Source organism: Pantoea sp. UBA4549 (assembly GCF_002387285.1).
In the GTDB taxonomy this organism is placed as follows: Bacteria; Pseudomonadota; Gammaproteobacteria; order Enterobacterales; family Enterobacteriaceae; genus Pantoea; species Pantoea borealis.
This window is the reverse complement of record NZ_DGLH01000015.1, coordinates 1-57,671: the sequence shown is the minus strand read 5'-3', so window position 1 is coordinate 57,671 and position 57,671 is coordinate 1. Positions and strand designations below refer to the sequence as shown.

The window sequence follows — 57,671 nt, the reverse complement described above, 5'->3', positions numbered from 1 at the left end:
GCAAAACCGCCGTGGAACTGGGCAAGCTGTGCATCGAAAACCCTTCCTTCTGCCAGAACGGCACCTCACTTGTTTCCAGCGCCGGACGCGGCCTTCTGGAAGGAAGCCGCGCTGCCCTGGAATATCTGAGTGATCGTTTCGGCACAAAGCCGCAACCGCCCGCGAGTGCGGAACCGGTTGCCACCGCACCTATGCAGACCGCAATCGGCATTCCCATCCCGACCTCGCGGGACGAAGCCCTGCGCGCACTGGACCGTCGCCCGATTGGTTCCATTCAACGCTAGAGCGTTTTTTAAACGCACATCTTGTCCGAAAACCGTTTCACACTTTTCGGGATGCGCTCGAGTTTTCCGTGACCTTGCGGTGTTTCATGACTATATAAGCGGCAAGAAACTTCTTTCAGGCGAGTATCATGACCACGACCATCGATAGCATCATGTCCGATTTCGAATTTCTCGACGATTGGGAAGACCGCTATCGCTATGTCATCGATCTCGGCAAGGAACTGCCGCCTTATCCTGACGATGCGCGCGATTCTGCGCACAAGGTTCAGGGCTGCGTCAGCCAGGTCTGGCTGAAGACGCTGCCGCAAGACGGCAACGATCCGGTTATCGAATTTCTGGGCGATTCCGATGCGCATATCGTGCGCGGTCTGGTGGCCATCGTGCTGGCGCTTTATTCGGGCCAAAAGGCTTCGGACATTCTCGCCGCGGACCCGGAAGCCATCCTGAAAAAGCTCGGCCTAGATGAACATCTGACGCCGCAGCGCTCCAACGGACTGCGCGCCATGGTGGCGCGCATCCGTCGTGAAGCGGAGCTGGCGAAAGAATCAGCCTAGGAGCCCGTTCCAAACGTCGCCCTGTGCGGCTGCAAATGGCAATTTACCTGCGTTCCGGTGCTCATGTACCTAAAAGTACATTGCGCTCCGGTACTCGAAAATTAGCATTTTCGCACTCACATGCCGCTTTTTGATTCAGGCTCTAAAAGTTTCTCGACCGACAAGGCTGCGGCAAGCAGCCTTTTGTCCGTGCCGCCACGTGCGCTGAGCATGAAGCCGGTCGGCAGCGTCATGCCCGGCGTCGGCACAGTGATGCTGCACAGGTCGAACTGGTTTCCGACCTGCGTATCACGCAGCAGCAGCCCTTCCACACGGTCATATTCAGCCTCATCATTGCTGACCGAAGCAATCGTCGGCGCAACAATCGGCGTGGCGGGCGTTACGAACATATCGAAGCCGCTCAGACGCACGTCCATTTCACGAACAAGCGTAGCGCGCGTTTCCATGATCCCGCGATAGGTTTCCATCGGAACCTTGACGCGGACGGCCAGCGGGCGTTTCACGCGAATATCGACATTGGCATCAGGATCGCCAAGCCAGGTCGATGCATGGATATGACTTGCCTCGATCCCGGCGATGGAGCCGACGCGGGTTACCTCGCGCAGACGCTGGATCAGATCATCGACTTCCAGATCGGCAATGATCGCTCCTGCCTTTTCAAGAAGCGCAACGGTTGCCTCGAAGTGTCTTGCGACGTCCGGCTCCATATCGGCCAGAAGATAGCCCTTCGGCAGTGCGATGCGCAGCCCCTTGAGCGGCAGGCCGTCCGGCAAGACGGGCGCTTCGCCTGCCATAATCGCGTCGGTTATAATGGCATCGGCCACTGTCCTGGTCAGCGGACCAACGGAATCGAGCGACGGCGCCAGCGGAAATGCACCGTCCAGCGGAATGCGCAGCGCAGTCGGCTTGAAGCCGACAATGCCGTTCAGCGCTGCCGGAATGCGCACCGATCCGCCGGTATCCGAACCGATAGCGATTTCGCTGGTGCCTTCCGCTACCGAAACGGCCGCACCCGACGACGATCCGCCCGGAACACGCGTCGGATCAATCGCATTGCCCGGCTCGCCGTAATGCGGATTGAGACCGACCGGCGTGAAAGCGAACTCCGTCATGTGGGTCTTGCCGACAATGACTGCACCCGCATCGCGCAGACGCCGGACGATCGTGGCATCCTGCGTTGCCGGAGCCACATCGCGTCGAATAACCGAGCCGGCAAGTGTCGGCTCTCCGGCAACATCGAAGAGATCCTTGATCGAAACAATACGCCCATCGAGCGGGCTGACGGGGCGCCTATCGCGAAGGCGCGCATCGGAGGCATCCGCCTCAGCCCGCGCCTGTTGTGCATAGACCTTGCTGAAAACGTGTTCGCTTGCTGCCCGCGCTTCCAGTCGCGTCAGGATGCTTTCCAGCCGATCCCGTACCGAATTCATGTGATTTCTCCCCACTTCCCCAACGGGCACAGAGTCCCTTTGAGAAAGAGGCGATAGACCTGCCTCCGATAGCTGTCAATGAGGGTGCCGCCTCGTCAGCTCATATAGTCTGCCGTCGCATCTGTGGCCGGTAGTCGTCGGTTCCCCAATGCAGGACAACCGCTCTTCCCCGTTCCTTTTCGAGGTGAGGATTATAGTGCCGGTGCAGTGCGGCCAGACCGACCTTGAGCAGCATCTTGGCCGAACGAACCGGCCATTGCCGCTCTCGTTCCACGGTTTCGAGCCCTTTCAGAAAGCAGCAGACATCGACAAGAACACCGTTCAGCTCCGGTCCGACCGCCTCCAGTGCCCGCTCGACACGGATGCGGCTGGCCAGCGCGATATCCGTCAGCTCTGCCATGCCGCCCGGCCCGCTGCGCCCATCTCCGACGCGGGTGTCCCAGCGCATGGTGACGGATGGCATCAGCGATCCGCGTGTATAGTCAGCACGCAGTCTTTCACCGGCCAGAAACTCGCTTTCCGAAATGAAGGACGAACCATGCGCATTCTTGCGCCTGTAGAGCATGGCAAGCGGCGATTCCTCAAGATTGATCTCAACCCTTTCGCCCTGCTCGTAGTCGATAGTCTGCAGGGTTCTTGCCGGGCGGGGCAATGACTTGCCGCCATCTTTCAACGGCCGGTTGGCGGGCTGCGATAGAACAAGCCGCTCCTCCTCCCAATGCAGTAATCCCCTTTTTTGCATGGCCTCCAGCTCGGTGCGTGAGGCGGCAATGGTCCCCTGTTCCGTCGCAAGCAAAACATGCGAAGCGCGAACGGAATCCTGAACCTCGCAGTCGCCATTCTTCAAAAACCGCATGATTCTCGTTTCGGATGCCGACAATTGAGTGGTCACGCCGCCATCCTCCAGGCCGTGAAGGCACTTTGCGCAATCCGTTCAAATGTCGAGACAATTGCATCGAAATCCGTATCGTCCCGCATGTCTTCCACCAGATGACAGGCATGCATGACTGTTGTCCGGTCCCGCGCAAATCCGGCGGCCACTTCGCGCATGGCCAGCCCGAAAGCCGTATGCGCAACATACATGCCGATCTGCCGAACACGGGCCACCTCACGCCTGCACCGCAGCGGCGACCGCAATTCAGCGCCGGAAACACCGAACATAGCCACAAGCAAATCGATAAGGGCATCACAGAGCACAACATTCTGCTGCTCCCGCGAACGGTCGGCGATACCCTCCACCTTTTCGAGGCTAAGGCTTCGCCCATGCCGCGCAGCAAGCACCTTCAATGCTTCGAAAGCTTCCGCCCGCGTATGAATGACATCCGATAGTTCCAAAGACATTCATCTTTCCTCGCCAGAATAGGAATATCTTCTTATACGGAGGAAAATGCAAGTGTGGATAAGTTTCGTGGAATAATTTGCCGTCTTTGGCTGGTTTCGACGCTTCTAACATAAGCTAAGGCCTTGTCATCGCGGCATAAACTGCTTCGATCGATTGCGATCCATAACTATTTTACAGAAGAATCCGGCAAAATCTAGGAATATTATCCAACACAATTCTGCATGGCTCATGCTCTTTCGCATCACGAAATGAGGATAATTGCCATGGAAGCGGATCTGAAACACGCCCGCACACTATTTTTTGCCCGGCAAAAACAGAATCAACTGACCGCGATGCAGCGCATTGCCTTGCAGATCATCGCCGGTATCGATCTTGATGAGGTTCTCACGGTACCGCAGGAAGAAAAAGAGCGCACCAAACGGCGGCTGACGCGCCTTATGGAAAGGGAACGTTTGAAAGGCATGTGTGGTCACTGGAGTTATGACCTGAACCGGCACATTGCGTTGAAACAGGCTTTCGACCGGATCGGATGAATAGACCATTTGCTTCCGAAAATGCTTAGCCCAAAACAAAATGGCCGCTATCGAAAAGCATAAGCTCAACGATAACGGCCATTTCTATAAAGTTTTCAGAACAGATGCGGTAAAGCGCAGCTCGCTCGAAATATCGGAGCGATTAAGCGTCCTTAGGCTTGCGGCCCAGGCCCATCTTCTTCGCCAGACGCGAACGAGCAGCAGCGTAGTTCGGAGCAACCATCGGATAATTCGGATCGAGATCCCACTTTTCGCGGTACTGTTCCGGGGTCATGTTGTAATGGGTCATCAGGTGACGCTTCAGCGACTTGAACTTCTTGCCGTCTTCGAGGCAGATGATGTAGTCGTCATGAACCGACTTCTTCGGGTTGACGGCAGGCTTCGGCTTCTCAACGACGACAGGCGCTTCTTCGCGTTCGACGTGACGCTTGAAAGCGGCATGTACTTCAGCGATCAGCAGCGGCAGTTCGCCAGCGCGAATCGAATTATTGCCGACATATGCGGCTACGACATCTGCAGTAAGGCTTAGAAGCAGTTCTGCGCTCTCGTCGTGCGTGTCCAGATTTTCCATAAGGTAGATTTCCTTCTTACTTTTTATTGTTGCGTAATCGACAACTGGAGATCCCCGCCTGCCACCGTCGTTACGTATTCCAAAACTCTGCCCCATCCGTTCGCGATTGCGAATATCAGTTGATAATGTCATTTGCAATAGAATTGTCAAACCACATTACATTACCGACAAGTCTTTCTTCTTGAATCGGCAAATAGAAAAACTCGAACTCAACCTTACTAAGATTGGGAAACTTTGAATCGCGATGTGTTCGCGTCGCCGCTCCTGTCATTTATTGAAGGATATGGATGAAGCCGTAGTTCACTGCCGTGCTTCCTTTAATTTGCCCGGCCAGCGTTAGCAATAGTTTTCTCCCTCAAGTTTTCTTGTACGTCGTGCAAGACTAACATGTTTCCGTTACGTAGCTTTTGGCCGCAGAATCGGGCCTCAAAAAGGCATTGCTCAAATATATTTCAACGGAATCAACTCGCTTTCGCCTTTTCGGCCAACTATATAACCACCAGTATCACCCGCCAGAAGGCACGCCTTACCGGCCTCGCAGCAAATCGAAACAGTTTTCATCGGAATTGTGGATGTCTCAAAGTTCCCCCCAACTTCAACCACCGCATGCAGCCAAACATCCGGTCAATGACACCCGCCACGGGATCACACGTACCGACGACTATGCTTGGTTGCGTGCAGACAATTGGCAGGAAGTATTCAAGGACCCGTCGGTTCTGTCCCCTGAAATTCGCACGCATCTGGAAGCAGAGAATGCATATCAGGCAGCGCTGATGAAGGACACGGAAGCGCTACAGAAAAGCCTGTTCGCAGAAATGCGCGGGCGCATCAAGGAAGACGACTCTTCCGTTCCCGCCAAGGATGGGCCTTTCGCCTATGGCGTGTCCTATCGTACCGGCGGCGAGCAGCCCTATTTCATTCGCACGCCACGCGATGGTGGCGCGGAAACCATCCTTCTCGACGGTGACGTCGAAGGCAAGGACAAGGCTTATTTCCGCCCTGCATCAGCCGATCATGCGCCGGATCACAAGCTTTTGATCTGGGGTTACGATGACAAGGGTTCGGAATTCTACAAGCTGAAAGTCCGTGACCTGTCGTCCATGAAAGACCTTGAAGACATCGTCACCGACACGAATGGCGGCGGTGCGTGGGATGCGGAGAGCAAGGGCTTTTTCTATACGCGCCTCGATGAGAACCACCGACCGTCCAAGGTTTTCTATCACAAGGTGGGCACGGACCAGTCTGAGGACCACCTGATCTATGAAGAGAAAGATCCAGGCTTCTTCCTCGGTGTCGGCGGCTCCGCGCTGGACGACTATATCTTTATCGACATTCATGACCATGAAACATCGGAATGCTGGCTCCTTCCCGCCAGCGATCCGGCGGCAAAGCCGCAGCTCGTCATGGAGCGCAAGACCGGTACGGAATATGACATCGCACCGGGTGGCGATGTGTTCTACATCCTGACCAATGCGGATGGCGCCAAGGATTTCAAGATATGCCAGGCGCCTGCTGCCACACCGCAGCCGGAAAACTGGGTCGAGGTCGTGGCGGAAAAGCCAGGGCGGCTGATCCTGTCGCACTCCGCCTACAAGCATCATCTTGTCTGGATGGAACGCGATAACGGCCTGCCGCGCATCGTGATCCGTGATCGCGAAACCGGCGAGGAACATGCCATCGCCTTCGACGAGGAGGCCTATTCGCTCGGCCTTCACGGCAGCGCCGAATATGATACGGATGTGATCCGCTTCTCCTACTCGTCCATGACGACGCCGGAACAGCTCTTCGACTACAATATGCGGACGCGCGAGCGGAAGCTTTTGAAGACGCAGGAAGTTCCTTCCGGTCACAATGCGCATGACTATGTCACGCGCCGGGTGTTCGCCAAGGCGTCGGACGGTGAACTGGTGCCGGTGTCCCTGCTCTATCACAAGGATACAAAGCTCGACGGCTCCGCGCCCTGCCTGCTTTATGGCTACGGCTCCTATGGCATCACCATTCCGGCAAGCTTCAGCACGTCGCGGCTCTCGCTCGTGGATCGGGGTTTCGTCTACGCCATCGCGCATATCCGCGGCGGTAAGGACAAGGGTTTTGCCTGGTATGAAAACGGCAAGCGCAACAAGAAGGTGAACACGTTCACCGATTTCATCGCTGCCGCAAGGCACCTCGTTGCCGAAGGCTTCACCAGTCATGACCGCATCGTTGCGCATGGCGGTTCGGCAGGCGGCATGCTGATGGGCGCGATTGCCAATATGGCCCCCGACGCATTCGGCGGCATCATTGCTGAAGTGCCATTCGTTGATGTGCTGAACACGATGCTGGACGACACCCTTCCGCTGACCCCGCCTGAATGGCCCGAATGGGGCAATCCGATCACATCGCAAACAGATTACCGGATCATTGCCGGCTATTCGCCCTACGACAATGTCAGCCGTCAGTCCTATCCGGCCGTTCTGGCCGTGGCAGGTCTTACCGATCCGCGCGTCACGTATTGGGAGCCTGCGAAGTGGGTGGCCAGACTGCGTGAGCTCAAGACCGACAACCATCCCGTCCTGTTCCGTATCAATATGGATGCGGGCCATGCCGGGGCGTCGGGTCGCTTCTCGCGACTGGAGGAAGTCGCCTATACCTATGCCTTCGCCCTCAAGGTGACAGGCAAGGCGGGCGACACGCTCTGAGCCTCGAAAACAAGCATCGCGTCCGGTTTTTAGGATGCGATGCTTCCTTCATTTTTCGCATTTCTTGATCCCGAAACCGGTTCCCACTTTCCGGAGACATGCTCTGGAAAAACGCGCTATTTCGCTTATGATCTTATAGTATTGTTCAATAGCTATTCTTTTTAGGGAGAGACCGATGTTGCGTCAGGTCATTGCTGTTTGCCTCACTTCCGCATCGCTTGCGGTTTCCGGCCTTGTCGCGCTGCCGATGTCGGCTGAAGCGCAGGTACGCAAGGATGTCAGCGAATATGCGGGCCAGCGTTGCAGCGTGCCGAGAAGAGGCAGCGGCATCATCGTCGGCCAGTTCAGCGGCGTGGACGACTCGCCCTTCATCACAGGCGGCGACGGACTGGTTTCGATCGACCGTGTCCGGTGCTTCAGCAGCATGTCTGAATGCAAGGGCTGGCTCTATACGATGCAGAGCAAATATACCAATGCTGGCGCCGCTACTCTGGTGCGTTGCACCAAGCGCTGAAGCTGAACATAAAAACTGCGGTTTTCACGAAGCCTCACGAATGGCATCCTCCCAACACTTGATGCATCGCCTTCGGGCGTCATCTTCGGTTTGGGAGGATCGGAAATGCAGCAGGCCAGTTATGTACATGGAGCGAGCGACAAGCTTCTCATAGGCAATACCATCGGTCGGCATCTCGACCAGATCGCGGAAAAATATCCCGACCGTCCTGCCGTCATCGTCCGGCACCAGAATATCCGGCTGACCTATTCCGAACTGAGACAACTGACCGACCAGCTTGCCGAAGGCTTCCTCGCCATCGGGCTTCGCCCCGGCGAACGTCTCGGCATATGGTCGCCGAACAATCACGAATGGATTCTCACCCAGTTTGCGAGCGCAAAGGCGGGTCTGATCCTCGTCAACATCAACCCGGCCTATCGGGCGCATGAACTGGAATATGTGCTGGGGAAAGTCGAATGCGCAGCACTCATCCTCGCACCGTCACTGAAAACCAGCAACTATATCGATATTCTGCGCAGCATCGTGCCTGAACTGGATGAAGCCCGCCCCGGCCATGTGATGTCCGAGCGGCTTCCCAATTTAAGGTGCGTAATCCGGCTCGGTGCGGAACAGACGCCGGGCATGCTGAATTTCGACGATGTCACCCAATCCGGCGATGAAGTCACCGGGCAAGAACTGGCGCAGCTTGCCGAAGAACTGCAATTTGACGATCCCATCAATATCCAGTTCACCAGCGGCACGACCGGCAGCCCGAAGGGTGCGACGCTCTCGCATCACAATATCCTCAATAACGGGTTTTTCGTCGGCGAGGCGATGCAGCTTTCTGAACAGGACCGACTCTGCATCCCGGTGCCGTTTTATCATTGCTTCGGCATGGTGCTCGGCAATCTTGCCTGCGTGACCCATGGTTCCTGCATGGTGATCCCGAACGAGAGTTTCGATCCGCTCCTGACGCTCCAGACCGTTGAGGAGGAGCAATGCACCGGCCTCCATGGCGTGCCGACAATGTTCATTGCGATGCTGGATCACCCGGAATTCAGCCGTTTCAACCGCTCAAGCCTGCGTACCGGCATCATGGCCGGATCGCCCTGCCCCATCGAAGTGATGCGGCGTGTGGTGAGCGAGATGCACCAGAGCGAAATCACCATCGCCTATGGCATGACGGAAACCAGCCCGGTCAGCTTTCAGAGTTCGACGAACGATCCACTGGAACGACGCGTTTCCACCGTCGGGCGCATCCATCCGCATCTGGAGGTGAAGATCGTCGATGCGGATGGCAAGCTTTTGCCGCGTGGCGAAAAGGGCGAATTGCTGACGCGGGGCTACAGCGTCATGCGCGGTTACTGGAACGACGCGGAAAGTTCCGCTGGCGCCATAGACGATGCGGGCTGGATGCACACGGGAGACCTCGCCACGATCGACGACGAAGGCTATTGCAATATTGTCGGGCGCATCAAGGATCTTATCATTCGCGGCGGCGAGAACATCTATCCCCGCGAGATAGAAGAGTTCCTCTTCACCCATCCAGCGATCAGCGATGTCCAGATATTCGGTATTCCCGACCGCAAGTTCGGCGAAATCATCTGTGCCTGGGTCAAGCTGCACAAGGATGGCGAGCTTTCCGAAGAAGAACTGATTGAATATTGCCGGCAGCGCATCGCGCATTACAAGGTTCCGGCCCATATCCGCTTCGTGGATCAGTTTCCGATGACCGTAACCGGCAAAATCCAGAAATTCGTCATGCGGCAGGTCATGATCGAAGAACTGGAATTGCAGGAAATTCGAACAGCGTAATTATCTCGTCACCTCACGAGCCATATGCTCCAAGAGCGGGATGTTTATAAGTTTTATCGTCGTCTCGCTCTAAGTTTTTGTTTGAGCACGATTTTATCCGAAAGGCGGTTCCCACTTTTCGGAATCATGTTCTAGGTGTTTCATCTTTTGACGGAACCATATCCGGCATTTTCGAGATAGTTTTGGCATTCGGCGAGCTGAATGGCTTCGACCAACCTGCCGATATGACGCCATATGTCGTCGATGGTGCACTTTTGTGCATTTCTCATCCAGTGTTTAATCTTGGAGAAGGCCTGTTCGATCGGATTAAGGTCCGGCGAATAGGGTGGCAGGAACCAGAGCCGCGCACCGGCTGCTTTGATCAATTGTCGGATGGTTGCCGACTTGTAGCTGCCGAGATTATCCGTTTTCCGTTGACCTCTGATGTCAGCTGTTCGCTATTGAGATCAACGACAGAGGCGCTATCTCGCGGGGCTGGCAGCAGACCGGAAGGATCAAAATTGAAGATGACTTCTCCCTGACGACCAAAACCGACGAGTTGCGGCGCGCATTTCGGGATCGCCCTGCCCCCCGTATTCGCCTTCGTGTCCTCAAGCGGCCCCTCGCCTTTCCGCACAATCTTGGGCTTATCCTTAAGTAAGCCATCCGGCCCGAAAGTCGCTGAAACGACAACTCTCCCCGTTGCGCCTGGCGGAGAGATGAGACAGGAATCAACCGTCTTCTGGAGACTTGCAACCAAATTATCCGGTTGTTGCGCCATCGTCGGCGCGTGTACGATTGCGAAAACTCCCGCGGTTATCGCCAAACGAGCCCAAAACCGTCTGCATATCATGCGTTAACCGCCTTCCCGCTTGGGATACATCTGCGATGAACAGTTCGCCGCTACCGCACGCCAGGTTCTCACAAACGACGTTTACGATACCTGTTTCATTCAGGATCAGACATCTCCTGCCTGATTTCGGAGAATTTTGCAGCCATCGTCGGATTCCCACGCGTAAGTCGCTTGACCGTCAGGTCCTCAGCCTTGTCGTTTGCCAGCCTCAGATTGTTGGCCGACTTGTGAAGCGCATCTTTCGTTTTTTCCAGATCCTTGATGGCCTCATCAATACGTCTGACTGCTTCCTCGAAGCCTTCTGAAGCCAGTCGCCAGTTACGCCCGAATGCAGCTTTGAAGTCGTCGAGCTGGGATTCAAAGTTTGTAATGTCGATGTTTTGCGCCCGCACCAGTGCCAGTTCCGTCTTGTACTTGAGCGAACTCATTGCCGCATTGCGCAATAGCGTAATGATTGGGATGAAGAATTGCGGTCGAACAACATACATTTTTGGGTAGCGGTGAGATACGTCGATGATCCCGGTGTTATAGAGCTCACTCTCAGGCTCAAGCAGCGAAACCAGAACGGCATATTCGCAACCCTTCGCGCTACGGTCCTTGTCGAGCTCTTTGAGGAAATCTTCGTTCCTCTTCTTGGTCGCTGTTTCGTCGTTCTCATTCTTCATCTCAAACATGATCGAAACAATTTCCGAACCTGCATCGTCTAGATCGCGGAAGATAAAATCCCCCTTGCTGCCATCGCGTGCGTCATTGTCCTTTTCAAAGTAAGCGCGTGGAAAAGCGGTAGCGCGAATGCGGTCGAATTCGGTCGCGCAATGCTGTTCCAGCGTCTCACCGATCATTTTTGTCGACAGTTTCGCTTTCATGTCCCTCAGACGCTCGATTGCCTCGTCGCGGTCCTTAAGCTGTGTTTCGTATTTATCCTTAAGGGCTGTTTCGGCAAGCTGCTTTTCAAGTGCGACACGATCCAGACCGCTCTTTAGTTCGTCTCGTTCTTTCTCAACTGCGCTGACAGCTTCGGTAAGAGCAAGCTTCTGTAAAAGCTCGCCCGCGTTAAGTTTAGCCGTCAGGCTTTGGATCTCGGCATCTTTGGTTGAAGCGGCTTTCTGTAATTCCGCAATAAGCTTCGCCTCAGCCAGTTTTGACGCAGCCTCCTGCTCACGTCTGGAATTTTCAAGATCGTTCAAAAGGGCATCGCGTTCTTTCTCCACGATGCTCAAAGCCTCGGCCACCGCCAATTTCTGTGTGACTTCCCCAGCTTCGAGTTTTGCCTTCAGTTCCTGGATTTCAAAATCCTTGGCTGAAGTCGCTTTCTGCAATTCACTGGTAACTTTGGCCTGTGCCAGCTCGACGGCGCTCCGCTTGTCCTGTTCAGCCAACTCCAGACGTTCGTGCAGCTGCTTCTCAAAATCACTATCGCGAACCTGTTTCAGGATATCTGCATAGCCAGCTTCGTCGATCTTGAATGCTTTGTTGCAATGCGGGCAGATGATTTCATGCATATTTATGTCCTTTGGCTTTGCTGCCAGCCTGTCGAAGAATTAGGGTATCTGTCCGTCATCGTAGCCGCTGCGGTGCTTTCCGTGCAGCCACAGAGCGAGGGGACCAATTATTGCGCCGTTTACAATAAGTTGGGAGTAATCAGCGCAACCGTCGGAAAATATGTTCGGTAACGTCCGACATCTCGCGTCAACAGTGGTATTTGCTGAACTGCTGCATGCGCGCCAATGAAAAAATCGGTCAGAACACCAGTTCGCGAGCCCCCTGCTCTTCGATATTGGGTAAAGACTTTGCCTGCCAGAAAAAGCGCTTCTCTGGGAAGCGAGGCCATTTGAAGGCCGGCAGCCTCAATAAAATGATCCAGGTCTTCAATTCGTTCATAACGAACTGCGAGTTCTGCGTAGATCACTTCATTAATCAGCAACGGTCCCGTCAGACTTGCGGTTTCAAGTTGGCCAATCGACCATTCCGCCCACTGTGGATCATCTGTCGCAAGATCCAGAAGAACGTTTGTGTCAACCAGAGTCACGTTTCACCACGTGTCAGCGCCATAATTGCATCTGTGTCGAGTCCCTTGCCGGCGTGACCGCGCAGCTTCTGGAATCGATTTAGTGTTCTTGGCGCATCAGCTTTAACAAGAAATACATTTCCATCGGACGTTCTATGAAAATCTACTTTGGTTCCAGGCTTGATTCCGAGCAATTCCCGAACTGCTTTTGGAATCGTAACTTGGCCCTTCGATGTCACCGTCGTTGTCATTGCCACACCTTTGTAATACCATTTTAAAATAAGGTATTACCATTACAGCTCGATTTCAAGCGCCCAAAAAGATTCTGCAGCTGTGTGCATGGAGTGCAGGTGAAACCACGCGCGATCCCTGAATTCCCAGATCGTATTGTGCGAGACGGACATACCTCGCTCGGTCAACGCCGCCTTCAGGCCATGCAACGTCAGGTGCGGGTTCTCGGCGAGCCGTTGCACAATGATATCACGATGCGGTTCAAGTATCCGCTTGCGATGGCCGCCCATCTTGCCGGGACGAACCGATCCGGTCGCACGATGGCGCTGCGATCATTTCACAACTGAAGACGCGGCAATTTCAAACCGCGGCGCCACGCAACGAACGCTTTCGTCGCTCAGCATGGCTGAAACAACGCGCTCGCGAAGATCATTCGATATCGGTGCGGTCATCGGATGCTGGCCTTCATCCAGCCAGAATCAATGAGAGCCCATGTCCTTGATCGGTTGGGTGGCTCGTCTCGCAATTTGTTGGCAACGAGGGTTAGCTTTGCAGCCAGAGCCTCAAACATAGGAGACGAGCCGTGGTCGATGATACTGCACTTTATGTTGGTTTGGATGTGAGCAAGGAAAAAATCGTGGTCGACCTTGCGGAAGCAGGTCGCAATGGAGAGGTTCGCTATTACGGCGAAATTGCCAACCGCGCTGATGCTGTGCGCAAATTTGTCGATAAGCTGGCGGGGCGTCACGAGCGCTTGTGCTTTTGCTACGAGGCCGGCCCGACGGGTTATGGATTGTATCGCCAGCTTTCAGGTCTCGGCCATGAATGCCTTGTCGTCGCACCGTCGCTCATTCCAACGCGTCCGGGGCTTCAGATCAAAACGGATCGCCGCGATGCGCTGGCGTTAGCTGCTTTGTTGCGCGCCGGTGAGCTGTCATCCATCTGGGTTCCCGACGAGACGCATGAGGCCATGCGCGATCTTTGCCGGGCGAGGGAAACGGCGGTCTCTGATATGCGACGGGCACGCCAGCATCTCTTGTCATTTTTGCTTCGCCACGGCCGGATCTTCGAAGGCCGCTCTCATTGGACAAAAGCACATCGCAATTGGCTGGCGACCCAGCGGTTCGATCACCGGGCGCAGCAAATCGCCATGGAAGAATATATTCGTGCCATCGAGCAAATCGAGGAACGGCGTGAACGGCTGACCCAACAGATGCTGGCGCTCCTGCCTGACTGGTCGCTCAACCCCGTGGTGGAAGCGATCCAGGCTTTGCGCGGTGTCGCACAGATATCGGCGGTGACCCTGGTCTCGGAGATCGGTGACTTCAGACGCTTCAGAAACCCACGTCAATTCATGGCCTGGCTGGGACTGGTCCCCAGGGAGCATTCCACAGGCGCAAGCGTCGTGCGTGGGTCCATTACTAAGGCGGGCAATACCCGTGCGCGGCGGATGCTGGTCGAAGGCGCATGGACCTATAGATTGCCAGCGCGTGTCGGCCAGGAAATTCTGAAGCGAAGCGAGGGGTTGCCTGAAGAGATCAGGGCAATCGCCTGGAAGGCTCAAGTACGGCTATGCCAGCGATACCGGCGTATGCAGGCCGGTGGCCGTCCCACCAATATCGTCATCGTTGCAATCGCACGTGAGCTTGCTGCCTTCGTCTGGGCGATTGCGACGACAGTTCCGACTACCCCAACAAAGGCAGCCTGACGAAAAGGGATCAACGCGAAGGAGAGAACAAGTTCAATTCCATTACGCTGCTTATTGCTGGGCGTGGCGGCCGGTCAGGGTAACCCTCGTTGTGATTCTGCGAGCCTGAAACGGCAACCCGCGCCATGTGAGACAGAGGAAGGCCCGAGACGAACCACGGTCTTGCGCTATCCAACCCGCGCATCAGAGTCTGATCAACCGTCGTCTCAATGCCGCCGCGTCCTGCAATAGGCAGCCCATTAGTCCTGACGCCAAAAGGCGAGACGGAAACCTATGCCAAAATCCTTGAAAACGGACATGAGATCACAACAAAACTGATTTGGGACCGCTGCCGATTCAGAAAAAAACGGAAATGCTCTAATATTTTCGCTCATGGCGGCTTGCAATGCGAAGGCGAGAATGCATATTACGTAAACGTAAGATTTTTGGGAGAGTTTCTATGGAAGAACTGATCGCACGCATCACCTCCAAAGTTGGCATCGATGCGGCAACGGCAGAAAAGGCAGTCGGCATGATCCTCGCCTTCCTGCAGAAGGAGGGTCCGGCAGCGGAAGTCCAGAAACTTCTAGCAGCATTCCCCGGTGCCGACGAAGCAATCGCGCAGGTCAAGGGCGGCGGCTTTCTGTCTGGCCTGATGGGCGGCGTGATGGGTCTCGGCTCGCAGCTCATGGGCGCTGGCCTCGGCATGGGTGAAATTTCCGGCGTTGCCAAGGAAACCATCCGCTTCGCCAAGGAAAAGGCCGGTGACGAACCAGTTGATGCCGTCATCGGTGCAATTCCGGGCCTCGGCCAGTTCGTCTGATTAAAGTTTACATGCTCGAAAAGGCCCCGGTTTCTGGGGCCTTTATTTGGACAGCCTGGAGCCTCTCCTGTTTTGATTTAACCATTGGAAATGCTCTCTCTTTGTCTTCACGCATGTCTTTCTCCCGAACCGGATGCAGCCGCGTGAATGATGGGCTGATTTCCTCCGCAGGAGGCTTGCACTTTTGCTGAAAAATCCTTCAGTATAAAACAATAGTATTTAAGTCATGTTTTTCACGATAACGTGAATCCAATGTAATAATCCCTATAAATTCAGAATGATACTTGCCGCATTGGGGATTTACTCGATGCGATGATTGCAATGTCCAGGATTGTATCGGATATTTGAACCAAAGGGAGAATTTTTGTTCATTTTTTAAATATGGAGAATCGTATGCGTTTGTTTTTCCTGACTGTCAGCTCTGCAGCGGTATTGGTTGCCGGTGTCGCACAGGCCGACGTCATCGCCGATCGTCAGGCAATCATGAAGGACCTTGGACGTTCGGTTGGGTCGATTGCTCCCATGGTTAAGGGCGAGAAGCCGTTCGACGCAGCCACAGCTCTTGCTGCACTCGAAAAAATCGATGCCGACGCCAGGAAGCTGGACGTGGACACGCTGTTCCCTGCTGGTTCTGATCAGGGTGACACCGAAGCTTCTCCGAAAATCTGGGAAAACAAGGATGACTTCGTCAAGCATGTCGATAAATTCCAGACCGATGCTGCAGCAGCACTGGCAGCCAAGCCGCAGGATCTGGATGCGCTGAAGCCAGCCTTCCAGCAGGTCGCCGCCAATTGTGGTTCCTGCCATCAGGCCTTTCGCGTCAAGAAGAACTGATCTTCACTGTTGACACAGAGCACACCGGACGGAAACATTCGGTGTGCTGGATGTGAGTGGCGCGGTGCCAATGCCCCGCGCTCTAACGACCCTGTTGAATGACAGCCATAAGAGCGGTCCGCAATCGCCGGAACCGCCAGACGGGAACGGATGGAATGGTCCGAAAACTGGCATATGTCGCAGGCGCCGTGGTCGTCCTTGGAGCTGCGGCTTTCTGGATTCTGACCACACCGCAGAAGGTGGACGCGACCGTGCTGGACGCGATGAAGCCCGGCGACCCCGTCAAGGGCGAACAGGTTTTCTGGGCGGGCGGCTGCGCTTCCTGCCATGCCGCACCCGGTGCCTCGGGTGATGCGCGCAAGGTGCTGGCGGGCGGCCATGAGCTGGTTTCAGATTTCGGGACTTTCATTGCACCCAATATTTCGCCATCCGAGCAAGGTATCGGCACATGGACTATTCAAGATTTTGCCAATGCTATGCTGAAAGGCGTCGGAAAGCAGGATGAGCATCTTTATCCGTCCTTCCCCTACACCTCTTATACAAGGATGCAGCCGCAGGATGTGGCCGACCTCTTTGCCTTTATGAAAACGCTGCCGCCTTCCGACAATGTCGCGGCCCCGCATAAGCTCTCCTTCCCTTTCAATATCCGGCGAGGGCTCGGCCTCTGGAAGCAGCTTTACCTGACCGACCGGCCTGTGGTGGAAATCGCAAATGCCTCCGATCACGTGAAGCGCGGCCAGTATCTGACAGAGGCGCTTGGCCATTGCGGCGAATGCCACACGCCGCGCAACACAATTGGCGGGCTGAATACCGGCAAGTGGCTGGCCGGATCACAGTCACCGGAAACCGGCAGTGACGGAAAACGAGGCATTGTTCCGAACATCACGCCGGACGAAGCGGGCATCGGCGGCTGGAGCGAGAAAGACATCTCCTATGCATTACAGAGCGGCTTTACCCCGGATTTCGATTCGCTTGGCGGCTCGATGACCGACGTGGTTGCGAATATGGCCCATCTTGCCGAAGCGGATCGCAATGCCATTGCCGCCTATCTGAAGGCCATTCCGGCGCACCCGAACGGCTATCCGGCGCGTTGAGGGCCACGCTCCGGCATAATCTTACCGATCCTCGTTTCACTCCGGCCGGGTTTTGCTCTATATCGTAAGTTATACCAAGTCTCATCGAGTTTGAGTCATCGAGACTTGGTTAAGCCCGTGCGGCAATTGAGCATTTTCAGGGCGTGATGCCTTGGCATCTTAGCGCCCTGCTATTATAGTTGAACAGAGGGAGCAAGCTGCCTGATGACTGCCGAAGACGCTATTTTTCTTGGCGCGAGCCGCAAGCCTGACGACTCCTACCAGCAGCCGGAATATCTAGCGCTGAAATACGGTAACCGGCACGGCCTCGTCACCGGCGCGACAGGCACGGGTAAAACAGTCACGCTGCAGGTTCTGGCCGAAAGCTTTTCGGCGGCTGGCGTTCCCGTTTTCTGCGCTGACATCAAGGGCGACCTTTCCGGCATTGGCGCCATCGGCGTTCAAAATGACGGCCTCATCAAGCGTGCGGCGGAAGTGAAGCTCGACCCTTACGAAATGCGCGCCGCGCCTGTGATCTTCTGGGATATTTTCGGGGAACAGGGCCATCCCGTCCGCGCTACCATTTCAGAGATGGGGCCGCTGCTCCTGTCGCGCCTGATGAGCTTGACCGATGCGCAGGAAGGCGTGCTGAACATTGCCTTCCGCCTGGCGGATGAAGAAGGCTTGCTGCTTCTGGACCTGAAGGATTTGCAGGCCATTCTCGCTGAAATGGCGGAGCGCTCGGCAGAGCTTTCCGGCAGGTACGGCAATGTGAACAAGGCTTCGGTGGGCGCGATCCAGCGTTCGCTTCTGGTCCTCGATCAGCAGGGCGGCTCGAAATTCTTCGGGGAACCAGCGCTCAAGATTTCGGACCTTATGCGCACCACGACCGACGGGCGTGGCGTGGTGAGCGTACTCGCCGCCGACAAGCTAATGATGAGCCCACGGCTCTATTCCACCTTCCTGCTCTGGCTGATGTCGGAACTGTTCGAGGAACTGCCGGAAGTCGGCGATCCCGACAAGCCGCGGCTCGTCTTCTTCTTCGACGAAGCCCACCTTCTCTTCGATGAAGCGCCGAAGGCACTTGTCGACCGTGTCGAACAGGTGGTGCGCCTGATCCGCTCCAAGGGCGTCGGCGTTTATTTCGTGACGCAGAACCCGCTCGACGTGCCGGAAACGGTCCTGGCACAGCTTGGCAATCGCGTGCAGCACGCGCTTCGAGCCTATACGCCGCGCGAAACCAATGCCGTGAAGACCGCAGCCGATACGTTCCGTCCGAACCCGGATTTCAACACGTTCCAGGCGATCACCAATCTCGCCACCGGTGAAGCACTGGTTTCCACGCTTCAGGCAAAAGGCGTGCCTTCCATCGTGCAGCGCACGCTGATGCGTCCGCCTTCATCGCGCATCGGCCCGCTGACGCCGGAAGAACGCGCCAAGATCATCGCTGCAAGCCCGGTTGCCGGGCAATATGATCAGGTTGTGGACCGTGATTCCGCTTTTGAAATGCTGGCCCGCAAGGCGCAGAATGCAGCAGCAGCCCAGCAAAAGACCAAGGAAGAGGGCGGCGGTGGCATTCTTGGCGATCTCGTCGGCACCGTACTTGGCACTGGCCGTCGCTCCGGCCGCCAGACGGTTGCGGAAGCCGCGATGAAATCCGTCGTCCGCTCGGTCGGCAATTCGCTTGGCCGCGCATTGGTGCGCGGCATTCTCGGCGGCTTCAAACGATAGAAAGCGCTGGAGCATTTCCTGTTTTGACTGAACCAGTGGAAATGCTCCAACCGTTTGTTTTTCAACCATGTCTCCCGAAATCGATACTCGCGTTCGGGAGACATGCTTGAGAATCACGCCTTCGCCGGTTTGGCGAGAGCGTAGGCTACGAGGGCATTGGCGTGACCGTGTCCCATCTCGAATTCCGACTTCAGCCAGTTGACGATTTCCATATGCTTGTCACCCTTTCGCTGCTCAATCAGCGAAAGCCAATGCTGGACAGGCTGTCCGTACTTTTTCTCGATGGACGGGAAATAGGACGCAGGCCCCTTCACCGTTTCCTTGGCAGTTTTTTCCTCGGACATGACTTCCCTCCCCTTGTTCCGACGATTTGTCCGCGCGGAAAGTGACTTATTTTCAAGGTGGCGGCAAGTTGGCGCGACACAATAGAAAAAGCCCCGGACAGTTGACTGTCCGGGGCTTTGCAATCTGCCGTTTCAGCACTCGCTATTACATCACCAGAATTGGTGACTTCGCCGGAACGCGATCATAGAGATCGATGATGTCCTGGTTCAGGAAGCGTACGCAGCCCGAAGAAACCGCCTTGCCAATGGACCACCATTCCGGATTACCGTGCAGGCGGTACAGCGTGTCTTTGCCGTCCTGGAAAATATAGAGTGCGCGAGCGCCGAGCGGGTTCTTGAGGCCCGGAGCCATGCCGCCGTTCTTGGCGCTGTACTGCACCAGTTCCGGCTGGCGGGCGACCATTTCATCTGGCGGGGTCCAGCGCGGCCACTGGCGCTTGTACTGGATCACAGCACGGCCAGACCATGCGAAGCCTTCGCGGCCGATGCCGACGCCGTAGCGCATCGCCTGTCCGTTTTCGAGGACGAGATAGCAGAAGCGGTTAGCCGTATCGATGACGATCGTACCGGGCAGTTCGCCGGTTGGATCCTGCACAACCTGACGCAGGAAGCGCTTGTCCATCTTCTGGATCGGAATTGCCGGAAGCTGGAAGCCGCCATCCTCGACGGCGGCGTACATCTGCGCCCAGCCGCCATAGGAAGAGTCGACATTGGCCTGCGGGGTGCGGTTGATCGGGTTGCCCGACTGATCCACATCAATGATTGGAACATTCTGCCCCAACTGAGCGCAACCGGCCAGACCGGCGGCCGCTGTTGCTGTCATTGCCGTCAGAAAGGAACGGCGGGTAAGGGTCGTTTGCATATGAAAACCAGTTTGGTGACGGGAGGAGTTACAGATACACATTCAGGGTTAACGAATTGCGACCCGGCCAATTGTGGCAGATACGCGGTGAGCTGTCGAAACGGCCTCAAACGGCTGTTTCCGGTGTTTGGTTGCACGGAAAACGCCCGAGAAATGTGGCGTACACCCGTTCGTAATGCGGCCTAAACGTGGCGAAAGCCCACCAGCGCGACTCGTGTTGCAGCCGCGACACAATTTTGGGTGCAGGAGCCTGCTTTCCATAAACCGGGAAAGTTCAAATTTTAGTGATTACTCAATCAAGCAATTGGAGACTTGGCAGAATCAATGCCGGAGCGAACTGCTTGTATTCGTCGGGCTGGTTGGTCCGATTGATCCAGACCCCGCGCATACCGAACCGTACCGCACCTGCCACATCCCAGCGGTTCGAGGACTGGAACGAGATTGCAGAAGGATAAAGCCGCCATTGCAAAGTGACGAGCTCATAGACGGCGGGGGCGGTCTTGTATTTCCTGACTTCATCGACCGAAATCACGTCGTCAAGCAGGACGTCGAGCGCTGCAGAACGAACGGCGGATTCCAGCATCGCGGGTGAGCCGTTGGAAAGAATTGCAAGCCGTGCGCCCTTTTCCTTCAGGCTTTTGAGGGCCGCAGGCACTTCCGGATAGCAATCGAGCTTCCAGTAGGCATCGAGCAGGTCATTGCGCAGCGCCGGATCGACAGAAGGGTAGCGTGCGAATGCGAAATCGAGCGAATCCTCGGTCAGCTTCCAGAAATCACTATAGGCACCCATCAGGCTCAGCACCCAGGAATATTCGAGCTGCTTTGCGCGCCACAGTTCGGAAAATGCCCGTCCGTCCGGCCCGGCTTTGTCTGCATGTCGCCGCACCGCCGAATGGACATCGAATAATGTGCCATAAGCGTCGAAGACATAAGAACTATAGGACACCATTTCCTCCTGTGAGGGTCCGCCACGCATCGCGAAGCATAAAATCTAGAATTGCGCCATCCTACTGTGATTTCAATAATAATTCATTGTCTTGAAACTAAATTGCTCATTCGCGCCATTGCCGCCCGCACCGATGCGGCCTATGTAGATTCCGCACGCAAGTTTTGAGGCAGCATCTGCTCGGCCCGCCGCAAGCTGCCCACGTAAGTTGCCATGTAAGCAGAAAGAAAAGAGGAGAGTTTCCAATGGCTTTCGAACTGCCCGCCCTGCCGTATGACTATGACGCCCTTGCGCCTTTCATGTCGCGCGAGACGCTTGAACTTCATCACGACAAGCACCATCAGGCCTATGTCACCAATGGCAACAAGCTGCTTGAAGGCTCCGGCCTCGAAGGCAAGAGCCTTGAAGAGATCGTCAAGGAAAGCTACGGCAAGAACCAGGGCCTCTTCAACAATGCCGGCCAGCACTACAACCATATCCTGTTCTGGAAGTGGATGAAGAAGAACGGCGGCGGCAAGAAGCTGCCGGGCAAGCTTGAAAAGGCAATCGAGTCAGATCTTGGCGGCTACGACAAGTTTCGTGCGGATTTCATCGCTGCCGGTGTCGGCCAGTTCGGTTCGGGCTGGGCCTGGCTGTCGGTCAAGGACGGCAAGCTCGAAATCTCCAAGACCCCGAACGGCGAAAACCCGCTGGTTCATGGCGCAACGCCGATCCTCGGCGTCGACGTGTGGGAACATTCCTACTATGTCGATTACCGCAATCTGCGTCCGAAATACCTCGAAGCCTTTGTCGACAGCCTCATCAATTGGGAATTCGTCGAAGAGCTGTACGAAAAGGCCTGATGCCTTTCATGCAGAAATAAAGAAAAACCCCGGTTCTGCCGGGGTTTTTTGTTGCTGCTATTCCTTGATTACCTGCACACCTACATGTTGCGCGCGCCCGGCTCCCCATCCGGCGATGGCAGCGCCCAACCCCAACACGGCGAAAAAGAGGCCACAGGCGGTAAAGCTGCCCGTTGCGCTGTGGATCAACCCTACGATCAGCGGGCCGATTGCGGCAAGCGTATAGCCTACGCACTGCGCCATGCCGGACAGATGCGCCGCCGTGTGTGAGTCCGGCGCCCGCAGCACAATCACCATCATGGCGGCGGCGATGAGACCGCCTTGCCCGATGCCCTGAATGACCGCCAGTCCCCAATAGGTCCATAGCGGCAAATAGAGAAAGCCGATCAACGGCAAAGCTGCACAGGCGCAGAGAATGACATTGAGCAGGCTCTGGTTCTTCTGGCGGGTAGCAATCGACGGTACTGCGAGACAAGTGATGACCTGCGCCAGGATCGAAAAGGAAACCAGACCGCCTGCCGCTGCCGGGCTGAGGCCCTGTTCGCGCAGGATCGGCGCCAGCCATCCGAAAACGATATAGGCAGTGGAGGATTGCAGCCCCATGAACAGGGTTACCTGCCAGGCCAGCTTGTCCTTCCACAAGCCGATCACCTTGAAACCAGAATGGGCGACATTGTGTTTCGCACGCATGGCCTGCGGCAGCCACAACAGCAAAACGACTGCCGCCGGAACAGACCAGAAAGCCAAGGCAAGGTTCCAGGAACCGCCGAGCATCCCCTTGATGGGAATGGTGAAACCGGCTGCGGAGGCAGCGCCGCCGCATAATGCCATCGTATAAAGGCCGGTCATGATGGCCGCAGTTTTCGGGAAATCACGCTTGACGACGCCCGGAAGTAGCACGTTGCCTGTCGCAATGGCGGCACCGGCCAATGCTGCGCCTATATAGAGCGAATAGAACGAACCGACGCCGCGAATGGCGGTGCCGACAGTCAGCACGACCAGCACGAAAAGCAGGACACGTTCGGCGCCGAAACGCTGCGCCAGCCGTGGTGCAAACGGCGCAAAGACACCAAGGCAAACAACCGGCAAAGTGGTCAGAATACCGGCCGCAATGGACGACATGCCGGTGGCATCGATGATTTCCGGCAAAAGCACGGAAACGCTGGAAAATACCGGTCGCAGATTGGCGGCGATCAGTACGAGGCTCAGACCCAGCAAAATGCGCATCGCCTTGCTTGGCGGCTGCTGGACTGGCGGCGGCGGAACGCTGTCCACCTCAGCGTCGACAAGCGCCTCTGGCTGCAGCATCGCCTCGTTTTTCGCCGTATCCGACAGGGCTGTGTTTGTGTGGCTCATGATGCCAGCAACCTTTCAAGTTCTTCAATCAGGGGCGCCATGAAGCGACGAACCGTTGCACCGGCCTTGTCAGGATCACCCGAGGCGATGGCTTCAACGATCTGTCGGTGCGCTTCATGGTTTGGCTCAGGCAGTTCGCCGTCGAGCGTGGCTTCTATGGATTCGCGAATGGAGGCGGAGAAAAAGGCATAGACCTCGATCAGTGCGCTGTTGCCCGAGGCCGCAACAATGGCCTCATGAAAGGCAAAGTCCCGGGCCACGAAAGTTGTCCGGTCGAGTTCATCGCGATTGCCGCGCTGTGCCAGCATTTTCTCCAGATGGACAATCCCCTTGGACGTGATGCGCAAGGCGGCAAGCCGCGCTGCCTCCGTTTCAAGAACTGCCCGGGTCTCGAAGCGGTCGCGCAAGCTGGTATGGCGGATGCGGTCGAGGCTGCGCACCGTGTCGGCGGTGGAACGGACATAGGTCCCCGAACCCTGCCGAGTTTCCAGCATTCCCTGTGCCACCAGCGCCCGCACAGCTTCCCGCACCGTGCCGCGACTGACATCGAGCGTTGCAGAAAGTGCTGCTTCATTTGGCAACTGGTCGCCGATCGTCCAGCGTCCGGACGTTATTTCTCCACGCAATGCCTGCGTGGCCGAATCCGTCAATGTCTTGCGGGATATTGCCTTCATACCTTCACCAAAGTCATCTGATGACTTGATGAATTAAACCTGAGTAATGAAGCTGTCAACCGTCATGAAGAAAGCTGATTGCGGGCTGGTGCGGCGGATTTGAAAATCCTGTTGTCACACTGGTAACCACTGCCGCATTCCGTTAACAATTTTCGCGCAAAGTGCCCCATAATCCAGCCGCTCGAGATTTCGGGCCAGACTTCAGGTGCCAGTATGATCACACTTTACAGCCTTTCCGGAGACCACCTCGAGCAAGTGGAAGTCGAGCCCGGTACTCCGTTGCCCGAGAATGTGATCTGGATCGATCTGTTTGCTCCCGGCGTCAATGAAGACAGTATTGTCGAGGCATGGATAGGCATTTCAATCCCGACCCGCGAAGACATGACGGAGATCGAGGAATCGAGCCGCTTCTATATGGAAACCGGCGCACAATATCTCACCGTGCCGATCCTGCACGCGGTCGATCTCGACCACCGCGAGCTTGCTCCGGTCACCTTCATTCTGCACGGCTCGCGGCTGATAACCGTGCGCTATGCCAATCCGAAATCGTTCAGCACCTATATCCTCCGCTCGACCAAGCGGGGCAACGGGCTGATATCAGCCAAGTGCTCGGGCTTGTCGATCATGCTTGGCATCACCGAAGCCACCACGAACCGGCTTGCCGATATTCTGGAAGGCGTGGCAGGTAAAATCGATGCGGCCTCGCACTCCATCTATCGCCGCCAGCCGAAAGCCCGCCCGATGACGACGGAGGATTTCCGGCACATATTGACCCAGATCGGTGGACAGGGAACCTTCCTCTCGCGAATGCGCGAAAGTCTGGCGGGTATCAGCCGTATGCTGGTCTATCTGTCGGCCATCAACAATCCGGCAGCCGGCAAGAAGGAAACGCGTAGCTGGATCAAGTCGCTGGAGCGCGACACGCAATCCCTGACCGCCTATGTGGATTTTCTGTCCAACAAGGTCACGTTTCTGCTCGATACGATCGTCGGGCTGATTTCGGTTGAACAGAACGCCATCATCAAGATTTTCTCTGTGGCGGCGGTTGGTTTCATGCCACCCACGCTCGTGGCTTCCATCTATGGCATGAACTTCTCCTTCATGCCGGAATTGCAATCGCCATGGGGCTATCCGATGGCGCTTGGTCTGATGATCGCTTCTGCCCTGCTGCCGCTCTATTACTTCCGCCGCAAAGGCTGGCTGTAGCTTGTGGTGACAACACAGGCGCACCATGTTATATCATGCGTTATAACATAGGAGAAAAGCCATGAACGTAACCCTGCGCAAAATCGGCAATTCCGACGGTGTGATCATCCCGAAGGAAATGCTGGAGCAGTTGAACGTGCAAACTGGCGACACTCTGGTCCTGACCGCAGACAAGGATGGGCTGAGACTGACCAGGAGCACGGAAGACCCGGAAATCTTAGAGAAGAAAATGAAGATCGCCCGCGAGCGGATGAAAAAATATGAGACCGCTTATCGCGTGCTCGCTCAATGATCGACTTCCATTCACGGGCTTTCATAGAAGCGCTGCATCAGGAGCAGTTGCGTCTGCATGGTGGTGCAACCGGCATTCGCGATAACGGCTTGCTTGATTCAGCACTTGCGCGTCCGCTGCAAAAGGAAGCCTATGGCGATCCGGATATTTTCGACCTGGCGGCGGCCTATCTGTTCGGTGTGCTGAAAAACCACCCCTTCGTGGACGGCAACAAGAGAACAGGGCTGGCTGCCGCCGACTTGTTTCTTTATTTCAATGGTTTCAGTCTTGAGGCCGAACAGGAAGACATTATCCAACTCGTCCTGATGGTTTCAACGAGTGAAATCGATGAAACCGGCGCAGCAGCGTTTTTCCGTGACCATACCGTCGCTATAGACGAAGACTAAACAATCCTCAGCGACACGATTTCCCACTCGACATTATTGATTTTCACGACATCGCCGACCGGCTTGCCGAACAGCAGAATGGCAACGGGTGCGACATGGGAAATCTTGCCGTTTGACGGGTCAGCCTCATCCTCGCCCACGATGGTCCAGCGGCGAACCTTGCCGTCGTCCAGATTTTCCAGATCTACCGTCATGCCGAAACGCACGACATCACTGTCGGGAGCGGGAACGGAAACCTCGGCATTTTCACGCCGCGCCACCCAGTAACGCAGATCACGTGAGATACGCGCAATCGCCGAACGCTCGCCCGCGACATTGGCGTCCGCCAGCTCGCGCTGCAGCCGGGCGATTTCATCCTCGATCATCTTCAGGCCAGCTGGCGTGACGAGATTGCGATGCGGGCTGACCGGACGCTCGCCGAGGTCGGTCGGCGCATCGTCCTGTTCTTTGGTGAAAGCTCTGCTCATCAGTTGAATGTAAGCAGTCGGCACCTCCCCGACAAGCCTCCCTGTCATGCAGTCCACCCGCTGCTACGACGGTAAATGCATGATTTGCATATCTGGTTTTTATTGATTGATGAGTCAATCAACGTTAAACTGGCCGCTCGTTAGCCTGAAAACGGACCAAGATTATGCCCAAGATCGGGATGGAGCCCTTGCGGCGGCGCGAACTAATCGATGCCGCCATTCGTACTATCGGCCAGCGAGGTTCGCTGGACGTGACCGTCGCGCAGATCGCGCATGAGGCGGGCGTTTCGCCTGCGCTCGCGCATCATTATTTCGGCGGCAAGGACAAGCTCATTCTCGCCACGATGCGCCATCTGCTGCGCGAACTGGGACAGGACCTCAACGCCGCCATCGGACGGACCGAGACACCGCAGGAACGTATCGCAGCCATCATTGCGGTCAATTTTTCCGCATCACAGTTCACCCAGGAAACCATTGCCGCCTGGCTTACCTTCTATGTGCATGCGCAGCAGTCGGAGGATACGCGCCGGCTCCTGCGCATCTATGCACGCCGCCTGCATTCGAACCTCGTTTTCGCGCTTGAACAGCTGACATCGCGCGAGCGGGCCAGCCGCATTGCCGAGGGTGCAGGTGCCATGATCGACGGCCTCTACATTCGTCACGCACTTGGCGCCGATGCGCCCAATGCTGCCTCAGCCATTGCGCTGGTGGAAGATTACATCGCGGTTCAGCTTATGGGGGAGAAATGAGTATGGAAGCGGATTTCGTCATCATCGGCTCCGGCTCCGCCGGATCGGCCATGGCCTATCGCCTGTCTGAAGACGGTCGCTATTCGGTGATCGTCATCGAATATGGCGTTCCAGACGTTGGCCCGCTGATCCAGATGCCGGCTGCCCTCTCCTTCCCCATGAATATGGAAACCTATGACTGGGGCTTTTCTACAGAACCGGAACCGCATATTGGCGGGCGCAGCCTTGTGACGCCGCGCGGCAAGGTGCTGGGCGGCTCGTCCTCCATCAATGGCATGGTCTATGTGCGCGGCCATGCCCGCGACTATGACCACTGGTCGGAAAGCGGTGCGCGCGGCTGGGCCTATGCCGATGTTCTCCCCTATTTCAAGCGGATGGAAAATTCGAGCGGTGGCCAGGAAGGCTGGCGCGGCATCAATGGCCCGCTTTATATCCAGCGCGGCAAACGCGACAATCCCCTGTTCCATGCCTTTGTAGAGGCTGGCCACGAAGCGGGCTTTGAAGTCACCGAAGACTATAATGGCGAGAAGCAGGAAGGCTTCGGCCCGATGGAGCAGACGATCCACAACGGTCGTCGCTGGTCTGCCGCCAATGCTTATCTGAAACCGGCTCTCAAGCGCCCGAATGTCAAGCTGGTCAAGGGCCTTGCACGCAAGATCGTGCTGGAAGGCAAGCGTGCCGTCGGCGTGGAAATCGAGGCGGGCCGCAGTTTTTCGACCATCCGCGCGCGGCGTGAAGTCATCATTGCCGCCTCGTCGATCAATTCGCCGAAGCTCCTGATGCTCTCTGGCATTGGCCCTGCCGCACAACTGAAAGAACACGGAATTGAAGTGGTCGCCGATCGCCCCGGCGTAGGCCAGAACCTGCAGGACCATCTGGAAGTCTATATCCAGCAGGAATGCACACAGCCAATCACGCTCTACTCCAAACTGAACCTGTTTTCGAAAGCGAAGATCGGTGCGGAATGGCTGTTCTTCAAGACCGGCGACGGTGCCACCAACCATTTCGAATCCGCAGCATTCCTGCGCTCGAAAGCTGGTGTGGAATATCCAGATATCCAGTATCACTTCCTACCGGTCGCCATCCGCTATGACGGCAAGGCGGCAGCGCAGTCGCACGGCTTTCAAGCCCATGTCGGCCCGATGCGGTCGAAATCGCGTGGCAGCGTGACGCTTCGCTCGGCCAATCCACGTGAAAAGCCTGTCATCAAGTTCAATTATATGTCGCATGAAGACGACTGGGCCGACTTCCGCCATTGTGTGCGACTGACCCGTGAAATCTTCGGACAGGCCGCATTTGATGCTTATCGTGGCGCGGAAATCCAGCCCGGTGCGCATGTTCAGAGCGACGATGAAATCGATAATTTCATCCGCGAGCATGTCGAGAGCGCCTTCCATCCGTGCGGAACTTGCAAGATGGGTGCGGTTGACGATCCAATGGCAGTCGTTGATGCTGAATGCCGGGTGATCGGTGTCGAAGGCCTGCGCGTTGCGGATTCATCCATCTTCCCGCGCATCACCAACGGCAATCTCAACGGCCCGTCGATCATGGTCGGCGAAAAGGCTTCCGATCATATTCTCGGCCGTACGCCGCTGGCGTGCTCCAATCAGGAGCCTTGGATCAATCCGCGCTGGCAAGTTTCCGACCGCTGATAAAATTTAAGGGATAACAATGAAAGCACAACCCAAAGCCTCGCATTTCATCGGCGGCGCATTCATGGAAGACAAGGCGGGCAAGCCGTTGCCGGTCATCTATCCAGCAACCGGCGAGGAAATTGCCAAGCTATATTCGGCGACACCCGATGTGATCGAGGCGGCTTATGCAGCAGCGCTGAAAGCGCAAGGCGAATGGGCTGCGCTTAAGCCCGTCGAACGCGGACGCATCCTGCGCCGCACTGCAGAAATCCTGCGCGAAAAGAACAAGAAGCTGTCGAAGCTCGAAACGCTTGATACCGGCAAGGCGCTTCAGGAAACGCTGGTGGCGGATGCAGCTTCGGCCGCGGATGCACTGGAATTTTTCGGCGGCATCATTTCAGGCTTCAACGGCGAGTTCGTGGAGCTTGGCGGTTCGTTCGCCTATACGCGCCGCGAAGCGCTCGGCATCTGCGTCGGTATCGGCGCATGGAATTATCCGATCCAGATCGCCGCGTGGAAATCCGCGCCTGCACTCGCGATGGGGAATGCCTTCATCTTCAAGCCGTCAGAAAACACGCCGCTTTCAGCGCTTGCATTGGCGGAAGCATACAAGGAAGCGGGCCTTCCCGATGGATTATTCAATGTCGTGCAGGGCTTCGGCGATGTCGGCGCCGCACTCGTCAATCATCGCTTGACGGCCAAAGTTTCACTGACTGGTTCTGTGCCGACAGGCCAGCGCATCATGGCGCAGGCAGGCGAACACCTGAAGCACGTCACCATGGAGCTTGGTGGCAAGTCGCCGATCATCGTGTTCGATGACGCCGACCTTGAAAGCGCTATCGGCGGCGCGATGCTCGGTAACTTCTATTCGACCGGGCAGGTCTGTTCGAACGGCACCCGCGTCTTCGTTCACAAGAAGGTGCGCGAACGTTTTGTCGAACGGCTGGTCGAACGTACACGCAAGATTCGCATTGGCGATCCGCTGGATGAAGCAACCCAGATGGGGCCACTAGTCAACAGTGCACAGCGCGACAAGGTGCTGTCCTATATCGAAAAGGGTAAGGCAGAAGGGGCGAAGCTTGCCTGCGGCGGTGGCGTGCCGAAACTGCAAGGCTTCGACAAAGGCTTTTTCATCGAGCCTACCGTCTTCACGGATGTGACCGACGGCATGACCATCGCTCGCGAGGAAATCTTCGGTCCGGTGATGAGCGTTCTGGAATTCTCCGACGAGGACGAAGTAATCGCACGCGCCAACGATACCGAGTTCGGTCTGGCGGCGGGTGTGTTCACCTCCGACATAGCACGGGGCCATCGCGTAATCAGCCAGATCAAGGCCGGGACCTGCTGGATCAATGCTTATAACCTGACGCCAGTGGAAGTACCGTTCGGCGGCTATAAGCAATCTGGCATCGGACGCGAGAACGGTATTGCCGCGCTCGCCCATTACAGCCAGATCAAGACTGTCTATGTCGAGATGGGCAAGGTCGACAGCCCTTATTGACCGCTGTAATCGGCCCGCGGAATTGAAGTTGGTTCTGCGGGCGTCTGCGTACAGTCATAGCGGTAAAGCTGTGGCGACGGCACTGCCTGCGGATAGACAATGGCACGCTGCGACCGTTGACTGGCGGGAACTGACGGCGAATTCCATAGAGGCATGGCCCAGGACGGCCTCGTCACTGTATCGGAAGAGCCGGTCCCCTGAATGGGGATGCGTCGGCACTCGGTCCCGAGCGTACCGTTCAATCCGGCAGCTGTCGCAACACTCGTGCAGCTAATCAGGGCAAGCGCCAAAGCGGTATAAAACAGTTTCATATCGCAACACTTTTCAAACAAATATAAATATCGGCTCGAAGCTGGCCAGATTCAATGGCAGCTTATGCCCGATCATCTGGCAAAACGCAGCGCATAAATGGCACGGAGCAGGCCTGTTTGTTCGGTCGCCACGTCTTGGCTTTTCAGCCCGTCAACGGAAGCTGAAATCTGAGTATAGAGCGACCATATATTTATATTAGATTCTAATTATAGACCAATAACTAATTATACCGTAATTCTCAAAACCGTATCGACAAATCTATTTACAGATAATAAGAATGAAACTCAGATTTATTGGTCAAGATAATAAATAATATCACTATTAACTAACGCAGTATTGATTTTTCATGCATAATTCACTCTCATATCAATGGCCATGACCTTGGGCTGAACGGTTAGTAATGAATAACGAGACTTCAATTTCGACCGACACAATAGAGGATAAGCTGCGCAATGCATTCTGGCGCGCTGTCCTTAAGCCCGTATACGAGATCACGGGCGAAGATGATGATTACCAGTTTTCGGGATCAATTGTCGCGCGTTCCATCGGTTCCATCCAGATTGGAGCGACCTCGTTCAATTCACAAAACTACTCACGCGCCCCAAAGCTCATCGCCCAGGGCGGGCTCAACCAATATATCCTGCAGCTTATCACCGGTGGCGATCTGCACGGAGATTTCAACGGGGTCGATGTCAAGGCGAAACAGGGCGATATCGTTATCATCGACCTGACGCAGACCGTTGAAAGCCGGGCATCCGGCGGCTCTCGCATCACCGTGATGATACCGCGCGACGAATTGGAAAAGATCGTAGGCTGGCGCAACCTGCACGGCCTCGTCATGCTGGCAGACGCGCCCATGACGCGTCTGCTGTTCAATTATCTACGCAGTCTGCAATCGTTGAACGGCGATCTCGACAGGATCGAGGCGCAATCCGCGCAAGATGCAATGTTCATATTGCTCGGCGCCACCATCAACGGCACCGAAGGCGGTGCAGTCGAAGCCCTTCCAGCCAATCTGCCCATGCGCAAGCACATCCTCGCCTATATAAACGAGAACCTTTCCAACCCGTCGCTTGGACCGCATCTCATCATCAAGAGCCTGCGCATCTCCCGATCGCGTCTTTACCGGGCGCTTGATATGGACGGCGGCGTGGCCAGGATTATCCGTGACAAACGGCTGGATCGTGCTTATCGCATCCTTGTCGACGAACGTGGCCGCCACGTCTCGCTCAAGGAAATCGCCTATCGCTGCGGCTTTCATGACGGCACGCAATTTACCAAGGCTTTCAAGGTCCGTTTCGGCATGTCGCCCAAAGATGCCCGCGAATCCGACGCGGCTTTGCTATCGTCGGATTCAGCCAATTTCGACTATACGATCCACGTTTCGGAAGAAGCCGCCAAACGCAGCGTCGACAAGCCGTGAGCCGGAGCATGTTTCCCGAAAGTAGGAATTGGTTTCGGGATGCGCTCTAATGTTTGTTTTTTCGCGCATCTCGTTCCGAAAACCGCTTCGCACTTTTGGGAGACATGCATTAGCCTTTTGTTTCTCAACCGGGAGAAAGACGGTTCAGGAAGTCGTCGCACCAACGATTGACGTCATGCGTGCTCAGAAAGGCCATCATGCTTTCAAACCGTTCCTTGCGTTCGGCAAGCGGCATGGCAAGCGCGCGGGCCATGGCATAGGCCATCGCCTCAGTGTCATAGGGGTTGACCAGAAGCGCACCGTCGAGTTCCTGCGCGGCACCCGCAAAACGGGACAGCACCAGCACGCCGGGATTTTCAGGGTCCTGTGCCGCAACATATTCCTTGGCGACAAGGTTCATCCCGTCACGCAGCGGCGTGACCAGTCCGACAGCCGCCAGCCGGTAAAGCCCGGCCAGCACCTCGCGGTTCAGGGAACGGTTGATATAGCGTATCGGCGTCCAGTCGACCGTAGCGTTTGCACCGTTTACCCGTCCGGCCAGTTCTGCCACGGCGCGTTGCATATCCTTGTATTCCGGCACTTCGGAGCGGGATTTCGGCGTGACCTGCAAAAAGGTGACCTTGCCGCGATTGCCGGGATCGACCTTCAGGAAATGTTCGAAAGCCTCCATGCGATTGGTGATACCTTTGGAATAATCGAGCCGGTCGACGCCGATGATTAGATCGCGATCAAGCATGCTGTCACGCATGCGCTTTACGGTTGAATGACGTTGCGCCTTATCGGCTATCTTCGCGAAGGATGCCGTCTCGATACCGATACCGAAGCGCTCGGCACGAAACTGGTGCCCGAACGCTTCGAACAATCCGTCATCATTGAGCGGCTTGCCTATCTTCTCTCGTCGCAGGCAGCCGATGAAGTTATCGACATCGTTCTCGGTCTGGAAGCCCACCACATCATAGGATGCGAGGCCGCGCATGATAGTCTCATGCACGGGCAGCGTGAACAGGATATCGGCAGGCGGCCAGGGAATATGCAGGAAGAAGCCGATACGGTTGGTGACACCGAGATTGCGCAGTTCGGCCGCCAGCGGAATGAGATGATAGTCATGGACCCAGATCACATCATCCGGCTCGATCATCGGCAGAAGATGCTTTGCAAACAGGCGGTTGACCCGGAAATACCCGGCCATGTCCTTGCGCGTGTAATCGATCAGATCTAGGCGATAGTGACAGAGCGGCCAGAGCATGCGGTTGGCGAAACCTGCATAATATTCGTCGATATCCTTCTTGTGGAGATCGAGCAGCGCGTAGCGAATGGGCCCCACATCGCGGATCGCCAGTTCCTGCGCCTGGCGATTGGGAAGGGTCTTGCCGGACCAACCGAGCCATATGCCACCGCGTTCGCTGAGCGCAGCCTGCAATGCCACCGCCAGCCCACCCGCAGGGGCCTTGCCCTGTTCGTCGGGCAAGGGAACACGATTGGAAACCACGATCAGCCGACCCATATATCAAATCCTCTCATTGTTTTGCTTGTTCATCGCCACAAAGGCGGGATAGCCAGAGGCGAAGCTCTGCCGGGTTCGCCAACCGCGTGGCGCCCGGACGGTCGATTGCACGACCGATCACGACCGCAGTGCCATCCAGTTCGTCTGCAGCCTCAAGCATCGATAAATCTGTCAGATCGTCGCCGAAAGCGATCGGCGCCCTCCCCGCAAACGGCTCTTCCTTCATGAAACGGCGCAAGGCCACGCCCTTGTCGCTGATCGCCGGGCGCAACTCGAAAACCATCTTGCCCGACTGCACGACCCAGTCCGGCCCGGCGAGCTTCAATGCCTTACCGACGAGATCATGCACCAGATCGGCTTTTTCAGGCGCGGCGCGATAATGAAGCGCCACCGCGCTCCCCTTGTCTTCGGCAAGAAAGCCGCTGACACGCAATGCAGCCTGACGCAGAAAATCCTTGGCAATCAGAAAATGCTCATCCGGCTCGATCCGTTCGACGAGCCCGGATGCGTGCCGGAACTCGGCACCGTGCAGCGCAGCTATTGGGCCGGTATAATCGGGAAGGCGTTCCTCGATAAACGCAATCGTCCTGCCGGTGACCAGCGCCATTGCGCCAGACAGCCGCGCCGAAATGGACGAAAGCGATTTTTGCAGACCAACTGGAACGATAACGCCATCCGGACTGGCGGCGATATCGAGCAGAGTTCCGTCCACATCGAAGAAAAGGGCGTGTTTTTGAAAGTCGATGACCGGCATACCGATCTGATCGGTTGCCGGGTCCTGTTCCTTGCTGGGCATGTTAAGGCAAACATCCGCGATGGCGAATGGTTCCCGAATAAATTCGGCCCGCTTCTATTCCCTACCGGCTAGACGGCCCTATGTGCGGCCATAGACATCATCGAAACGCACGATGTCGTCTTCGCCCAGATATTCGCCGCTTTGCACCTCGATAAGCACGAGCGGCAGAATGCCCGGATTTTCCAGCCGGTGGCGGAAACCACAAGGAATATAGGTCGACTGGTTGGTCGTGAGCAGAATCTCGCGGTCGCCATTGGTGACCTTTGCGGTTCCAGAAACGACGATCCAGTGTTCGGAGCGGTGGTGATGCGCCTGCAAGCTCAGGCGACGCCCCGGCTTCACTTCGATCCGCTTGATCTTGAAGCCGTCGCCCTCCTCAAGAACCGTATAAGTACCCCATGGGCGATGGGCCGTGCGATGAAGCTTGGCTGCTTCATGGCCGCTTGCCCGCAGCTTGTTGAAGACCTTGCGCACTTCCTGCGCCTTGTCACGATGAGCTACGAGCAACGCATCAGGCGTGTCCACGACAAGCAGATCGTGAACGCCGACAAGGCTGACCAGCCGGGTTTCGGACAAGACAAAGCTGTCGGTCGTGTCTTCGATAACCGTCTCACCGCGCAGACGGTTGCCGTCGTCATCCGGCGCGACGAGATCGGCCATCGCCGCCCAGGAACCAATATCGGACCAGCCGCAGGACACTGGAATGCAGGCAATGTTGTCGGCCTTTTCCATGATCGCGTAATCGATGGAAATCGCAGGAGCAGTCGCAAAATCGTCCTTTGCGATTTCGATGGTCTTGGTCTCACCGTTGACGCCGCGCCGGGCATGTTCAAGCGAAGCCTGCACGGCATTGAAGATTTCCGGCGCAAAATGCTGCATTGCTGCAAGCATGGTTCCGGCCGTGAAACAGAACATGCCGGAGTTCCAGAAATATCGACCGCTCTCAACATAGGTTTGCGCGGTCTCGGCATCAGGCTTTTCAACAAAACGCAGCACATCCGTACCTTCGGCTTCAATATAGCCAAAGCCGGTTTCCGGATGATCGGGCACAATACCGAAAGTGACAATGCGCCCCGTTTCAGCAAGCTGGCGGGCCTTTGTCACAGCCTCGGCAAAAGCAGTCTCATCCTCGATCAGGTGGTCGGCGGGCATGACAAGCAATGTCGCGTCCGGGCCGTAAGTCGCCGCAGCATGCAGAGCCGCAACCGCCACAGCAGGCGCCGTATCGCGCCCGAGCGGCTCCAGCAGAAACACATTATCGACCTTGGGCGCCTTGGCATCGGCATAGGCATCGAGCGTCAGGAACAGGAAGTCGCGGTTGGTCACGGTGAGGATATGGTCCACACCGTCGAGCTGGGCCGCGCGCTTGTAGGTCTTGCCAATCAAGGTGCTGCCATCGGGCAGTTCGATGAACGGCTTCGGATGCGCATCGCGCGAAAGCGGCCACAATCTGGAACCGGAACCGCCGCTGATAATGACAGGAATAAAGCTCATTGCTCAGTTGTCCTTCGTTGCGTTGCGGGCGATAGCAAGTCCCGTTTCCAGAAGCGTCTCGGCCTGGCTCTCGTCTGAAGCTTCCACATAGCATCGCAGTTCCGGAGCATTGCCGGAAGCGCGATAATGAATTGCATTACCGGAATGGAAGAAGAGTTTCACGCCGTCAATCGTTTCGGAGCGGACAATCGGATCGTCCATCTGAAACAGTGCACTTCGCGTCGCCTCATTCTTCAACAGGGACAGAAATGCGAGGCTCTTTTCCTGCGGGACGTTCTGCAACCTGTCGCTGAGAGCAACACGGAAATGGAAGCGGGCTGCGATTTCGGACAATGGCTTGCCAAGCTCCTTGACGGAACCAAGACTGCTGAGAATTGGCAGCAACGCATCGCGGGTCGAAAGCGCAGTCAATATGCGATTGTCCCGGCTGATATCCGTGCCCAGCAACACACCGCCATTGGCCTCAAAGCCGACCACCGCCGATATACCCGAGGCGATGGCCTGCGCCATGCCTCCGATGACATAGGGCGACCCCACCCGTGTTCTGATGACGCGCTCGAAATTTTCTTCAAGAGCGGAGTTGGATGTAACCGGCGTCACGATCATTTTGACGCCAAGCCAGTCGGCAGTGATCGCTCCCACCAGATCACCACGCACGAAGCGGCCCTTCTCATCCGCGATCAACGGGCGGTCGGCATCACCATCCGTGGAAACAATGGCGTCAAAGCGGCTTTCCTTCGCCCACTGGTCGAGAAGTTCGATATCCTCGGAGCGCAAAGCTTCCGTGTCGACAGGCACAAATACATCGGATCGACCGAGCGGTACGGCTTCTGCGCCAAGCTCGGTGAGGATACGGATAATGAGATCACGCGCCACAGACGAATGCTGATAGACCCCGACGCGCAAGCCGCGAAGGCTCTCAAGTCCGACAAAATCAACATAACGCTTCACATAGCGGTCGATTGCATCGCGGCTAAGGGGAACATCATGCAGATGACGAAAGGCAAGATTTTCCGGCAGAGCGGTATAGACCGCACTGATGGCGCTCTCGTCATTCTTGTCGATTTCTCCGTCGTTGCGATAGAATTTAAGCCCGTTGCGGTCGTCCGGAATATGGCTACCTGTAACCATGATGCATGGCGCTTGCTGCGAAATCGCAAAGTGGCTCAATGCCGGGGTTGGCAAAACACCGCAATCGACCGGCTGAAACCCCGCATCCTCGCTCGCCGCCATGCAAAGTGCTGCAATAGCCGGACTGGACGGGCGAAGGTCGCGACCGACGAAGACCTCGTCGCCCTTCTGCAGCTTTCCGGCTTTCGACAGCATTTCAACGAAAGCAAGAGAATAGGCATAAGCGGGCAAACCATTCAGTTCGTTCGCCAATCCCCTCAGACCGCTTGTGCCAAATTTAAGGGATGTGCCGCTCATGCTTTCCGCCAGTTCTTTTCCAATATCAAAGAAGTAACGCCCGCAAGCGCCCCCAGCTCAAAAGTTTTATCATCTTATAACGTGAACCTGAAAACTATGATCCCCACAATGGTGCAATCATATGCACCTTATTGTGGGTCATAATCCGTATAGGCAGGCAATTTCAAATCCTTAACGCAGTCTGCGTTAATAATTGCTGTGGAGTTTGGCACGTTGTTCTAATCGCGATGGAATTGACGCGCTCTTAAGTACTGAAATGGGCCGCGTGATCTTGCCCACCGGGACGCCTGGATTCCCAGCCAAGTCAAATTCCTCAATGATTTCAATAAATCATTTTTCACAATCGCCGAATGTGTCATAGGTTTGTGCTACAGTTGGTGCACGGCGTCAAGGGGCAGACATAGGCGGAAATTATTTCCGTCAGAGACGCTAAACCAGTCTGGCTACAACATCCCGTAGTGACAATTGCCAATGCGGTGCAGACCGGTTGAACACCTCCTGGAATTTCGCAGTCGACAGGCGTGAGTTGGCAGGACGCGCAGCTTTGGTCGGATAATCGGCTGTCGCGATATCCGTAACGGTCGCGGTCGGCCCGCCAAGCTTGGCACTGTCACTGAATATGGCGCGTGCAAAGCCACTCCAGTTCGTGTCACCCGTACCAGCCAGATGATAAACGCCATAAGCGGAAAAGTCGGGGATTGCTGCCAAATGATCAGCCACCTGAATAATTGCATCAGCGATGTTGAGCGCACTGGTCGGGTTACCCCATTGGTCAGAAACCACCGAGAGAGCATCGCGGGTTTCAGCGAGCTTCAGCATCGCCTTGACGAAATTTTTGCCGAAGGGACTGTAAACCCAAGCCGTTCTTAAAACGATGTGCTGAGGATTGGCTTGTGCAACCAGACGCTCACCCTCAAGCTTGGAGCTTCCATAGACACTGCGAGGTCCAGTGATATCCGTTTCGACGTATGGTTTGTCAGCGTCGCCTGCAAAAACATAATCCGTCGACAGATGGATGACGGGAACGCTACAGTTTTTCGCCGCGTCGGCAACTGCTTCAGCGCCAGATGCATTCACCGCAAAAGCAAGTTCTGGTTCATCTTCAGCCAGATCCACCGCTGTGTAGGCGGCAGCGGAGACAACAATGTCCGGCTTGACTGCTTGAATAGCATTGCGCACGGACTCCGGTTTGGCCAGATCCAGTTCTGGGCGACCAAGTGCGATCACTTGCAGATCGGGACGTTGAGATGCCTTCTCAAGAAGGCTCTGGACAACCTGCCCTTCCCGCCCGGTGACGACGATTTTCATGTCTTGGCCTCTTCGCTCGACGTGCCACCGAGCCGTTCGCCAGCATAAGTACCGCTACGGATGGGCTCCCACCACCAAGCATTGTCGAGATACCACTGGATGGTCTTTTCAAGCCCAGTTTCAAATGTCTCGTGCGGCTTCCAACCAAGTTCACGCTCAATCTTCGAAGCGTCAATAGCATAGCGACGGTCATGACCCGGTCGATCCGTTACGAACGTGATCAGGTCTCCATAGCTCTTACCGTTTGCACGGGGCCGTTTCTTATCGAGAATGGTACAGATCGTTTCCACGACATTGAGATTGTTTCGTTCTGAACGTCCGCCAATATTGTAGCTTTCGCCGATTTTACCGGTCGTCGCCACCAACGCCAGCGCGCGGGCGTGATCTTCGACATAGAGCCAGTCGCGGACATTCGTCCCTGCCCCGTAAACGGGCAGCGGCTTTTCATCGAGCGCGTTGAGAATCACCAGCGGAATGAGCTTTTCCGGGAAATGGAACGGACCGTAATTGTTCGAGCAATTCGAGAGAACGACCGGCAAACCATAGGTCTCGTGCCATGCGCGCACCAGATGATCCGACGCAGCCTTCGAAGCCGAATAGGGCGACGACGGCTTATAGGGCGTTTCTTCCGTGAATATCCCGCTGTCGAACGGCAGATCGCCGAACACTTCATCGGTTGAGATATGGTGGAAGCGGAAGTTCGACTTGCGCGGTTCCGGCAGTTCGCGCCAATAGCTGAGCGCCGCATTAAGCAGACGGAACGTGCCGATAATATTGGTTTCGATGAACGCCGCAGGACCGTCGATGGAACGGTCAACGTGGCTCTCCGCAGCCAAATGCATGACTACATCAATCTCGTTGGTGCGCAAAGCTTCTAGAGCGCTTGTGTCGTCACAAATATCAGCCTGAAGGAAGCTGTAGTTCGGATGATTTTCAATCTGGCGTAGCGAGGCCAGATTGCCCGCATAAGTCAGCTTATCCAAATTGACGACATTGACCTTGGGATCAGCGGCCAGGTGGCGGCACACTGCCGAACCGATGAAACCTGCACCGCCCGTAACAAGAATGTTCATATCATTCCTCAAGCAAAAACTTCTGCGTCGGCCAGAAGAGGTGCGTTCCGATCCTTCTCCGAGAGTTGAACTTCTGAAGGCGATATAGGCCAATCAATGCCAATAGCCGGATCATCGAATCTTATCGTGCGATCATGCGCAGGCGCATAATAGTCAGTAACCTTGTAGATAACCTCAGTATTCTCAACGAGCGTTATGAAGCCATGTGCGAAACCTTTCGGCACCAGAATCTGGTTCCACTTTTTTTCCGAGACTTCCAATGAAACCCACTTACCAAAAGTCGGAGAGCTTTTGCGAATGTCGACCGCCACATCGAGGATAGCTCCTCGCATCACACGCACCAACTTGTCCTGCGTATGGGGCGGCAACTGATAATGAAGACCACGCAGAACGCCTTTCGCTACAGAAAACGAATGATTATCCTGCACGAAGTGTAGATTGATCCCAGCATTGCCAATCGATTTGGCATTATAGGCTTCCGAAAAGAACCCGCGATCATCGCCAATTTTTCGCGGAATAATTTCCAGAACACCATCAAGTTCCAACGGACGAGCGATCATCGTTCGCTTCCAATTTCGTCAACACGACGACGCAGATAGGCGGCATATTCGGTCTGCCCAAGTTTTTCCGCCCGTTCAAGAACAACATCGCTATTGATCCAGCCCTTCTCGAACCCGATTTCCTCGGGGCAAGCAATCTTGATACCTTGCCGTTTTTCGATTGTGCGCACAAAGGATGATGCGTCCTGCAAGCTTTCATGCGTGCCAGTATCAAGCCAGGCATAACCCCGTCCTAACTGTCTGACCGTCAAATCTCCGCGCTGAAGGTAGATATTGTTGACTGCCGTAATTTCCAGTTCACCGCGTGCAGAAGGTTTGAGCGAAGCGGCAATATCCACAACATCATTATCGTAAAAATAGAGCCCCGTGACTGCCCATGAGGACTTCGGTCGACTAGGTTTTTCCTCAATCGATATTGCCTTACCTGTAGCCCGGTCGAACTCGACAACGCCATAACGCTGCGGATCTTCCACCCGATAGGCAAACACCGAGCCGCCCTTGGTATTGCCCGCAGCGCTTTCGCATAAATGGGACAGACCATCGCCGAAATAGATGTTATCACCCAGAATCATTGCCACATTGTCGTTACCGATAAAATCGCGACCGATGATGAAAGCTTCCGCCAGACCGTTGGGTTGAAGCTGTTCCGCAAAAGAAAAACTCATGCCGAACTCGCTGCCATCCCCAAGCAGCTTCCGGAAAAGAGGCAAATCATGCGGCGTCGAAATGATCAGAATATCCCTGATACCCGCGAGCATGAGCACGCTCAGCGGGTAATAAATCATCGGCTTATCATAGATCGGAAGAAGTTGTTTCGAAACGGCTATCGTCAAGGGATAAAGACGCGTACCACTGCCACCGGCTAGGATAATGCCTTTCATCTACGCTCCATCACTATCTTCATTTATATGAAGGTACACGGTATCGGAAACGGCACCAGTAAATCTCGTCCAGAGGGTAGTAACAACCTTACCTTATCGCGCCAAAGATGTATAATTCTTCACATATTCTAGCGCCATTTTATCAGCCGTGAAATGTTCGACATAACGCTTTCTGGCATTCGATCCAAATGTTCGCGCTAATTCTCCATCGTTAGCAATTGTCTGCATGGCTCTCGACAATGCTTCTGGATCCTGCGGAGGCACAACGATTCCCGTCTGCCCGTTCTGATTAACGTAGCTTGTTCCGGTGCCAATTTCGCATGAAATCATAGGTTTCCCGAACATGGATGCTTCCACCAGCGACAAACCGAATGCTTCGGATCGCAGATGTGACGGAAAGACCAGACCGGAACTCAATTCGAGAAGGGCAGTCTTATCGGAATCTGGCAATGCACCCGCGAAATGAACATGGGCAAGACTGTGCTCTTTCACGTAATCCATGAGTTGTGACCTCATGGGGCCGTCACCCACGATGACTATATCGACATTCGAACTGCGCGCCGCTGCCAGTAATGTCCTCAATCCTTTGTAATAACGCAGTACACCGACAAACAGGAAAAAGGGCCGAGGAAACCTTTCACGCCAGAGCGCTTTGCTGGTTTCAGCAGCGCGAGGATAGTCAGCTTCGTCCAGACCAAGCGGTATAACTGTTGTCTTATCTCTGAAACGCTGCAAAACCTCGCTGGTGGCAAGGTAATTGGGCGACGTAGCCACGATCCTGTCTACACTGCCCAGAAAGCGATTCATCAAGGGACGATAGAGCTGCAGGAGCAGCCGCTGCTTTACGATATCAGAATGATAGGTCACGATGGTGGGCCTGTCTGGACGCAGTCCCACATGAACGATATCGCTCATCGGCCAGGGGAAATGATAATGAATAATATCGGCCCTGTTGCTTAATTCACGGAACCGCGAAAACACGTCGCGTGATAACCCCGTCGAAGCAAATTCGATATCGAGTTTGGCTTTATAAGCCATGTGACCATCGAAGCTTCGCGTATTTTCTTGCGGCTTAGCACTCAGAGACAAAACATCCGACGCGATGCCGTGTTCGGCAGAGCCCTTCACAATGGCATGAATAGTGCGCTCGATACCGCCAAATGTATCCGGCCAATAGGTCTTAAAAAAATGCAGAACTCGCATGTTTCTCCACTACAGATATACACGTCTCTGCACATCTGATCGTTCATCTTCTCAAGCTGCTATGCACCCCCGTTAAAGGGCTGATATCGTTTTTTCCGCTTCATAGCAGGCGCAAAGAATATGATAAAAAGTCGAGGCTGGAGCGGGTTCATCGAGAAGCGAACCGCCTTCCGGCCATTTGTCGTACCATAAACCTTTGATCGGCGTGTCGAGAAAAGGTCGTAAGGCATCCATGGCATGCACGGCGGATTGCAGATAATAAGCCCGTTCTTCTCCCTCACTCAGAGAAGCGAAAAGCAGCGAAGATTTTATCCATTCAGTCTGCGGCCAGAGCCGTGCAAGACTATCATGAATGGAAAAATCGTCATAAAGGCTCATGATAGCGACTTTGCGCTGCGCGCAAATGCCATAATCAATCGCAACCTGGAACAAGCGTTTGGCGGCTTTCAATGCGTCGCCGTTCTGCCGTCGATCAGCCCATTGGCCCATTAGCCAAGACCATTCAAATTGATGACCGGGCTCGACCACCCTACCCTTTTCACCCGGATATGGCCGCCAATCATGATCGAAGAATTCGCGTAAAGCGCCAGTCTTGCCATCGATGAACTTCATGAGGGCAAGGTTGGCGATCTCATCGGCATATGTCGACCAAAATGATGTACCCGGATCCACTACTTCCCACGCAAGCATGGCCTCGAACAAATGCATATGCGGATTGGAGCACAAGGGCAACTTAGGCGGGTTGGCTTCCTCAAAGCCGCCAAGTGGATGATGATAATCGGCAATCAGCGCATTCATCAGGCCGAGCGCCCGTTGCCGCATCTCATCGAACCGATGCGGGATGGATACAGCGATCTGTGCGGCGGCGAAAACGGAGAATGCCTGATTGTAGAGATCAAATGTATGATCGATCATCTCGCCATTCTGAGTGGCCAGACTGCCGTAAAATCCGTCTTCCCGGCGGTAAACACGATCATAATAGTCTATTCCGGATTCGACAGTCTGCTCCCATGCGCCTGGCCAGCCCATGGCACCAGCCTTTGCGAAACAATAAATCTGTCTCGGATGAACACGCGAACGCCGATTGTCCGCATCTGTAGCGACACCGTTTTGCGCCACACGTTCAAAAAAACCATTGCTCGGTGCATCCACACCGGCAGACAGCCAGAGAGGCAGAGCATCGTTGTGTAACCACAACGACAAGCGTTCCACTTCCCCCTGAAGTTTACCTATCACATCATTCATCGTCTGGCCTTCATGACAAAATACTGAAACGATCAAACGCGTCCGAAATCGTCCTGAAAACGTACGATATCATCCTCGCCCAAATAAGCTCCGGTCTGAACTTCAATCAGTTCAAGCAAGATTTTCCCGGGATTCGAAACTCGGTGCACTGCCCCCTGCGAGATGTAAGTGGATTCGTTCTCCGACAGGAAAAGACTTTTGTCATCGATTACAATTTCAGCCACGCCGCGCACGACCACCCAATGCTCAGAACGGTGGTGATGCTTTTGCAAAGAAAGCTGTTTGCCCGGCTTAATGAAAAGACGCTTTACCTGAAACCGATCACCCGAAAGCAGGTGAGTATACCCGCCCCATGGGCGATAAATAGTTCGGTGTTCCTCGGCGAGCTTGGCCGTGGCGGGCTGCTTCATCAGCGCCTTTACGATCATGCCTACACCTTGTGCTTCAGAGAGCTTGCCGACATAGAGCGCATCTTCCGAGGCTACAATCGTCAGATCATCGACACCGTTGACCGCAACATGGACGCCTTCGGACAAGACCAGTGAATTATTGGTGTTGTGAAGACTGACCGGTCCACGTGCAACGTTACCCGCCTGATCCTGTTTGCTTTCCTTCCAGACAGCATCCCATGATCCGAGGTCCGACCAGCGGATCCGTGACGGGACGACCGAAGCGAGCTTTGTTTTCTCGAAAATTGCATAATCGACAGAAATATCGGGAGCCTTTTCGAACTCTGAACTATCCAAGCGGACGAAGTCGAGATCGCGATGTGCAGCAGAAACTGAAGCCTCCGCAGCCTCATACACTGACGGTGCATGGCGCTTGCATTCGTCCAGGAAAACATCCGAGCGGAACAGGAACATCCCCGAGTTCCAGTAGAAGCCACCTTTCGCAAGCATCTCGCGGGCGACTTCTTCTTTCGGCTTTTCTACAAAACGCTTGATCGCGCAGGCTCCGCTTTCTTCCAGTTCGCCAGCTTCGATGTAACCGAAACCAGTCGCCGGTTCAGTCGGCGTAATCCCAAAAGTGGCAAGGCGGCCCATGCGAGCGGCATTGCTGGCCGTATCAACGGCCTGAAAATAGGCATCGTCCAACTCAATATTGTGGTCCGACGCCACGACATGGATCAATGTCGGTTCATCTTTTGCAGCAATCAGCGCGGCAGCAGCAATGGCGGGCGCCGTGTTACGGGCGACCGGTTCCAGAATAACGTCTGAAAGTTCGACGCCACATTCCAGTGCCTGTTCCGCCACCAGAAACCGGTAGTCTGCGTTCGTTATAATGATCGGCTTGGAATAGCGCTTCGGGTCAGACAACCGTTTCAGTGTCATCTGGAATAGGCTGAGTTCGCCAGTCAGAGCCAGAAACTGTTTTGGGCGTTGAGAGCGCGACATCGGCCACAGTCTCGTACCTTTCCCGCCTGCCAACACAACTGGCCTGATCAACATTTCACGCAATTTAACTTCCTTTCGAAGAGCAGGACTCAGATTGTCTCGGCAAGCTTTGCGATCAACCCACTCAAAATCCGTTCGGTCTTTTCCCCAGAATCCGTTTCGACGTAAATCCGCATTTCCGGCGCATTGCCCGATTGGCGAAAATGAACCGTATCGCCATTCGCAAACGCCATGCGCACGCCATCGACAGTCGATATTGATTCCGGCGCGGCAATCAAGGGTGAGAAACTAGAACGGAAAGATTGTGACGTTTCTATAGCGCGCAAAAATGGAATAGCGCGACCTGAAGGAACTTCCTTGACTCGATCAGCCTTCATGAAGCGGGAGGGAAGTGTCGCAACCATTTGGCTCAACCGCATGCCCTGCTCTTTCGCCTGCGCCAGAACCGCCACAGCTGGCAAAACGGAATCACGGGTCGGCAGGCGGCGCAATAGGCCAGACTTCAACATCACATCATCGCCGAGTAAAAACCCGCCATTTGCCTCAAAACCAACGACAGGATGAACATCTGCACACGCCATTTCAGCCACGACATAGGGCGATCCAATCCGTGTTCTCCGAATGTTTTCGAACCAGCCGCTTTCTTCCAAAGCACTTGTCGTACTGAGTGGCGTAACTACAGTTTTCGCACCGAGATACCGGGCTGTCAGAATACCCAGTATATCCCCATTCACCTGCTTTCCCTGATCATCAATGACGAGAGGTCGGTCACCATCACCGTCCGTCGACACCACGGCATCTAGTCCGTGCTCAACAATAAATTCGCGCGACCTCGCCAAGTCAGCGGGATCCAGCGCTTCTGTGTCAACGGCAACGAATCGTTCCATTCTATGAAATGGACGAACCTCCGCGCCAAGGCCTTCAAATATGCGAACGAGAAGATCTCGCCCCACGGCGGAATGAAGATCGATACCTATTTTCATTCCAGTCAGTGCGTCCCGACTGAAAGAGGCGATGGAACGACTTACATATTCTTCTCCGACATCAGCCAAGGGCACCGGCAAATTGACAAGTCGCTGTTCTTCGACAACTCCACGCAATAATTCTCCAGCAAGGCCGCGAACGGGTGTTTCATCGTCCTTCAAAAATTCTCCATCAGGGCGATAGAATTTGATCCCGTTGTAGGCCTCCGGAATATGGCTTCCTGTTATCATGACGGCAGGTGCATTACGAACCATCGCGTAGTCTGCGAGTGCCGGGGTCGGAATATTCCCAGCCCAAATCGCATTCTTGCCGATCAGTTCGATTGCAGCCACGCATGAAGCTGCGATTCGAGGGCTGGATTCGCGCAAATCAGCGGCGACATAGACCTCGTTAAAGTCAAAATCACGGGAGATATGCCGCAAAAACGCAATGACATAGGCGATGCAAACCGCATCCGTAAAATCAGTTGCTGGCCCTCGCAGACCCGATGTCCCAAAAGTAACTGCCATTTCAATTCACTACCTAAACAACTTCCTTAAAGGGAGTCTACAATCCGGCTGATATCTTCACAACCACAGACAGCAACTTGAATCACTAAATCGCGGTGGGCATAGCATGTTGCGCGAATCAATTCGATTCGAGTAAATCAATATAAGATGAGAACGCAATTTACCGCAGGCCATAAGACTTGCCCATTTGCCCACACACCTATAAGAGCAATCATCACCTTAACTGACACGTACGGTGCTTCCCAGTTCGCTTTCGAACAACCGAATAGGAGGTGCTGCGGCAAACACTTTGATTCTATGGTCGGACTTTGTTGCTGACATACTCAATACACAGTATTCAATGGAGACACATGTGACGATAAGAGCTCTAGTTACCGGCATAACAGGACAGGATGGCGCTTATCTAGCAGCTTTTCTTCTTGAAAAAGGTTATGAAGTTTTTGGCCTTGCTCGTCGCTCGAGCACCTCGGATGTGAATCTGAGCCGATTAGATTGGCTTGGCGTGACGAAAGACGTTAAGATTGTGGACGGCAACCTCCTCGACCTCTCGGGACTCATTCGCACGATGCGCGATATAAAGCCCGATGAAGTTTACAATCTTGCTGCCCAGTCATTTGTAAAGTCTTCTTGGCAACAGCCGATTTTGACCGGCAATGTAACGGGTTTGGGTGTTGCGAATGTGCTAGAAGCAGTTCGACTGGAGCGCCCAGACGCTCGTTTTTACCAAGCGTCCTCTTCAGAAATGTATGGCCTCATTCAGGAGCCTATGCAGTCGGAAGTAACGCCATTCTATCCTCGCTCTCCATACGCAGTAGCCAAACTGTACGGGCACTGGCTAACCGTGAACTATCGCGAAAGCTTCAATCTTCACGCATCGAGCGGCATTCTCTTCAACCATGAATCTCCACTGCGTGGAATTGAGTTCGTTACCCGCAAGGTTACTGATGGGGTTGCACGTATCAAGCTCGGTCTTGCAAACGAACTTCGGCTTGGTAACATTGATGCAAAGCGCGACTGGGGGCATTCAAAGGATTATGTCCGCGCGATGTGGATGATGCTACAGCAAGATGTTGCGGATGACTATGTTATCGCAACTGGACGGACGACCACCGTACGCGATATGTGTAAAATTGCGTTCGCCCATGCAGATCTCGATCTTGAGAAGCATCTCGTTATTGATCCTGAACTCTTCCGCCCTGCCGAAGTTGACGTTCTTCTCGGAAATCCAGAAAAAGCTAAGAAAGCTTTCGGATGGACTCCTACCATTTCGTTGGAAGAAATGATTGTCGAAATGGTTGACGCTGACATTCAAAGATTGAATCGCTCGAAATGATGGATCAAGCCTCACCTCTCATGCGCCAACATCGCATTCTCATTACAGGGGCTGATGGCTTCGTTGGAACTTGGTTGATGAGGCTTCTTCGCGACTATGCGAAAACGAGACCAATTGAACTTGTTACCGCTGGCAGGTCAGACAATAACGATTATTCTCTAGATGTCGTAGATCGGCTCGATACCTATCGCATTGTTCGTGAAGTACAGCCTACGGCTGTAATTCATCTGGCTGCTATTGCGGCTCCAATGGAGGCCCGACGAGATCCTTCTACTGCCTGGAATGTTAATTTCCAGGGAACGTTAAATATGGCGTCCTCTGTTCTATCAGCCGCACCCGACAGCAAGTTCATTTACGCTAGTAGCTCAGAGGTTTACGGGGTTACATTCGAAGAAAATAATGGACGTCCAGTCGATGAGCGGAGCCTTTTGCAGCCCAAGAATATGTATGGGGCTGCAAAGGCAGCGGCAGACATCGCTGTCGGCCAGATGTTTTATGACGGGCTCCGCTCGATCCGCTTTCGCCCATTTAATCACACTGGGCCTGGACAAATACCATTGTTCGTGGTGTCCGCTTTTGCGAAACAAGTGGCCGACATCATGCAAGGACGGATCAAACCTATTATTAAGGTCGGCAATCTTGATGCCTTTCGTGATTTTCTAGATGTCCGTGACGTCGTACGTGCATATGCCACAGCAGCACTTAGTGAAAATAACGATGCCGAAGGCAAGGTCTTTAACTTGGCGTCCGGGCGAACTATTCAGATCCGTGAGATCCTGGAGATATTAATTCGTTTATCCGGCCATGACATTGAGATTATAGTTGATCCAGAAAAAGTACGGCCTTTAGAAGTCGCAATTGCTTTCGGCAACGCGGACGCTGCAAAACAAACTTTTAATTGGTCGCCAACAGTAAGTATTGAGAAAACTATTGCTGATGTACTAGATCAATGGAAGCGCGCCTCAGTTTAAACATCAATCAACATTACCATTACCCAATGCAGACATGTTGTCACCTATATTTGTTCCGCATTGCTATTACATCCTCAAAAATTCTTATCATTTCAGCTGCACTTTTATGCCAATCAAAGCGAGCAGCATTAAGGCGTGATCTAGCAGCCAAATGGCGAAGAAGATGCTCATCGCTTGCTAAACGACACATTGCACAAGTCAGAGCATCAACATCTTGCGGATCCACAAGTAGCGCAGCATCACCCGCAACCTCGGGCATTGATGACGTGTTGGAAGCCAACACTGGAATTCCCATTGCATTAGCTTCAATGATCGGGAGCCCAAAGCCCTCATAGAGCGAAGGCATGACGAGAAATCGTGCATTAGCATAAAGTCCAGCCAAATCACCGTCCGTGACATATCCGGTTAGTCGTACCGAGGCCTCGATACCGAGTTGTGAAATTAACGTCGTTAAGTTGGCAAGACGCCATCCTTGGCCACCAGCAATGACGAGAAGCAGCTCTCCACGAACCTTCACAGATAAACGAGAATAAGCTTCTAAAAGGCGAGGAAGATTCTTGCGCGGCTCCAGCGTACCAACAAAAAGTGCATAAGGTCGATCTATTCTGTGGCTCTGGGCAAAGGCCGCGAAAGATTCCTTCGTAAAATTACCGCTCAATAGGGTCAGACCTGAACGAACAACACTGACCTTTTCGGCAGCTGCTGGAAAGGCAATCTTCACAGCCTCCGCTGTCGCGGAAGAAACGGTGACCACTTTGTCCGCCCCATAAACGGCAGGTTTCATCAAGATACGTTCGCCAAGCCACGTTTGAAAACGCATGGTCGAAGCCGCGTCCATCCACACCAGATCATGGATGGTGACAACACGCGGAATGCGCTGATTTAGATAAAGCGGCAACCGGTGGGCAGGCCCCCAAAAAACATCAAGACCATCACCCGCCGCGAGTTGTGGCAACACCATTTGCCCCCAAATCAGACGCCGAATAGCGCCTGCATGGTTGCCAATACGCACCGTGGTACCCGGCCATTCCGGCAATGGAAAAGAAGGCTTTTCCGGTAGGTACAGAACAATTTCATGTCCTTTCGCAACCAGATGACGGCACATCTCCAGCACATAGCGTCCGATTCCGGTGAAGCTAGGAACGAGATTACGGCCGTTTACACCAATTTTCATATTAGGAATTCTACTAAAATGTTGAACCACGCTGCCCATCCCTATACCCCCTATTGAAGGATAATATCTAAAAGCTGCTGCGTGCTTTGCTTCCAGGTCAACCAAGGCATATCGTCTGAGCGCGGGTGCTTATTCTGACGCTTTAGATCCAACCAGCAACTAATGGCATCTGCCAATTCCACTTCCTTCAAACCATCGAAATAAAACCCATACTCGCCAGCAACTTCTCGGAAGACCGGGATATCACGTGCAATAATTGGTAGTTTATGCTGAGCGGCCTCAATGAGAGGAAGACCAAACCCTTCTCCTTCCGAGGCCACAATCAAACAATCACAAATTGTATATATTTTCTCCAAATATTCATCGCTAATGCCATTCAACCAGAACAATCGCTTTCCGAGCTCAGGATGGGCATTAATTTTTTCTACCAATTGCTCAACCAACCACCCTTGCTTACCAACGATAACTAGATTGATATCGTAATCATGTTTCCACAACGTCTCGAAAGCAGAGAGTGTTTGTGCATACCCCTTGCGTGGCTCAATGGTACCCACCATCAGAAAGCTAATTCGCTTTTTCATTCTTTTAAGGACCAATTCGCCATCTTCAGGCATCCCTATAGAGGGGTAACTGTTTTGAATATCAGACCCAAGATGAAATGACTTTACAGATAACGAGCCATTTCGAGAAATCGGATTTTCTAACAGCCACGTGTTCAGTTCATCAGCAACAGACTTGGAAATACATACTAAACTGTCAGAACACTCACCTATGGCCCTAAGCCAATTTCCGTGTAATTCTGCCGCATTGCGGCCAGATATAAAATGCCTTTCAAATAATATTGGCAAAAGATCATATATAACGAAATGAATTTTTACACCAAAACGGCGCATTTCAAGCAGTTTCTTCGATTGATTTTGTACTATATCATGCTGAAGATCAAGACCAAGGAAAATATCGCCTTGTCGAAATGCTATAAACTCATCACGCAAAAAAATCTCCGAACATCCCATCAAATTCAACGTATAGCTTCTTGCATAGCGATATCCCTCACCATCCAAGAGGGCATAGACTGGCTCTATTCGATACCCTTTCGGAGGATTGTCCATTAACTCCTTTAGGACACTTTTTACAACGCGCTGAATACCGCTGCGAGCATCCCTTTGAAAGAGTTCAGATATATCTACAAACAGCTGCTTTTGAAGAAGCGGTTTCGGTGTATTGGAAGATATTAGCTTTGCTATATTATACCAATACCCTTCCCCTTCTGATGGGGCGTCAATTTCCCCTAATGCATTGATCGCGTGCTGAACAAATTTCTCATTGCTCTGTCCATACAATTCTTCAATTGCCAGATGGTATTCTCTCGCAATTACCTCTGGAGAGAGTTCATTACGGACATATTCGCAAGATGTTTTTGACAAAACATCACGTTTTGACTCATCAAAATACAATCCCTCTAAGGCCGCAACCAGCTCTGCATCCGTATACTCATCAGATAGTTTTACAACACACTTGTCTGGGAGCTCATTCATAGCACCGTGTTGATTCACTATTGTTGGCACCCCATACGCCATACAATCAAAGACAGTCCCAGATGTTTCTCCGCGCGAAGATGTTCGCAATTGAACAGCCATATCAGCAGCATTCAAATATTCTCTGTATAATTCTGGTGGTGCGTATCCTGTTATCTTGATACGTCCTTTTATTTCAGCAGAAATAAGCTTCTTAATTCCTCTTCCATATTCCCCTTGGTCTTCCTGACCGACAAAAATAAGGTAACATTTTTTATTCTTTGAAAGAGAAGATTTAATCCACGCACGAAGCAATCGATCATTTTGTTTGTTTGGACCCATTATACCAAATGAACACACAACAAAATCGTCATCTTGGAATCCAAGAGTAGAACGTATCTCTCGTCTATTTAACAGATTTGGTAAGGCTCGCGCATGCGGTACCACGCTCCAGTTTTTAGAAAGAGATTCATCATAAAAATGCTTAGCAAGATTCTTTGAAAACTCACTGTGAACGATCACTCCTACAGCACTCTGTAAAACGGGACCGTTAGCTGGCCAGTCCATAACCACCTTTAACGAGCTACCAGGGATGTATCTTTCCTTAAGCGCAGAGTAACCGTGCGACGAATAAAGATACCTATCCCAAAATCCAGCCTCATAAGCAGCTATATGTGATACAATGCCACTCAAATAAAAATCATGTAAAACAACAACTCCGGGGTATTGTGTAACAAGATCAAACATGTGATTATGAAACTGTGAATTACCAAAATGGTAAATCACTCGATCAAATAAGATTGAATTTTCCTTAAACCATTCGACGTCATGAACATTTAAATCACAAATTTCATTGGGTAGATCGAACTTTTCTTGATTCACAATAAGCGTGATGTCGTATAAATTGGATAAACTTGGAAGTATTTCTGCACTATAATCCGCAATACCTGTCCTTTCCGGTGGCAACGGAGATATATACGCAAGCCTCTGCCGATTTTGTGATGCTACGCTTGAAATCGTCTTCTTACCAGCTTGAATGCGATCATATTGGTCTTCAAACGCGGACCATGCACGACGAGCACTCTCATCCCAGCTAAATTTCTTTGCTTGCTCAAGTCCGTGTTTCACCAGACTTTCGCGATAATTCCGGTTTAACAAAGCTTGGTTCAATCGAGCAGTTATATCTTGCTCTTTTCGTGGATCAAAAAGTGCGTCTTTGCGCCCAATAACCTCGGGGATGCTTGATACATTTGAACCGATAGTTGGGGCCCCGCACTGCATCGCCTCTAGAGCCGGAAGGCCAAAACCTTCATGCAAAGAAGGAAAGCAGAAAACTTCGCACAAATTATATAGTGCCACGAGATCATCATCAGGAACAAAACCCGTCATTACAAGATCGTTTTCTCGCAATCCATGACGCTTTGCGTGACTCTTCAATGCGCTCATAGAGTCGGGTGACGCCGAGCAAATGACTGCCAATTGATGTCTTGTTCGAACATCGGCAGGTAGAGATGCAAAAGCAGAGATCAATCCCTCAATATTTTTCCTGTGATCAATGCCACCCGTATACATGACAAAAGGTCGAACCAATCCATATCGACTGCGAAGCGCCACAGCTTCGTCAGGTAAGATGTCAATACGTCGAAAACGAGAATCTGCAGCTGTGGAAATGTTTACAACTCTGGAAGGGGAGATATTTAAAAAATCAATCGCTTCTTGCCGAGAGGATTCCGAAATAGCCAATAGCAATCCCGCCTGCCCCAGAGTTTTTATTTTGCGTTCATACCACGCCTTGAATCGTGGATCAGACAGATACAGTTGATTATGAATCAAAGGAATCAGATCATAGAGTGTCACAGCGGTAGCTTGTTCACCTACCAAAGGACCTATTGATGTGATGGCATCATCACCGAACCCTTCAATAAAGCTCGAAATATGAACGATGTCTGGATTTTGCGCTGCTAAAAATGAATCGCGCAATACATCACTGGCGTTCTTTCTCGCCAGGTTAATTGGATCCCATTCAGCGGTTTTCCCCAAAGATTTCCAACAAATGATATTTTCTGGCGCAAGCAGATTACTTAACGCTCCTCGAATTGGTTGAACTGTGTCCGGAAATGCATCATTAAGTCCGACGAGTAATTCGTGAGAACCTGCACTCTGCGCCATTGCCTCAACAAGCGCTCGTGAATAACGGCCAATTCCACGAGTTCCACTACTGGTGCTCTGCGCACCCTGAAGATCCACTAGCAACTTCATAATGATGTCTTTCAAAAACTAGCGCTTTGCAGATCGCTTGCGGGCCTGCATCAAGCGTCGATAAACTTCACGAACAGTTTCCGGCTGTAAGCTTAGCTCTGATACTTGCGTAATTCCGCTATCGACCGGGCCGTCACCCTGACTAGCAAGGGCTAATCTCCGCAATCGTAGCTCTAATGTTGGTACATACTGCACAAGCTGTTTGGCCAGTCTCATCAGCCTCGGTCGTGTATACACATACCGAAAAACATCAGCCAAATAGCGGCGCATTACACGCCGAGGACGGCTCCCCGGTTTCAGCCTCAACCATGCTGAAGTGCCACTGGAAACCCAAACTCTCCAAGAATTCAACAAACGCAATGGCGCCGTCAATTTCCATGACAAGCTTGAATACACGCGTGAGAGTTCTGCACCTATACTGTTGGCAATCTGAATATGCTCATTCAGTTGCGCCTGCGCCTGTAACAGCGCTTTTGACGAGACTTGTGTGTCTGCTTTGAGAACAGCATTACGCTGAACAAGCCGCTCTTTCTCCTCCTGCAGCGCCGCAACGAACGAATTCAGAATTTTCATGCTTTCTTCAAATTCTGTAATCCGTTTAGCATAATCGTCAATTTGCTGTTCAACGTTTCGGACGTGCTCTTGGAGGCGCACTACAAATGAGGAGCTCGCCTTGCCCGAAACCGTGAAATTGTCAAATACGTTTGGACCTGCTCCAAAGAACTCCTTCAACTCTGGATGTTCGTTTGAAACATAAAATCGGTTTAGGCCGTCAAAATAAACAAACTCATATCCTTTATCGGTTAGGAGAGGCTCCCAATCATCAAATACCACCGCCTCACTCATTGGATGAGTACTTTCTATTACAACAATCCAAGGCCTCTTTTCAGAGGGCAACCAGCTCTCGATGACAGATTTCTCCATACCCTCTACGTCGATCTTGAGCCAATGGACATCGCGATCACCAGTCGTGTCAAAAATCGCGGACAATGGGAGTAGTGGCACCTCAGTTTCGATGACTTCGAAGCCGCGCCGTCGGTGTTCTTCTGCGATTTCCGTATCACCGGTGCTCAGGCCGGTTTCTGGAATCTCAAAAAAATGGATGTTCTCACAGCCTTTACCGATGGCAGCCTGAAGAATTTTGTCGTCCGGTCGATCTTCCCGCAGCTTTTTAGCGTAGGTCGCCGTCGGTTCAGCCGATACACCACGCCAACCCCTTTCGTAAAAACCCCGGCTTACCGAATCCACTACGGGGTCCTGCGCACCTATATCCACGTAGAAGCCATTTTCGATATGCTTCAGTGCTCGCCACAGTATGACGTCCTCGAAATTCTGTGCGTAGGAAATGAACATCATGCCTTCCTGTTGATCATGAACCTAGCATCAAGCCAGCACGTTCCTATAAATACGAGTTCATCGACATTAACTACATCGAAAACCAGTGCATTATCCGCCCACTCATAATTATTCTCCATATGCGTATCGGAACTGACAAGAGCAGGCGAAAACGAATAGGAACCTGGCCCAAGCGTGCAGGTGAACGGCAGAAGGTATTCTATTCTTTCTCCACTAGTAACATCCTTGACCACCTGCTTCGTGTGCCATGTATTGGTGCCCCACACCACATGCCCAGTCCTGTCACGCAACATATAGCCAAGGACGAGGCGCGGAATGTCCTGATGCGCATATGCCACTAGCTTCATCACAAGTTTCTGTCCCACGCGAGCAGTATTGACCGGCTGCAGCGTATCTGCATCCAGAAGTTCAATGGTCTCAACCCGTACCTCAAATGTCCCCGAACGTGTGTGTAGCCATCCGTTCTCACCACGTTTCTGCTCCAACGACATTTTGGCATTTTCGCGTTCGGCTATCATGGCGTTATAATAATCCACCACCTCGTCGGGTGCGCCATCCTTCAGGACCGTTCCCTTGTCGAGTAAGATGACTCGGTCGCAAAGCGCACGCACGTCGCCCATGGAATGAGTAACCAAGATAATCGACGTACCTGACTCTTTGAACTGTCGAATACGATCAAAGCTCTTGTGCTGGAAATAGCTATCACCGACCGAAAGTACCTCATCTATGATAAGAACGTCGGGGCGCTGCGCCGTCGCCAGAGCGAAAGCCAAACGAGCCTGCATACCACTAGAATAGACACGAACAGGCTGATCAAAAAACTCACCTATCTCCGCGAAATCCTCGATGGCGGGCATCATTTCCTTAAGCTCCACCTGAGAAAATCCCATAAGGCCGCCCGCCTGATAAATATTCTGCCTGCCTGTAAACTCGGGATTGAAGCCGAGACCTAGCTCCAGAATAGCACTGATGCGCCCGACGACCGTCACTGTACCCTCATTGGGACGGACAGTACCAGTTATCATCTTAAGAAGGGTGCTCTTTCCCGCACCGTTCTGCCCTATCAGCGCTAGCGCCGCACCCTGCTTTACGCTGAACGATACGCCGCGATTGGCCCAGAACTCGGTCGTCGGGGCGATAGAAGCGCCGAACCAGTTGGCGAAGCGCTGAATATTACTACGATAAGTGGCGTAGGACTTGCCTACGTTGGAAACATCAAGAATGACCGACATCAGAGAGCATCCACCAATTCAGGACTTGCGCGACGGAAAACCATGAAGGAAACGACAACCGCCACGAATCCGACGACAATGGCCGGCCAAAGGTTCATCCATTCTGGCCGCTGATTGAAAAGCAATGCGTCCTGATAGAGACCTACGAGCGGCGTCATAGGATTCAAACCGATCAGAAACTGGAACTTTTCTGGGACCACTGACTTCAAATAAACAATGGGCGTAAACCAGAACCACAACTGCAAAAAAACTGTCATAAACTGCGCAACATCTCGAGCAAAAACATTAAGGATACCAAGGAAAACCCCGATTCCAAACGCCATGATCGAAATTAATAGCATTCCCGGAATAAGATAGAGCCAAGCAAAACCCGGATAATGTCCGAAAAAAAGGAAAATAACAGCGATTGCCAGAAGCAGTAGGACATGATTTATCAGCGCACTACCCCACACGATCACTGGCAAGCACAGCCGAGGGAAGGCGATCTTCTTCATCGCAGAGGCTTGCTCAATAAAGATGCCAATACTACGGGTCAGAATCTCGCTGAAGAGACCCCAAGCGGCCATGCCCGAAAGAAGATATATCGGATAAGCCGCCTGACTGTCGATGTTCGGCATGCGGGTACGCATAACTTCAGCGAGAACAATCGAGAATATAAGTGATTGCGCTAGCGGGTGAAGAATAAACCAGAAGGCTCCAAGACGCGAACGAGCAAAGCGGCCTTTTAAATCGCCACGAATAGATGCTAGTATGAAATGGCGATAACGCCATATACTATAAAGCATAAATACTTCCTTCAACAGTTGCGGACTATAAATCCATATGTTAGCGTGAATCCTGGCTGCTACGTCGCCATACTGATAATTTGATCACTTACACGTGGCGAACTAACTTCCTATAAATATATGGCGAAAATGCTGTTGAGCGCGACTAAGATTGAGTTCAACACCGTGTGGCATGTAGAGCCCCGGCAATCAAGTCCTCAAAAATCGCTTTCTTGACGCAAACCGGAGGAAAATGCCAGTGTGAGAGGCAGTCAGGCTAATCTAGGTGCCAATCGAGCGCGACTTTTTGAAGTTTGCCGGGGCCTTGATCGCGGCAACGAAGGAGGAAGCCGCCACCGCGCTGCCCTCCCGGGATGGATGCAAGAAGTCGGCATTACTCATAGGTGCGTGCAGAAGCGACAAGCTGCTTGCCCAATTCGGCAGCGCGGGTACGCATGCTTTTCCAGGCATGAAGCAACGGCCGGACAATCTGTTCCAGTCCGGCATTCGTCGTAAACAGGCTACACATATGTTCCTCGAACACGCGCCCCACACCCTTCGAAACCACCAGGCCGAACGTCTTTATCAGACCGCGGATCTGGTTGGACAGGGTTTAATCTGAATGGGGCTGTTCGGTCCGGAAATGCGTATACAGATTCCAGATAGCACGATGGGACATTCTCCAGAGAAACTTCTAAAGTCATCCGTGTATCTGGAACATATCCGGTGGCGTAATGTATCTGGGACTAAATTTTAGAGCCTGAATCATAATGAAT

The 57,671-nt window shown here is 53.6% G+C and carries 52 protein-coding genes and 2 pseudogenes (1 of these 54 running past the window's edge); 22 read left to right on the top strand and 32 right to left on the bottom strand.

The window, feature by feature from the left end; translation table 11 throughout:
* Both B3041_RS14330 and B3041_RS14325 read left to right on the top strand, forming a co-directional pair.
* Positions 1-284: the 3' portion of a hypothetical protein gene (locus B3041_RS14330; protein WP_151691265.1), read on the top strand. Its footprint begins 160 nt before the window's first position; the window shows 284 of its 444 coding nt (coding positions 161-444); the start codon falls outside the window, past its left edge; it ends in the stop codon at positions 282-284.
* Between the two features lie 128 nt (positions 285-412).
* Positions 413-838, top strand: a complete 426-nt coding sequence (locus tag B3041_RS14325) for a SufE family protein (RefSeq protein ID WP_109987919.1) — start codon at positions 413-415, stop codon at positions 836-838.
* A 116-nt stretch (positions 839-954) separates the two neighbouring features.
* Here the strand turns inward: B3041_RS14325 and B3041_RS14320 are convergent, their stop codons facing one another.
* From B3041_RS14320 to B3041_RS14310, 3 genes are all read right to left on the bottom strand, one after another.
* A complete protein-coding gene (locus B3041_RS14320) occupies positions 955-2,268 on the bottom strand; it encodes an amidase (RefSeq protein WP_151663391.1) in 1,314 nt (437 codons plus the stop codon).
* A 100-nt stretch (positions 2,269-2,368) separates the two neighbouring features.
* Positions 2,369-3,160: a DUF6456 domain-containing protein gene (locus B3041_RS14315; RefSeq protein WP_151663390.1), complete on the bottom strand. Its 792-nt coding sequence runs from the start codon at positions 3,158-3,160 to the stop codon at positions 2,369-2,371.
* On the bottom strand, positions 3,157-3,609 hold the full coding sequence (locus tag B3041_RS14310) for a helix-turn-helix domain-containing protein (protein WP_292976096.1): 453 nt from the start codon (positions 3,607-3,609) through the stop codon (positions 3,157-3,159). The genes B3041_RS14315 and B3041_RS14310 overlap by 4 nt, the downstream gene beginning before the upstream one ends.
* Positions 3,610-3,873: 264 nt before the next feature.
* Here B3041_RS14310 and B3041_RS14305 point away from each other — a divergent pair, with 264 nt between their 5' ends.
* Positions 3,874-4,143: a cytoplasmic protein gene (locus tag B3041_RS14305; protein ID WP_109988025.1), complete on the top strand. Its 270-nt coding sequence runs from the start codon at positions 3,874-3,876 to the stop codon at positions 4,141-4,143.
* A gap of 142 nt (positions 4,144-4,285) precedes the next feature.
* Here B3041_RS14305 and B3041_RS14300 read toward each other — a convergent pair whose 3' ends face one another.
* Positions 4,286-4,714: a MucR family transcriptional regulator gene (locus B3041_RS14300; protein ID WP_010661576.1), complete on the bottom strand. Its 429-nt coding sequence runs from the start codon at positions 4,712-4,714 to the stop codon at positions 4,286-4,288.
* Positions 4,715-5,286: 572 nt separating this feature from the next.
* Here B3041_RS14300 and B3041_RS14295 point away from each other — a divergent pair.
* The 3 genes from B3041_RS14295 to B3041_RS14285 all read left to right on the top strand — a co-directional run bounded on the left by B3041_RS14295 (position 5,287) and on the right by B3041_RS14285 (position 9,700).
* On the top strand, positions 5,287-7,392 hold the full coding sequence (locus B3041_RS14295; RefSeq protein WP_151663389.1) for a S9 family peptidase: 2,106 nt from the start codon (positions 5,287-5,289) through the stop codon (positions 7,390-7,392).
* A gap of 175 nt (positions 7,393-7,567) precedes the next feature.
* Positions 7,568-7,906 carry a hypothetical protein gene (locus tag B3041_RS14290; protein WP_151556498.1) on the top strand — a complete coding sequence of 113 codons (339 nt, stop codon included), beginning with the start codon at positions 7,568-7,570 and terminating at the stop codon, positions 7,904-7,906.
* Between the two features lie 105 nt (positions 7,907-8,011).
* Entirely contained in the window at positions 8,012-9,700 is a 1,689-nt protein-coding gene (locus tag B3041_RS14285; protein WP_151663388.1) for an AMP-binding protein, read from the top strand.
* Between the two features lie 140 nt (positions 9,701-9,840).
* On the opposite strand, the pseudogene B3041_RS14280 reads toward B3041_RS14285, so the two are convergent.
* From B3041_RS14280 to B3041_RS14260, 5 genes and pseudogenes are all read right to left on the bottom strand, one after another.
* Positions 9,841-10,104: pseudogene (locus tag B3041_RS14280) on the bottom strand (transposase); the annotation flags it as partial.
* Between the two features lie 523 nt (positions 10,105-10,627).
* Entirely contained in the window at positions 10,628-12,034 is a 1,407-nt protein-coding gene (locus B3041_RS14275) for a DUF2130 domain-containing protein (protein ID WP_151556500.1), read from the bottom strand.
* A 119-nt stretch (positions 12,035-12,153) separates the two neighbouring features.
* Positions 12,154-12,561, bottom strand: coding sequence for a type II toxin-antitoxin system VapC family toxin (locus tag B3041_RS14270; RefSeq protein ID WP_151663387.1), 408 nt, complete (start codon positions 12,559-12,561; stop codon positions 12,154-12,156).
* Positions 12,558-12,791, bottom strand: a complete 234-nt coding sequence (locus B3041_RS14265; RefSeq protein ID WP_109987910.1) for an AbrB/MazE/SpoVT family DNA-binding domain-containing protein — start codon at positions 12,789-12,791, stop codon at positions 12,558-12,560. The genes B3041_RS14270 and B3041_RS14265 overlap by 4 nt, the downstream gene beginning before the upstream one ends.
* 111 nt (positions 12,792-12,902) lie before the next feature.
* Positions 12,903-13,223, bottom strand: a pseudogene (locus tag B3041_RS14260) (IS630 family transposase); the annotation flags it as partial.
* Between the two features lie 131 nt (positions 13,224-13,354).
* Between B3041_RS14260 and B3041_RS14255 the strand changes: the two are divergent.
* From B3041_RS14255 to B3041_RS14235, 5 genes are all read left to right on the top strand, one after another.
* Positions 13,355-14,479: an IS110 family transposase gene (locus tag B3041_RS14255; protein ID WP_151663385.1), complete on the top strand. Its 1,125-nt coding sequence runs from the start codon at positions 13,355-13,357 to the stop codon at positions 14,477-14,479.
* Between the two features lie 439 nt (positions 14,480-14,918).
* The gene (locus B3041_RS14250; RefSeq protein ID WP_109987907.1) at positions 14,919-15,281 is read left to right on the top strand and encodes a DUF2267 domain-containing protein; all 363 of its coding nucleotides are present in this window, start codon (positions 14,919-14,921) and stop codon (positions 15,279-15,281) included.
* A 393-nt stretch (positions 15,282-15,674) separates the two neighbouring features.
* Positions 15,675-16,115, top strand: coding sequence for a c-type cytochrome (locus B3041_RS14245; RefSeq protein WP_109987906.1), 441 nt, complete (start codon positions 15,675-15,677; stop codon positions 16,113-16,115).
* Between the two features lie 155 nt (positions 16,116-16,270).
* Positions 16,271-17,209 carry a cytochrome c gene (locus B3041_RS14240; RefSeq protein WP_151663465.1) on the top strand — a complete coding sequence of 313 codons (939 nt, stop codon included), beginning with the start codon at positions 16,271-16,273 and terminating at the stop codon, positions 17,207-17,209.
* Positions 17,210-17,413: 204 nt separating this feature from the next.
* Positions 17,414-18,919 carry a helicase HerA-like C-terminal domain-containing protein gene (locus B3041_RS14235; protein WP_151663384.1) on the top strand — a complete coding sequence of 502 codons (1,506 nt, stop codon included), beginning with the start codon at positions 17,414-17,416 and terminating at the stop codon, positions 18,917-18,919.
* Positions 18,920-19,032: 113 nt separating this feature from the next.
* On the opposite strand, the gene B3041_RS14230 is transcribed toward B3041_RS14235, so the two are convergent.
* From B3041_RS14230 to B3041_RS14220, 3 genes are all read right to left on the bottom strand, one after another.
* Positions 19,033-19,263 (bottom strand): DUF4287 domain-containing protein, encoded by a 231-nt coding sequence (locus B3041_RS14230; protein ID WP_109987903.1) that lies wholly within the window; start codon positions 19,261-19,263, stop codon positions 19,033-19,035.
* Between the two features lie 145 nt (positions 19,264-19,408).
* On the bottom strand, positions 19,409-20,125 hold the full coding sequence (locus B3041_RS14225) for a L,D-transpeptidase (protein ID WP_061347206.1): 717 nt from the start codon (positions 20,123-20,125) through the stop codon (positions 19,409-19,411).
* A gap of 292 nt (positions 20,126-20,417) precedes the next feature.
* Entirely contained in the window at positions 20,418-21,074 is a 657-nt protein-coding gene (locus B3041_RS14220; protein WP_292976069.1) for a haloacid dehalogenase type II, read from the bottom strand.
* Between the two features lie 242 nt (positions 21,075-21,316).
* Between B3041_RS14220 and B3041_RS14215 the strand changes: the two genes are divergently transcribed.
* The gene (locus B3041_RS14215) at positions 21,317-21,913 is read left to right on the top strand and encodes a superoxide dismutase (RefSeq protein ID WP_012092469.1); all 597 of its coding nucleotides are present in this window, start codon (positions 21,317-21,319) and stop codon (positions 21,911-21,913) included.
* Between the two features lie 57 nt (positions 21,914-21,970).
* Here B3041_RS14215 and B3041_RS14210 read toward each other — a convergent pair whose 3' ends face one another.
* Together B3041_RS14210 and B3041_RS14205 are read right to left on the bottom strand one after the other, a co-directional pair.
* Positions 21,971-23,269, bottom strand: a complete 1,299-nt coding sequence (locus tag B3041_RS14210) for a CynX/NimT family MFS transporter (protein ID WP_151663383.1) — start codon at positions 23,267-23,269, stop codon at positions 21,971-21,973.
* Positions 23,266-23,943, bottom strand: coding sequence for a FadR/GntR family transcriptional regulator (locus tag B3041_RS14205; protein WP_151663382.1), 678 nt, complete (start codon positions 23,941-23,943; stop codon positions 23,266-23,268). The genes B3041_RS14210 and B3041_RS14205 overlap by 4 nt, the downstream gene beginning before the upstream one ends.
* A gap of 213 nt (positions 23,944-24,156) precedes the next feature.
* Between B3041_RS14205 and B3041_RS14200 the strand changes: the two genes are divergently transcribed.
* From B3041_RS14200 to B3041_RS14190, 3 genes are all read left to right on the top strand, one after another.
* The gene (locus tag B3041_RS14200; protein WP_151663381.1) at positions 24,157-25,149 is read left to right on the top strand and encodes a magnesium transporter CorA family protein; all 993 of its coding nucleotides are present in this window, start codon (positions 24,157-24,159) and stop codon (positions 25,147-25,149) included.
* Positions 25,150-25,210: 61 nt separating this feature from the next.
* Positions 25,211-25,441, top strand: coding sequence for an AbrB/MazE/SpoVT family DNA-binding domain-containing protein (locus B3041_RS14195; protein WP_151556508.1), 231 nt, complete (start codon positions 25,211-25,213; stop codon positions 25,439-25,441).
* Entirely contained in the window at positions 25,438-25,827 is a 390-nt protein-coding gene (locus B3041_RS14190) for a type II toxin-antitoxin system death-on-curing family toxin (RefSeq protein ID WP_151556509.1), read from the top strand. Before B3041_RS14195 ends, B3041_RS14190 begins: the two co-directional genes overlap by 4 nt.
* On the opposite strand, the gene B3041_RS14185 is transcribed toward B3041_RS14190, so the two are convergent.
* A complete protein-coding gene (locus B3041_RS14185; protein ID WP_292976003.1) occupies positions 25,824-26,342 on the bottom strand; it encodes a GreA/GreB family elongation factor in 519 nt (172 codons plus the stop codon). The genes B3041_RS14190 and B3041_RS14185 overlap by 4 nt on opposite strands.
* 116 nt (positions 26,343-26,458) lie before the next feature.
* Here B3041_RS14185 and betI point away from each other — a divergent pair, with 116 nt between their 5' ends.
* From betI to B3041_RS14165, 4 genes are all read left to right on the top strand, one after another.
* On the top strand, positions 26,459-27,043 hold the full coding sequence (gene betI / locus B3041_RS14180; protein ID WP_043061636.1) for a transcriptional regulator BetI: 585 nt from the start codon (positions 26,459-26,461) through the stop codon (positions 27,041-27,043).
* 2 nt (positions 27,044-27,045) lie between these two features.
* The gene (gene betA / locus B3041_RS14175) at positions 27,046-28,695 is read left to right on the top strand and encodes a choline dehydrogenase (protein WP_151663463.1); all 1,650 of its coding nucleotides are present in this window, start codon (positions 27,046-27,048) and stop codon (positions 28,693-28,695) included.
* Positions 28,696-28,714: 19 nt separating this feature from the next.
* Positions 28,715-30,178: a betaine-aldehyde dehydrogenase gene (gene betB / locus B3041_RS14170; protein WP_122241957.1), complete on the top strand. Its 1,464-nt coding sequence runs from the start codon at positions 28,715-28,717 to the stop codon at positions 30,176-30,178.
* 712 nt (positions 30,179-30,890) lie between these two features.
* Entirely contained in the window at positions 30,891-31,913 is a 1,023-nt protein-coding gene (locus tag B3041_RS14165; RefSeq protein ID WP_151663380.1) for a helix-turn-helix domain-containing protein, read from the top strand.
* Positions 31,914-32,037: 124 nt separating this feature from the next.
* On the opposite strand, the gene otsA is transcribed toward B3041_RS14165, so the two are convergent.
* The 12 genes from otsA to B3041_RS14105 form a co-directional block, all read right to left on the bottom strand.
* Positions 32,038-33,417: an alpha,alpha-trehalose-phosphate synthase (UDP-forming) gene (gene otsA, locus B3041_RS14160; protein WP_151663379.1), complete on the bottom strand. Its 1,380-nt coding sequence runs from the start codon at positions 33,415-33,417 to the stop codon at positions 32,038-32,040.
* A gap of 13 nt (positions 33,418-33,430) precedes the next feature.
* On the bottom strand, positions 33,431-34,213 hold the full coding sequence (gene otsB, locus B3041_RS14155) for a trehalose-phosphatase (protein WP_151663378.1): 783 nt from the start codon (positions 34,211-34,213) through the stop codon (positions 33,431-33,433).
* A 78-nt stretch (positions 34,214-34,291) separates the two neighbouring features.
* On the bottom strand, positions 34,292-35,707 hold the full coding sequence (locus B3041_RS14150) for a mannose-1-phosphate guanylyltransferase/mannose-6-phosphate isomerase (RefSeq protein ID WP_151663377.1): 1,416 nt from the start codon (positions 35,705-35,707) through the stop codon (positions 34,292-34,294).
* A 3-nt stretch (positions 35,708-35,710) separates the two neighbouring features.
* Positions 35,711-37,135: a phosphomannomutase gene (locus B3041_RS14145; protein ID WP_151663376.1), complete on the bottom strand. Its 1,425-nt coding sequence runs from the start codon at positions 37,133-37,135 to the stop codon at positions 35,711-35,713.
* Between the two features lie 429 nt (positions 37,136-37,564).
* On the bottom strand, positions 37,565-38,443 hold the full coding sequence (gene rfbD / locus B3041_RS14140) for a dTDP-4-dehydrorhamnose reductase (protein ID WP_258124702.1): 879 nt from the start codon (positions 38,441-38,443) through the stop codon (positions 37,565-37,567).
* A complete protein-coding gene (gene rfbB, locus B3041_RS14135) occupies positions 38,440-39,516 on the bottom strand; it encodes a dTDP-glucose 4,6-dehydratase (protein WP_258124701.1) in 1,077 nt (358 codons plus the stop codon). Before rfbB ends, rfbD begins: the two co-directional genes overlap by 4 nt.
* Positions 39,517-39,524: 8 nt before the next feature.
* Positions 39,525-40,076, bottom strand: a complete 552-nt coding sequence (rfbC, locus tag B3041_RS14130; RefSeq protein WP_258124700.1) for a dTDP-4-dehydrorhamnose 3,5-epimerase — start codon at positions 40,074-40,076, stop codon at positions 39,525-39,527.
* Positions 40,073-40,957, bottom strand: coding sequence for a glucose-1-phosphate thymidylyltransferase RfbA (gene rfbA, locus B3041_RS14125; RefSeq protein ID WP_258124699.1), 885 nt, complete (start codon positions 40,955-40,957; stop codon positions 40,073-40,075). Before rfbA ends, rfbC begins: the two co-directional genes overlap by 4 nt.
* A 93-nt stretch (positions 40,958-41,050) precedes the next feature.
* Positions 41,051-42,160: a glycosyltransferase family 4 protein gene (locus B3041_RS14120; RefSeq protein ID WP_258124698.1), complete on the bottom strand. Its 1,110-nt coding sequence runs from the start codon at positions 42,158-42,160 to the stop codon at positions 41,051-41,053.
* Between the two features lie 72 nt (positions 42,161-42,232).
* The gene (locus B3041_RS14115) at positions 42,233-43,405 is read right to left on the bottom strand and encodes an AGE family epimerase/isomerase (protein WP_258124697.1); all 1,173 of its coding nucleotides are present in this window, start codon (positions 43,403-43,405) and stop codon (positions 42,233-42,235) included.
* Positions 43,406-43,437: 32 nt separating this feature from the next.
* Entirely contained in the window at positions 43,438-44,853 is a 1,416-nt protein-coding gene (locus B3041_RS14110; protein WP_292976568.1) for a mannose-1-phosphate guanylyltransferase/mannose-6-phosphate isomerase, read from the bottom strand.
* Positions 44,854-44,888: 35 nt separating this feature from the next.
* Positions 44,889-46,292, bottom strand: coding sequence for a phosphomannomutase (locus B3041_RS14105; RefSeq protein WP_292975946.1), 1,404 nt, complete (start codon positions 46,290-46,292; stop codon positions 44,889-44,891).
* Between the two features lie 358 nt (positions 46,293-46,650).
* On the opposite strand from B3041_RS14105, the gene B3041_RS14100 reads away from it, so the two are divergent.
* Together B3041_RS14100 and B3041_RS14095 are read left to right on the top strand one after the other, a co-directional pair.
* Complete coding sequence (locus tag B3041_RS14100; protein ID WP_414692386.1) at positions 46,651-47,625, top strand: GDP-mannose 4,6-dehydratase; 975 nt, start codon at positions 46,651-46,653, stop codon at positions 47,623-47,625.
* A complete protein-coding gene (locus tag B3041_RS14095) occupies positions 47,622-48,596 on the top strand; it encodes a GDP-mannose 4,6-dehydratase (RefSeq protein WP_292975940.1) in 975 nt (324 codons plus the stop codon). The genes B3041_RS14100 and B3041_RS14095 overlap by 4 nt, the downstream gene beginning before the upstream one ends.
* Positions 48,597-48,636: 40 nt before the next feature.
* Here B3041_RS14095 and B3041_RS14090 read toward each other — a convergent pair whose 3' ends face one another.
* From B3041_RS14090 to B3041_RS14070, 5 genes are read right to left on the bottom strand one after another with little or no spacing between them, the layout of a single operon-like run.
* Positions 48,637-49,809, bottom strand: a complete 1,173-nt coding sequence (locus tag B3041_RS14090) for a glycosyltransferase family 4 protein (protein WP_292975937.1) — start codon at positions 49,807-49,809, stop codon at positions 48,637-48,639.
* Positions 49,810-49,820: 11 nt separating this feature from the next.
* Positions 49,821-53,558 carry a glycosyltransferase gene (locus tag B3041_RS14085; RefSeq protein ID WP_292975934.1) on the bottom strand — a complete coding sequence of 1,246 codons (3,738 nt, stop codon included), beginning with the start codon at positions 53,556-53,558 and terminating at the stop codon, positions 49,821-49,823.
* 3 nt (positions 53,559-53,561) lie between these two features.
* Positions 53,562-54,899, bottom strand: a complete 1,338-nt coding sequence (locus tag B3041_RS14080) for an FkbM family methyltransferase (RefSeq protein WP_292975932.1) — start codon at positions 54,897-54,899, stop codon at positions 53,562-53,564.
* Complete coding sequence (locus B3041_RS14075; protein ID WP_292975929.1) at positions 54,896-56,131, bottom strand: ABC transporter ATP-binding protein; 1,236 nt, start codon at positions 56,129-56,131, stop codon at positions 54,896-54,898. Before B3041_RS14075 ends, B3041_RS14080 begins: the two co-directional genes overlap by 4 nt.
* Positions 56,131-56,916 carry an ABC transporter permease gene (locus B3041_RS14070; RefSeq protein WP_292975926.1) on the bottom strand — a complete coding sequence of 262 codons (786 nt, stop codon included), beginning with the start codon at positions 56,914-56,916 and terminating at the stop codon, positions 56,131-56,133. Before B3041_RS14070 ends, B3041_RS14075 begins: the two co-directional genes overlap by 1 nt.
* A gap of 265 nt (positions 56,917-57,181) precedes the next feature.
* Between B3041_RS14070 and B3041_RS14065 the strand changes: the two genes are divergently transcribed.
* Entirely contained in the window at positions 57,182-57,517 is a 336-nt protein-coding gene (locus B3041_RS14065; RefSeq protein WP_292975923.1) for a hypothetical protein, read from the top strand.
* Positions 57,518-57,671 lie beyond the last annotated feature (154 nt).

Coding starts and splice junctions, on each gene's coding strand:
- B3041_RS14325 (WP_109987919.1), top strand. CDS start 413: ATGACCACGACCATCGATAGCATCATGTCCGATTTCGAATTTCTCGAC.
- B3041_RS14320 (WP_151663391.1), bottom strand. CDS start 2,268: ATGAATTCGGTACGGGATCGGCTGGAAAGCATCCTGACGCGACTGGAA.
- B3041_RS14310 (WP_292976096.1), bottom strand. CDS start 3,609: ATGTCTTTGGAACTATCGGATGTCATTCATACGCGGGCGGAAGCTTTC.
- B3041_RS14305 (WP_109988025.1), top strand. CDS start 3,874: ATGGAAGCGGATCTGAAACACGCCCGCACACTATTTTTTGCCCGGCAA.
- B3041_RS14300 (WP_010661576.1), bottom strand. CDS start 4,714: ATGGAAAATCTGGACACGCACGACGAGAGCGCAGAACTGCTTCTAAGC.
- B3041_RS14295 (WP_151663389.1), top strand. CDS start 5,287: ATGTCTCAAAGTTCCCCCCAACTTCAACCACCGCATGCAGCCAAACAT.
- B3041_RS14290 (WP_151556498.1), top strand. CDS start 7,568: ATGTTGCGTCAGGTCATTGCTGTTTGCCTCACTTCCGCATCGCTTGCG.
- B3041_RS14285 (WP_151663388.1), top strand. CDS start 8,012: ATGCAGCAGGCCAGTTATGTACATGGAGCGAGCGACAAGCTTCTCATA.
- B3041_RS14275 (WP_151556500.1), bottom strand. CDS start 12,034: ATGCATGAAATCATCTGCCCGCATTGCAACAAAGCATTCAAGATCGAC.
- B3041_RS14265 (WP_109987910.1), bottom strand. CDS start 12,791: ATGACAACGACGGTGACATCGAAGGGCCAAGTTACGATTCCAAAAGCA.
- B3041_RS14250 (WP_109987907.1), top strand. CDS start 14,919: ATGGAAGAACTGATCGCACGCATCACCTCCAAAGTTGGCATCGATGCG.
- B3041_RS14245 (WP_109987906.1), top strand. CDS start 15,675: ATGCGTTTGTTTTTCCTGACTGTCAGCTCTGCAGCGGTATTGGTTGCC.
- B3041_RS14240 (WP_151663465.1), top strand. CDS start 16,271: ATGGTCCGAAAACTGGCATATGTCGCAGGCGCCGTGGTCGTCCTTGGA.
- B3041_RS14235 (WP_151663384.1), top strand. CDS start 17,414: ATGACTGCCGAAGACGCTATTTTTCTTGGCGCGAGCCGCAAGCCTGAC.
- B3041_RS14230 (WP_109987903.1), bottom strand. CDS start 19,263: ATGTCCGAGGAAAAAACTGCCAAGGAAACGGTGAAGGGGCCTGCGTCC.
- B3041_RS14225 (WP_061347206.1), bottom strand. CDS start 20,125: ATGCAAACGACCCTTACCCGCCGTTCCTTTCTGACGGCAATGACAGCA.
- B3041_RS14220 (WP_292976069.1), bottom strand. CDS start 21,074: ATGGTGTCCTATAGTTCTTATGTCTTCGACGCTTATGGCACATTATTC.
- B3041_RS14215 (WP_012092469.1), top strand. CDS start 21,317: ATGGCTTTCGAACTGCCCGCCCTGCCGTATGACTATGACGCCCTTGCG.
- B3041_RS14210 (WP_151663383.1), bottom strand. CDS start 23,269: ATGAGCCACACAAACACAGCCCTGTCGGATACGGCGAAAAACGAGGCG.
- B3041_RS14205 (WP_151663382.1), bottom strand. CDS start 23,943: ATGAAGGCAATATCCCGCAAGACATTGACGGATTCGGCCACGCAGGCA.
- B3041_RS14200 (WP_151663381.1), top strand. CDS start 24,157: ATGATCACACTTTACAGCCTTTCCGGAGACCACCTCGAGCAAGTGGAA.
- B3041_RS14195 (WP_151556508.1), top strand. CDS start 25,211: ATGAACGTAACCCTGCGCAAAATCGGCAATTCCGACGGTGTGATCATC.
- B3041_RS14190 (WP_151556509.1), top strand. CDS start 25,438: ATGATCGACTTCCATTCACGGGCTTTCATAGAAGCGCTGCATCAGGAG.
- B3041_RS14185 (WP_292976003.1), bottom strand. CDS start 26,342: ATGACAGGGAGGCTTGTCGGGGAGGTGCCGACTGCTTACATTCAACTG.
- betI (WP_043061636.1), top strand. CDS start 26,459: ATGCCCAAGATCGGGATGGAGCCCTTGCGGCGGCGCGAACTAATCGAT.
- betA (WP_151663463.1), top strand. CDS start 27,046: ATGGAAGCGGATTTCGTCATCATCGGCTCCGGCTCCGCCGGATCGGCC.
- betB (WP_122241957.1), top strand. CDS start 28,715: ATGAAAGCACAACCCAAAGCCTCGCATTTCATCGGCGGCGCATTCATG.
- B3041_RS14165 (WP_151663380.1), top strand. CDS start 30,891: ATGAATAACGAGACTTCAATTTCGACCGACACAATAGAGGATAAGCTG.
- otsA (WP_151663379.1), bottom strand. CDS start 33,417: ATGGGTCGGCTGATCGTGGTTTCCAATCGTGTTCCCTTGCCCGACGAA.
- otsB (WP_151663378.1), bottom strand. CDS start 34,213: ATGCCCAGCAAGGAACAGGACCCGGCAACCGATCAGATCGGTATGCCG.
- B3041_RS14150 (WP_151663377.1), bottom strand. CDS start 35,707: ATGAGCTTTATTCCTGTCATTATCAGCGGCGGTTCCGGTTCCAGATTG.
- B3041_RS14145 (WP_151663376.1), bottom strand. CDS start 37,135: ATGAGCGGCACATCCCTTAAATTTGGCACAAGCGGTCTGAGGGGATTG.
- rfbD (WP_258124702.1), bottom strand. CDS start 38,443: ATGAAAATCGTCGTCACCGGGCGGGAAGGGCAGGTTGTCCAGAGCCTT.
- rfbB (WP_258124701.1), bottom strand. CDS start 39,516: ATGAACATTCTTGTTACGGGCGGTGCAGGTTTCATCGGTTCGGCAGTG.
- rfbC (WP_258124700.1), bottom strand. CDS start 40,076: ATGATCGCTCGTCCGTTGGAACTTGATGGTGTTCTGGAAATTATTCCG.
- rfbA (WP_258124699.1), bottom strand. CDS start 40,957: ATGAAAGGCATTATCCTAGCCGGTGGCAGTGGTACGCGTCTTTATCCC.
- B3041_RS14120 (WP_258124698.1), bottom strand. CDS start 42,160: ATGCGAGTTCTGCATTTTTTTAAGACCTATTGGCCGGATACATTTGGC.
- B3041_RS14115 (WP_258124697.1), bottom strand. CDS start 43,405: ATGAATGATGTGATAGGTAAACTTCAGGGGGAAGTGGAACGCTTGTCG.
- B3041_RS14110 (WP_292976568.1), bottom strand. CDS start 44,853: ATGTTGATCAGGCCAGTTGTGTTGGCAGGCGGGAAAGGTACGAGACTG.
- B3041_RS14105 (WP_292975946.1), bottom strand. CDS start 46,292: ATGGCAGTTACTTTTGGGACATCGGGTCTGCGAGGGCCAGCAACTGAT.
- B3041_RS14095 (WP_292975940.1), top strand. CDS start 47,622: ATGATGGATCAAGCCTCACCTCTCATGCGCCAACATCGCATTCTCATT.
- B3041_RS14090 (WP_292975937.1), bottom strand. CDS start 49,809: ATGGGCAGCGTGGTTCAACATTTTAGTAGAATTCCTAATATGAAAATT.
- B3041_RS14080 (WP_292975932.1), bottom strand. CDS start 54,899: ATGATGTTCATTTCCTACGCACAGAATTTCGAGGACGTCATACTGTGG.
- B3041_RS14075 (WP_292975929.1), bottom strand. CDS start 56,131: ATGTCGGTCATTCTTGATGTTTCCAACGTAGGCAAGTCCTACGCCACT.
- B3041_RS14070 (WP_292975926.1), bottom strand. CDS start 56,916: ATGCTTTATAGTATATGGCGTTATCGCCATTTCATACTAGCATCTATT.